Genomic DNA, 56753 nt, shown 5'->3' with positions numbered 1-56753 from the left:
ACGGCGAGGATCACGACGACCCCGACCGCGATCAGGGCGATCAGGAGTCGGCGACGTCCCGCCGTCCGCCCGGGGGACGGCGGCGAGAGCGGGGCGATGCTGGGGGGCTCGGTGGCGATGCCGGCGGTGGTGGGGCCGCTCGGCGCCGGGGCGTCCGCGCGAGGGGTCCTCTGCCGTGCGGCGCGCGGGGTCTTCTCGCGCGGAGCCTTCTCGCGGGGAGCCTTCTCGCGGGCGGGCCTGGACCGGGGCGTCTTCTCGCCAGCGGCGTTCGCGTGCGCCGTCGCCGGCGTCGTGCTGAACGGAGCGTCGGCACCCTCGGCGGAGGCGGCGTCGCGCGACCCGGACGGATCGGCGGGATCACCGGAGTCCGTCGGCTCGAGGTTCCACGCGAACGCGGTGCCCCGCCAGAGCTCCTCGTCGCCCGCGTCGTCGTCGTCCGCATCGGCGGGCGGAGTGACGACGTCCTCCCAGACGGGAGGCGCGTCCCAGCCGCCGCGAGGGTCGGGCCACTGGTAGACGGTGCCGTTCGGCGCGGTGTCGCGCTGCGAGGGCGCGGTGGCCCCGGCGGGACGGTCGTCGCGCGGCTCCTCGGGCTGCTGGGCGTCGCGAGCGACGGGAGGTGCGCTGGGCGCGAGAGGCCGGGCGATGGGAGGCGCCGAGCGCGGGGTCGAGGCGCGCTCGGCAGGGTCGCGGCGCGCGGCGTCGAAGCGCGGCTGCGGGCGCACAGGGGGCGCGGTCTGCTCCGGCTCAGGAGCCGGTCCGCGGTCGACGACGGCCTCCGCCTCGGGATCCGCGGGGCGCTCGGGCTCCGGGGCCGGAGCGGGCGGGCGGTTGGCATCGGGCTCGTCGGCCGAGTCGGGCTCGCGGTTCGGGCGGGACGCCTCCTCGCGCTCCTCCGCAGCCCCTGAGGTCTGCAGCGGCGGCGTCGGTTCGAGGACCAGGGTCGGCTCCGGCGGAGCAGAGGCCTCGGCCGCAACGAGCGGCGGCACGTGCACGGTCGTCGCCTCGGACTCGTCACGGCCGGTCGCCCGGGAAGGACGCTCCGGCGCGGCTTCCTCGAGTGCGGACTCGTCAGGAGCACCGTCGGTCTGCTCCGACGCGTCCGACGACTCCTCCGGCGCCGACTCGGCCTCCTCGGGCTCGGACGGCGCGGCGGGTGCGGACTGCGGATCGACGGGCTTCCACTCGGACCCGGTCGGGGTCGCGCGCGGCGCGTCGAAGATGCTCTTCAGCCGTCCGCCGCTGAGCTGCTGCAGGAGCCACTCGCTGCCGCCGACCTGGCGCTCCGGCTCCTTCGGGCGGCCCTCGCCCTCGGAGTGGTCGCCGCGTCCGCGGTTGCCGTCGTCGACCATCAGCTCAGCCCGAGGTCGGCCAGCCCGATCGCGGCGAAGTACGGGTAGCCGGCGTCCTCGATGATCTCGCGCGCACCCGTCGCGCGATCGACGACGACGGCGACTCCGGCGATCTCGGCGCCGACCTTCAGCAGCGCCTCGATGGCCTTCAGCGGCGAGCCGCCGGTGGTGGAGGTGTCCTCGACGACGACGACGCGCTTGCCCTCGAGGTCGGGGCCCTCGACCTGCCGACCGCGGCCGTGGTCCTTCGGCTCCTTGCGCACGACGAACGCGTCGTAGGCGAGCCCGCGGGCGGCGCCCTGGTGCAGGATCGCCGACGCGATGGGATCGGCGCCCATGGTCAGTCCGCCGACGGCGTCGACGCGCTCGATCGGCGCGATGAGGTCGAGCATGACCTGCCCGATCAGCGGGGCGACCCGGTGGTCGAGGCTGACCCGGCGGAGATCGACGTAGTAGCTCGCCTTCTTACCGCTCGTCAGGGTGAAGTCCCCGTGGAAGACGGCGTCGGAGCCGATGTACTCGATGAGCTGCTGGCGTGCGTCGTTCACAGGGCCACTCTACGGGGCGGTCTCGACGCCTCCGGGGAGGCCCGCGGGCGAGGCCGCCCCCGTCTGCTCGTCGCTCCCTCCGCGGAACTGGGTCATGTAGAGCTCGTAGTAGGCGCCGCGGCGGCGCAGGAGCTCGTCGTGAGCACCCTGCTCGACGATGCGCCCCGCCTCCATCACGAGGATCGTGTCGGCGTCGCGAATGGTCGACAGCCGGTGCGCGATGACGAACGACGTGCGGTCGGTGCGCAGCGCCGCCATCGCGTGCTGCACCAGCAGCTCGGTGCGGGTGTCGACCGACGAGGTCGCCTCGTCGAGGATGAGGAGCGACGGGTTCGCGAGGAACGCGCGCGCGATCGTGATCAGCTGGCGCTCTCCGGCCGAGACGCTGCCGCCGTCGGCGTCGAGCACCGTGTCGTAGCCGTCGGGCAGCTGCTGCACGAAGCGGTCGACCATCGTCGCGCGGGCCGCGTCGGCGATCTCGTCATCGGTGGCGTCGAGCCGGCCGTAGCGGATGTTCTCGCGGATGGTGCCCTCGAAGAGCCACGCGTCCTGGAGGACCATGCCGACGCGTGAGCGCAGGTCGCCGCGGGCGAGGCGGGTGATGTCGACGCCGTCGAGCAGGATCCGCCCGCCGGTGAGCTCGTAGAAGCGCATCACGAGGTTCACGAGGGTGGTCTTGCCCGCGCCGGTCGGACCGACGATGGCGACGGTCTGCCCGGGCTGGGCCGAGAACGAGAGCCCCTCGATCAGCGGCTGCTCCGGGTCGTACGAGAACGAGACGTCCTGGAACTCGACGTGGCCGTCGGTGCGCTCGGGGAGCGAATCGGTGACGGTCTCGGCGTCCTGCTCGTCGGCGTCGAGCAGCTCGAAGGTGCGCTCGGCCGAGGCGACGCCCGACTGCAGCATGTTGGCCATGCTCGCCAGCTGGGTCACCGGCTGGGTGAACTCGCGCGAGTACTGGATGAACGCGGTCGCGTCTCCGAGGGTCAGCTGCCCCGACGCCACCCGGAGCCCGCCGACGACCGCGATGAGGACGTAGGACAGGTAGGACACGAAGGTCATCGCGGGCATGATCATGCCCGACACGAACTGAGCGCCGAACGAGGCCGTGTAGAGGTCGTCGTTGCGCCGGTCGAACTCCTCGAGCATCTCGCGGTCGCGGCCGAAGGCGCGGACGATCTCGAGGCCCGAGAACGACTCCTCGATGTGGCCGTTCAGTGCGCCGGTGTTCTTCCACTGCGCGGCGAACAGCTTCTGCGAGCGCGCGCCGATGACTCCCGCGATGACGCCGGACAGCGGGAGCGAGATCAGGGCGATCAGCGCGAGCTGCCACGAGACGATGAACATCATCGCCGCGATGCCGATGATCGTCAGCACCGACTGCACGAGCTGCGAGAAGGCCTGCTGGAGCGCCGTCTGGATGTTGTCGACGTCGTTCGTGACGCGCGACATGACGTCGCCGCGCTGACGGGTGTCGAAGTAGCGCAGCGGGAGGCGGTTGAGCTTGGCCTCGATGTCCTGCCGCAGTCCGTAGACCACGCGCATCACGAGGCCGTTGAGGAGGAACCCCTGGGCCCACATCAGCACCGAGGCGACCACGTACATCAGCAGCACGATGATGATGAGCCGGCCGAGCACGACGAAGTCGATGCCCTCGCCGGGAACGATGTCGGTCTTGGAGAGCATGTCGGCGAACGTGCCGTTGCCCGAGGCGCGCTGCTGCTCGATGATCTGCTCGAGCGGGACTCCAGCGGGGAGCTGCGACCCGATCACGCCGTTGAAGATCGTGTCCATCGCCTGGCCGAGGATCTTGGGCGCGATCACGGTGAGGACGACCGACGCCGAGACCAGCGCGACGACCACGATCATCCGGGCCTTCTCGGGGCCGAGCAGGCTGAAGAGCCGCTTCGCGGAGGGCCAGAAGTGCTGGGCCTTGCGGGCGGGCGGTCCGTCGCCGAACATGCCGCCGTCGGCCTCGCCGGGCTCGTACTCGGGTGCGAGCGACTCCGGCTCGGCCGGCTGCTCCTCCACTGCGTCGCGGACGCGCGCCATCTCAGGCCACCCCTTCGGTGCTCAGCTGCGATTCGACGATCTCGCGGTAGGTCGCGTTCGTCTCGAAGAGGTCGTCGTGGGTGCCGCGGCCGACCACGCGACCGGCGTCGAGCACGACGATCTGGTCGGCGTGCCGGATGGTCGACACGCGCTGCGCGACGATGATCACGGTCGCGTCGGTGGTCGCCGCGGCGAGGGACTCGCGCAGTCGCGCATCGGTCGCGACGTCGAGCGCCGAGAACGAGTCGTCGAAGAGGTAGACGCGGGGCCGGGCGACGAGAGCCCGCGCGATGCAGAGCCGCTGCCGCTGACCGCCCGAGACGTTCGTGCCGCCCTGCGAGACCGGCTCGTCGAGACCGTGCTCCTTGCTGCGGACGAAGTCCTCGCCCTGGGCGATGCGCAGGGCCTCCCAGAGCTCGGCGTCGGTGGCCTCGGGCCGCCCGAAGCGGAGGTTCGAGGCGATCGTGCCCGAGAATAGGTAGGGGCGCTGGGGCACGAGGCCGATGACCCGGGCGAGCTGGGCGCGGTCGAGGGAGGAGACCGGCACTCCGTCGATCGTGACCGACCCCTCCTGCGGGTCGAACAGGCGCGGCACGAGGCCCAGCAGCGTGGTCTTGCCGGCACCGGTCGAGCCGACGATGGCGGTCGTGCGACCCGGCTCCGCGACGAGATCGACGCCCGACAGCACCGGCCGCTCGGCACCGGGGTAGCCGAAGACGACCCCGTCGAACTCGACCCGGCCGGAGGTGGGCGCGTCGGCGCCGCCCTCGGGCGTGGTCAGGCTGGTGCGCGTGGTCAGCACCTCGTCGATCCGCTCGGCGCAGACCACCGCACGCGGGATCATCATGACCATGAAGACGCCCATCATCACCGCGGTGAGGATCTGCAGGAGGTACTGCAGGAACGCGGTCAGCGAGCCGATCTGCATCTGACCCGCGTCGACGCGCTGCCCGCCGAACCAGAGCACGGCGGCGGTGGCCAGGTGCAGGATCATCATGATCGCCGGGAACATCAGCACGAAGATGTTGCCGACCTTGATCGACACCTCGGTGATCGCGGCGTTCGCGCGGCGGTAGCGCTCGGACTCGAACGGCTCCCGCACGAAGGCGCGCACGACGCGGATGCCCGTGATCTGCTCGCGCAGCACCCCGTTGATGCCGTCGATGCGGTCCTGCATGAGGCGGAACAGCGGCAGCAGGAGGAAGACCAGCACGCCGACGACGACGAACAGCACCGGCACCGAGACCCAGACCAGCCACGAGAGGCCGACGTCCTCGCGCAGCGCGAAGACGATGCCTCCGATGCACATGATCGGGGTCGAGACCATGAAGTTGAGGGTCATCAGCACGAGCATCTGCACCTGCTGCACGTCGTTCGTGCCGCGGGTGATGAGGGTGGCCGTGCCGAATCGGCCGACCTCGAGCCCGCTGAGGGAGTCGACGCGGCGGTACACGTCGCGGCGCAGGTCGCGCCCGACCGCCATGGCGGTGCGAGCGCCGAAGTAGACGCCCCCGATCGCGGTGACGACCTGGACGAGGCAGACGCCCAGCATGGTCACGCCGGTCGACCAGATGAAGTCGGTGTCGCCGGTGCCGATGCCCTGGTCGATGATCTCCGCGTTGAGGCTCGGCAGGTACAGCGCCGCGAGCGTCGAGATCAGCTGCAGCACGACGACCGCCGCGATCCAGCGGGAGTAGGGCTTCGCGTAGGACGACGCGAGTCGGAGCAGGATCACGGGGTTCCTCGAGACGGGGTGGGGAGTGCGGGGAGGGGCGACGGGCCGATCCGGAGGGACGGCTGTCGTGATCGGAGGATCCCGTGCAGACGGCGACCGGGCGGATCGGGTGACGGCGGAGGGCGACGGAAGGAGGAGCGGCGACCGCGGGCGGCGGCGCCGAGGACGACGCGGGTGGCGCCGATCGGGACGGCGCACAGACAACCATCGACCACCGACACCGGTTGCGCAATCCGTCGGGCGGATGACCGACGGGCGGGCCGCGTCCGCTCGCCCACCACCGCCCGCACCGTCCTGTCGGCGGCGGCTCCTACACTTCGAGGATGCGCATCGCCACGTGGAACGTGAACTCCATCCGGGCCCGCACGGGCCGCGTCGTCGACTGGCTGGTCCGCGAGGACGTCGACGTGCTCGCCATGCAGGAGCTGAAGTGCAAGCCCGAGCAGTTCCCGCACGAGGCCTTCGCCGAGGCGGGATACCACGTCGAGATGGCGGGGATCAGCCAGTGGAACGGCGTGGGCATCGCCTCCCGCCTCCCGATGGAGGACGTGCAGGTCGGCTTCCCCGGCATGCCCGGCTTCGCCAAGGCCCCCGCCGAGGACGGCTCGCTCCCCCTGGAGGCCCGCGCGATCGGCGCCACCGTCGACGGCGTCCGCGTCTGGAGCCTCTACGTGCCCAACGGCCGCGCCGTCGGCGACCCGCACTACTTCTACAAGCTCGCGTGGCTCGCCGCCCTCGAGGCGAGCACCCGCGAGTGGCTGACCGCACAGCCCGATCTGCCGCTCGCGCTCGTGGGCGACTGGAACGTCGCTCCGCTCGACAGCGACGTGGGCGACCCGTCGCTGGGCCCCGGGTCCACGCACGTCTCGATCCCCGAGCGAGAGGCGTTCGCCGCGTTCGAGGCGGCCGGACTGAGCGACGTCGTGCGCCCGCTCGTGCCCGAGGGGTACACCTACTGGGACTACAAGCAGCTGCGCTTCCCGCGCAACGAGGGCCTCCGGATCGACTTCGTCCTCGGCTCGCACGCGTTCGGCGAGCTGGTCACGGCCGCGTCGATCCACCGCGACGAGCGCAAGGGCGACGCACCGAGCGACCACGTCCCCGTGGTGGTCGACCTCGATCTCGAGACGACCCTCGACGACGACCGGCCCATGATCTTCTGACGATGGCCTCCTCGAAGAAGAAGCGGGCGCGCGCGGCCGCGGACGGCTCCTCCTCCGCCCGGCCCGCGGCACCGGCCGCCCGCCCCGGCCCCGCCGGTCGCGCGCACGATGAGCTGCGGACCGACGCCTACCGCACCGTCCGCGAGGTGCTCGAGGCGGGGCGCCCGCGCCGCCGGCGCTGGGACCTCGTGCTCTCGATCCTCGGCTGCCTGGGGCTCGGACTCGTGGCGGTCGTGCTCGGCTACCTCGCCGCCGTCCTCTCGGTGTTCCCCGCGCAGTGCGAGGGGCGGAACATCGCGTGCGACTTCGACCGGATCGACTGGGGCGTCTCGATCGCCCTGCTCGGCCCGCCGGTGCTGACGCTGATCGCGGTGGCCGTGACGGTCGTGCGCTACCTGGTGGGTCGCCGGGCGTTCTGGGTGCCACTGGTCGGCTTCGCGCTGTGCGTCGGCACGGCGTTCCTGGCGTCCTGGCTGGTCACGAGTGCGATCCCGGGGTCTGCTCTGGCCTGAGCGGGCGGGTCGGGCCGGACCTCGGGGAACGTGGGTCTCGAGACGCCCCTCCGGGGCTACTCGACCAGCAGGCAGCGGGAACGTGGGTCTCGATACGCCCCTCCGGGGCTACTCGACCAGCAGAGAAGGCGGCATCCTCTTCAGGCAGGCGAGCGGGCGGCCGACGGGTCAGCCGGCGCAGCTGGGGTCGGGGACGAGGGTGACGTCGGTCGCGTTGATCATCGGGGTGACGCGCACGGCCTGCTCACCGAAGCCGGAGGCGGCGCCCGCCGTGAACGTGATCGTGGCGGTGGCGGACTCGCCGGGCGACAGCTGCACGGCGACCTTCGAGACCGGTCGACCGAGGTCGTCGCTCGTCTGCACGACGTCGCCGAGCTCGGAGCCCCAGCTCGCTCCCGACACGGTCGTGCCGGGAGGGCCGTAGACGTAGACGTTCGTGACGAAGTCGCCGCGCGGGAACCTGCCGTCGCCTCCGTTCGCCGCCACGTAGGACGGAAGGGTGCGCGCCACCTGGCGGGAGATCGTGTTGGTCAGCGTCACCTGGGTGGTGAACGTCGCACCGGAGGCGGCGCAGCGGTTCGCGCTCGACTGCGTCACCGCGGTGTCGAGGTAGTAGTCCATCTTCGAGCCGATGGAGGCGTCCTGGAAGAAGACGCCCGTCGTGGTCGTGGCGTCGTTGACGGTGGGGAGGATGCCCGCGATCGGGGTCGGGGCGAGGAGCGCCTGCTCGTCGGGATCCGTGCTGTAGGCCAGGATCCGGCTCTCCTCGACCGACTTGACGATCGCCGGGAGCATGCGGGTCGGCTCCATGTCCCCGCTGAGGATCTTGCCGAGCACCGTCGCGCTCGCCTCCGAGAAGAACGCGTCGGTCCGATCGCCGACCGTCGAGGCGGGGTAGCGGAAGTAGACCTCGTTCAGCAGCGTCGACACGGTGTTCTCGCTCGTCAGGACGGTGCCGTCGGTCAAGGCCACCGGACCGGTGGAGTCGAGCAGGTACGACAGTGCGACGGGATCGATCGCGAGCACGCCGTCGATCTTCTGGTCGGGGAACTTCTGCGCCCAGAACTGCGTCGCGATGGAGGAGGCGGTGGGGAAGTCGGGGCGGCTGGTCGAGACGTTGAAGGTCGTGGCCAGGTTGCCGCCGAACGTGTTCAGCGCGCTCTGATCGACGTCCACCGACTCGAGCCCGCGGAAGTCCTGGCTCGACTGCTGCTCGGTGATCGAGATGGCACCGGCGTCGGCCTGGAGCAGCATGACCGAGGAGGCGCCGCCTCCCAGCGCCTGCGCCTCGGCGAGGTTCTGGAACATGACGAGGTAGTTGCGCGGACCGCTCGCACCGAGCGCGTCGGGGAGGATCGCGGTGATCGGCTGGACCTGGTCCATCGCCTCGGTCGCGGTCTCGAGCTGGGGGGCGAAGGCGTCGAGCGCCTCGGCGACCTGCGGCACGAGCGCGCCGCGGTCGATCCCGGCCACCCGCTCGCTCGACTCGTCGACGACCTGCTTCGCGACGTCGATCCTGGCCGAGAGCTCGGTGATCGCGGCGAGGTCGACCCGGCCGTCGACGGGCTTGAGGACGTCGAGCGAGGTTCCCGAGAGCGGAGTGACGATCTTCGCCGACACGTCGTCGGCGATCTCGGTCGCCGCGCGCACGGCCGAGAGGTTCGGACCGAGGATCGGGACGACCTCCATGACACGCCACACCGGGTCGTCGGTCTCGTCGCGCGCCTCGCCGGTGAGGGTCGCGATCTGCCCGGAGGTGGCCTGCGCACCGGCCGTGTCGAAGCCGGTGAGCTGGTCGGCGGCCTGCGAGACGAGCGGGATCGCCGACGTGAGCTTGTCGCGCACCGTCATCGCCTTGTCGTACGTCCGGACGGCCAGCAGGACCGCGACGATCACGCCGATCACGAGCACCAGGAGGATGCTCAGCGTGATCCACAGTCCGCGGCGACGGCGGCGCGGGGCGCCGGAGGCGCCGCGAGGAGAGGTCGTCGTGGTGGTCATTCGGAAGAGCCTAAGCGACCCTCGGCGCGGGAGTCGTCGCGCGACTGCCCCCCATCCGTCCTGCGACACGGCTGCGGCCGACCGTGATCGCCCGGGACGCGGCCCGGGCGGCGTCAGCCCAGGAGGAGGGACACGGCGATGAGCACCGGCACCGCCGTCACCGTGCTCACGAGCGCCGTGTCGCGGGCGACGGCCACTCCGCGGTCGTAGCGCGAGGCGAAGTTGAAGATGTTCTGCGCGGTCGGCAGGGCGGCCGTGACGGTCACCGCGAACAGGTGCTCGGCGTCCAGCTGGAACACGAAGCGGCCGAGCGTCCACGCGACCGCGGGCATGACGAGCGACTTCAGCGTCGACGCGACGACGACCTCGATCCGCGCGGGGCCCGCCTCCAGCGGCCGCTGCCCGCGCAGCGACATGCCGAAGGCCATCAGCACGAGCGGGATGGAGGCGTTGCCGATGATCGAGAACGGCTCCAGCACCGGCGCCGGCACCTCCAGCCCCGTGACGGCCACGAGCAGCCCGAGCGCCGAGGCGATGATCATGGGGTTCCGGAGTGGCTGCGTCAGGATCGCGCCGACCGATGTGCGCCCGCTCGTGGAGATGTCGAGCACCGTCAGGATCGTCGGCGCGAGCAGGAGCAGCTGCAGCAGGAGGGTCGGGGCCACCCACTGCGGGTCGCCGAGCACGTAGATCGCCACGGGCAGCCCGATGTTGTTCGCGTTGACGTAGGCGGAGGAGGCGGTGCCGATCACGGTCTCGGGTAGCGGGCGGCGGAAGACCAGCCGCGACGCGAGCACGTAGACCGCGGCGACGATCAGGACCGTGCTCAGCGACACCAGGAGGAACGACGAGAAGAGCACCGTCACATCGGCCCGCGAGAGCACCGTGAACAGCAGTGCCGGAGTCGTCACGAAGAAGGCGATGCGCGAGAGGACCGCTCGTCCCTCCGGAGGCACGAGCCCGAAGCGGGCGATGAGGTAGCCGACGGCGATCACCACGCCGATGATCGCGAAACCGGTGAGCACGCCCTCCGTGGTGTCCTCCGTCGCTCGGGCGAGCGCAGTGCTCGCGGGGATCGCCTCTCAGCCTAGGGTCCGGCGCCGTTGCGTCCGGAGGGGGCCCGGCCTACCGTGTCGGCATGCCGCATCTCGACGTCCCCGGCGCGAGCCTCCACTGGGAGGCGGACGGCCACGCCTCCTCCCCCGCCCTGCTGCTGGTGCACGCCGGCATCGCGGACCTCCGGATGTGGGACCCGGTGGTTCCGGAGCTCGCCCGCGACCACCTCGTCGTGCGCCTGGACTCCCGCGGCTTCGGCGGCACGACCACCGGCGACGTCGACTTCGACGAGCGCGCCGACCTGCTCGCCGTGCTGGATCACCTCGGGGTCGAGCGGGCCGTCGTCATCGGCTGCTCGCGCGGCGGCTCCGCGGCGCTCGACCTCGCGATCGCGCACCCCGACCGGGTGAGCGGACTCGTCGCGATCTGCCCGGGCGTCGGCGGGTTCCCATATCCGGAGCTGACGGAGGAGGAGGACGCCCTCTTCGACGAGATCGACGCCCTGCTCACCACCGGCGATCACGCGCAGGTCGCGCGGAAGGAGGCGGAGCTGTGGGCCTTCGGGCCGGGCCGCTCCCCGGACGGGCTCGACCCCTCCTTCGTCCGGACCGTGCGCTCGCTCGCCGAGGGGCGTGCGGGCCACGAGCACGAGAAGCCGCGGCCGATCCCGCTCGAGCCGCCCGCGTACGACCGGGTCGTGGACCTGGACGTGCCGGCGCTCCTGCTCGTGGGTGCGCACGACGTGTCGGAGTCGTTCCCCGTGTTCGAGTACCTCGTCTCGACGATCGCCGGTGCCGAGGGGCACGTGTTCGAGTCGGCTGCTCATCTGCCGAGCGTCGAGCGGCCCGAGGAGTTCCTCGCGGTCCTTCGGCCGTGGCTCGCGAGGCACGGGATCTGACGTCGCTCGCGGGGTCGCTCCGGCGCACGGGCACCCCGATCCAGGGGATGCCCGCGCAATCAGTGGCGCCCTAGGCGACCGCCGCCAGGTCGAAGGCCCAGTCCGCGTAGAGGCTCGGGGGCTCGCCCTTCTCGACGACGTCGACGCGGTCGAAGCCGACCTCGACGCACGTCGCGCTGTCCTCGGCGTCGTCCGTGCGCACGTAGGCGTGCACGAAGCGGGGCAGCGGGAACGCCGCGGCCTCCTCGAGCAGCAGCCGGACCGAGCGCGCGGCGACGCCGCGTCCTCTCGCCTCGGGGGCGAGATCCCAGGCCGTCTCGTACGCGACGATGCCGCGCGAGTGGCCGTACCAATAGCCGATGGAGCCGACGCAGTCGCCGTCGAGCTCGATCACATAGAAGAAGGCGGTGCCCTCGGCCCAACCGCGCAGGTAGCGGTCGTGCAGGGTGCCGTCGTCCTCGTGTCCGGTGTCCGACTCCGCGCGGGTGACGCTGAGTGCGGCGACGTCCGCCTGCGGCCAGGGCAGGAGGCGGATGTTCTCGGACTGCTGATCGATGCTGACTGTTCTGTGGTCGCTTCCGGGTTCGGGTCCCGTCACGCGCTCCGATCCTCTCTCTCAGGATGGCCCGTCGGTCGCGCCCCTCCGCCAGGTGTTTGGAGTGGCCGATCGATCGGATGGCCGCACTCGGGATGCGGCCGCGATGTCCGCCCCATCTTCGACCCCTTGTCGGAGCTGATGTGGGCCGTGGAGGAATCTAGCCCCGAACGGGGGGGCGAACCTCCGAAACCCCTGGTCGAACGCTGATCGGAGCTGGGAACGAGCGCCGAGCGGCGCATGCGTGCGCGGCGAGCGCCGACCTCGCCGTGCAGCTCCGGGTCCACGCAAGAAAAGCGCGCGCAACGGCCCCTACGCTCGGAGTCGGGTCGCATCCGACCCGTTCCACCAGGGATTCGAAGCGTGAGGAGGATCACCATGTCGCAGTTCGTGCAGAGCACAGTCGTCGGAGAGCCGGAGGTCCTCGAGGACCGCGTCGAGTCCTCCTCCGCGTGGCTCGACCTCACGGCGGCGGTCGCCGCCGTGCAGCCCCTGCAGGCCGCCGACGGCTCCCTCGCCGACCCCGACCGCCTCGAGGACGCGCGGGCGGCTCTCGCTCGCATCGTCACCGCGATCCGCACGCTCGCCCCCGCGTTCCCGCACGACGCCGCCTACCTGGAGGCGCTCGTGGTCGACTTCCGCCGGTGGAGCGACGAGGGCCTCGGAGTGCCGGACTTCCTGGACTCCCTCCAGGCCTTCCAGCCCCAGCTCGACCGCATCGACGGACTGCGTCACCTCGTCGTCTTCCCGATGCTGACGCAGAACGGCAGCCGCGAGCGCCACGTCGAGGCGGTGCTCGTCGAGGTCGTCTGGCCGCGCTTCGTCGCCGAGCTCGAGGCCGGCGACTACTCCAACGCGCTGTTCGTGCCGGTGCGCTTCGTCGACTTCACGTCCGGATACGACACGGACAGCGCCGTGCTCTTCCCCGAGACCGTCGCCATGCGCGCGGTCCCCGCCTTCACCTGGGGAGCGATCTTCGCGGATCGCGAAGCGGCCCGGTTCCGCCGAGTCGTGGGCCGTGCCGCCGAGATCACCCGCCTCGAGCTCCCCGAGGACGCGCGTCGGCTGATCGCCGACCAGCGCCTGTCCGAGGAGGCGTTCGTGATGTGGGACCTCATCCACGACCGCACCCACATGCGCGGGGACCTGCCGTTCGACCCGTTCATGATCAAGCAGCGCATGCCGTTCTTCCTGTACTCGCTCGAGGAGCTGCGCTGCGACCTGACGGCGTTCCGCGAATCGGTCGCGATCGAGCGCCGTCTCGCCGCGGCCGAGCGCCTCGACGACGAGGAGGAGCGCCTGGCCGAGCGCGCCCGCTCGGTGCAGTACGCGATCCTGTTCGACCGCCTGTTCCGCTTCCCGTTGACGGGCTCGCGGGTGCGCAACTACGACGGACTGGGCGGGCAGCTGCTGTTCGCCTGGCTGCACCGCAACGGGGTGCTGCACTGGACCGACACCCGGCTCGCCTTCGAGTGGGACGGCGTCGCCGACGTGGTCGTCGCCCTCTCGGACGCGATCGACGAGCTCTACTGGCGCTCGATCGACCGCCCGAAGACCGCGCACTGGCTGGCCGCGCACGCCCTGATCGCGTCGGTCCTCACTCCGCACCCCGCCTCGGCCTGGGCGCGCGGGCTGCCGGACGAGGTGCTCCTCGGAGCGCCGCGCGGCTTCACGGACGCGGTGCTGGACGACGAGTTCCCGCTGTCGATGTTCTACGAGGCCCTGGCCAAGAAGATGGGCGACGTGATCACGTCGACCCGGGGCATCACCGGACGCGACTGAGAACGCTCGCGGGTCCCGGCGGCGGTCTCCCGACCCCGCCGGGGACCCGTCGCGTACTCTGGACGCCATGTCCCGAGGTGCCGACACCGTCGCCGCCGCCGATCCCTTCGACGCCGGCTGGTCGAGGAGACCGCCCACGCGCTCGAACTACGTGCGCGACGCGGTGGGCGCGGGAGTGCTGCTCCTGGCGACCGTGCTCTCGGTCCTGCTCTACACCTCCGCCGGCTTCCCGGATGCGGCGCATCCGATCGTCAGCGCGCACTGGGCCGTGGCTCTCACGCTGCCGCTGGCGTTCCGCCGCCGGTTCCCGGCCACCGTCGCGATCGTCCTCGCGGTGGTCTACGCGCTCGGCCTCGTGCTGCAGGTGCCGGAGTCGCTGTTCAACCAGATCTGCCTGTTCCTCGCGATCTACACGGTGGGCGCGTGGGGGGCGGACCGGCGCCGCGCCCTCGTGGTGCGCCTCCTGATCGCGATCGCGATGCTGGGCTGGCTCGTGACCACGCTCGTGAGCGGCGACTGGTTGAACCGCACCGTGCCCTCGACCGAGGCCGTCGGCCCGCTCTCGCCCTACCTGGCGGAGTCGGCGCTCGTGGTCCTGGTGAACCTGCTCTACTTCGGCAGCGCGTACGTCTTCGGCGAGGCGTCCTGGCAGTCGGCGCGCCGTCTCGAGGCGCTGGAGGCGCGCACGGCCGAGCTCGACGACGAGCGCGAGCGCTCCTCCCGCCGCGCCGTCACGTCGGAGCGGCTGCGGATCGCCCGCGAGCTGCACGACGTCGTGGCGCACCACGTCAGCGTGATGGGCGTGCAGGCGGGAGCGGCCCGCCGCGTCCTCGCGCGGGACCCCGAGAAGGCGGCGCGGTCGCTCAGCGCGATCGAGAACGACGCGCGCTCGGCGATCGACGAGCTGCACCGCATCCTGGTCGCCCTCCGCGCCGAGGAGACGACCCCCGCGGGCGTCACAGACTCGGCGCCCACCGACTCCGCCTCGACCCGCGGAGTCGCCCAGCTCGAGGAGCTCGTCCAGGCGTCCGCGGGCTCCGGACTGCCCACCTCGTTCCGCACTCTCGGCGCTCCTCGGGAGATCCCGGCCACCGTCGGGCTCAGCCTCTACCGCATCGCGCAGGAGTCGCTCACGAACGTCCGCAAGCACGCGGGACCCTCCGCGCAGGCCGAGCTGCGGCTCCGCTACCTCGATGAGGCCGTCGAGCTCGAGGTCGCCGACGACGGAGGCACCGGCCCGCACCCGACCGTTCCCGCGTCGTGCGGGCTGGGGCAGACGGGCATGCGCGAGCGGGCCGCGGCGGTCGGCGGGCGCATCGAGATGGGTCCGCGCGGCGACGGGTACCTCGTGCACGTGCACGTGCCGCTGTCGCGGGTGCGCGCTCCGGAGCGGCCCCTCGAACCGGTAGCGTCGACCGGGGCGTCGCGGGGGCGCACCGACGCAGCGAGCGGGGGCCGCGCATGACCGAGGACATCCGCGTCCTGCTGGTGGACGACCAGGAGCTGGTCCGGGCGGGCTTCCGCATCATCCTGGAGTCGGAGCCGGGCATCGTCATCGTGGGCGAGGCCCGCACGGGGTCCGAGGCGATCGAGCGCGCCTCCGAGCTCTGCCCCGACGTCATCTGCATGGACGTGCAGATGCCCGGGATGGACGGTCTCGCCGCGACCCGCGAGATCGTCAAGGACCCGCGGCTGTGCTCGAGCGTCCTGATCCTCACCACCTTCGACCGCGACGACTACCTCTTCGACGCGCTCTCGGCCGGAGCGAGCGGCTTCCTGCTCAAGAACGCCTCTCCGGAGGACCTGGTCGACGCCGTGCAGGTGGTCGCGCGCGGCGACGCCATGCTCGCGCCCGACGTGACCCGCCGCGTGATCGAGCGCTTCGCCGCGGAGCCCGCGCGCAACCCGGAGGAGCACCCGGCGGTGGCGGAGCTGACCGACCGCGAACGCGAAGTGCTCGTGTACCTGGCGCGGGGCTGGTCGAACGCCGAGATCGCCTCGCAGCTGTTCGTGGGCGAGGCGACCGTGAAGACGCACGTGTCGAAGATCCTGATGAAGCTGCGCGTGCGCGACCGGATCCAGGCGGTCGTGTTCGCCTACGAGCACGGGATCGCGGTGCCGGGGCGGTCCTGACGCCGACGGGACGACGGCCGAGGCGTGTCGGCCGAGAGACCCCCTCCTCGGCAGCGGCCGGCCGCCGTCAGCGGCGAGGCTGCGGGGCCGCCGCGCGTGGGGGCGAGCGGCGGACGAACTCCATGCGGATGTCCGGCACGATCTTCCGGTCGAGCACGACGGTCATGTACCGGCCGTCGACCCGCGCGCCGATGGCGACGACGTCGGGATCCGTGTCGACCCGGTAGCCGCGCAGCGCCTCTCCGTCGACCACGACCGGGACGCCGCGCACGACGTCCTCGTCGCGCAGCGCCGCGGCGACCACGGGCATCCCTCCGCGCCGGCTGCGCACGCGACCGGGGAAGGTGTTGCGCAGCACGTCGCCCATGTGGGCGGCGAGACGCGATTCGAGCGGGCGGCTGCGCTCGGCGGGGATCGGCACGGAGGTGCGCACCGCCTCCCAGAGGACCGGGTACCGCATCCGCGTGACCTGGTCGACCATCCACGGCGGGAGGTGGTCGTTCTCGGCCCGTTCGATGGCCCGCTTCTGCTCGGGAGTGAGCGGGACGTGGTTGACGGGATCGGCGCGATTGCGGGGATTCTTGAAGAACGAGTACGACAGCGAGATCTCGACGAACCGCCCGAGCGCCATGGTCTGGGCCGCCGCGAACTCCTCGAGTCGGGGCTGCGGGGCGAACGCGAGGACCGGGTCGCCGAAGCGGGCCGCGATCTCGTCCACCCCGGGAGGGGCCGGCATATCGCGGACCGCCCCCGATGTGTCCATGCGCATAGGACAAGAGTGGCCGTTCGCTCAGCCGATACCAACTTCTTGACGGAGATCGGCTCGACGCTCTCGGGCTGTTCACATGCCGGAAACACGACGGCGGCGGGCGTCGGGCTCCTGAACGGCTCCCGGACGGGGGCTGCGAAGATGGAGGCATGAGCGCTCTGCACGATCCGACCGTCCGCGGTTTCGCCTCCGACAACTACTCCGGAGTGCACGACGAGGTGCTCGCGGCGATCGCCGCCGCCAACGGCGCGCACCAGGTCGCGTACGGCGAGGACGTCTACACCGAGCGGCTCCAGCACGCGTTCCGGCGCGAGTTCGGCGAGCAGGCGCAGGCGTTCCCGGTGTTCAACGGCACGGGCGCGAACGTCACCGGACTGCAGTCGATGCTGCCGCGCTGGGGCGCCGTGATCTCGGCCGGCACGGCGCACATCAACTCCGACGAGGGCGGGGCGCCCGAGAAGGTCGGCGGGATCAAGATCCTCACCGTCGTCTCGCCCGACGGCAAGCTCACCCCGGACCTCGTCGACGAGCAGGCCTGGGGCTACGGCGACGAGCACCGCTCGCAGCCGCTCGTCGTCTCGATCACGCAGTCGACCGAGCTCGGCACCGTCTACACCCCCGAGGAGGTGCGGGCCCTGGCCGATCACGCGCACGCGCACGGCATGCGCCTGCACCTCGACGGGGCGCGGATCGCGAACGCGGCGGCGGCGCTGGACGTGCCGCTGCGCGCCTTCACCACCGACGCGGGCGTCGACGTGCTGTCCTTCGGCGGCACCAAGAACGGGATGCTGCTGGGCGAGGCGATCGTCGTGCTCGACCCCGAGGCGTCCAGCGGACTGCACTACCTCCGCAAGACCAACATGCAGCTCGCGTCGAAGATGCGCTTCCTCTCGGCGCAGCTGCTCGCGATGCTCGGCGAGGACGGCGAGGCGGAGCCGCTGTGGCTGCGCTCGGCCCGGCGCGCCAACGCCATGGCCGCCCGACTGCGCGCGCAGCTGGAGGAGTCGATCGCCGCCGGACGGATCCAGGGGCTCGCGTTCACGCAGCCCACGCAGGCGAACGCGGTGTTCGCGACGCTGCCCTCGGGAGTCGCCGACCGCCTGCGCGAGGTGTCCCGCTTCTACGACTGGAACCCGGCGACGGGCGAGGTGCGCTGGGTCTGCTCGTTCGACACGACGGAGGACGACATCGACGTGTTCACGGCGGCGATCGAGCGCGAGCTGACGGCGTGAAGGCGCGGATCGTCGGGCTCGGAGCGGTCGTCGCGGGGATGCTCGCGGGATGCACGGGCGGTCCGTCGTCAGGGGCGGAGACGGGCGCGGGGACGTCGGCTTCGGCGTCCGCCTCGGCGTCCGCTTCCGCGTCCGTCGCTCCGCTCACGCGCCTCGACTGCGACGCCCTGCTGCCCGTGGAGCGGGCGTCGGAGGCCCTCGGGCTGCCGGCCGACCGCCTCGAGGGCAGCCGCGACGGGGCCGTCCGCACGTCGTCCGAGCTGATCCGCGCCGCCGCGGAGGAGAACGGCGGGCTCCTCACCTGCTCCTGGTTCGAGCAGGACGGGCCGGCCTCGATCGTCGCCTCGGCGGCGACGGACGCGGGCGACGCCTTCGCCGCGATGCCCGCCGGCCCCGCACTCGCGGCGGGCGTGGCGGCCTCGGGCGCCTGCCTCGAGGGGAGCTGCACCGCCCAGGTGCTCGCCGGATCGACGTGGGTCTCGCTCGCGCTGATCGGGGCGCCCGCGACCCTCGACCTCACGGCCCTCGCCTCCTCGACCGCCGTTTCCGCGAACGGACGCCTCGACGACGTCATCGCAGGCACCGCACCCGTCTGCGCCGATCTGCTGACCGACGAGCAGCTGACCTCGCTCGCCGGGCTGGCGCAGCCCGTCGCCGGCGCCGGCACGGAGGCGGCGACTCCGGCGACAGCGGGGGCCGCGGCCGCCGCACGCGCGGGTCTCGCCTCCTGCACCTGGACGGACGCGGCCAGCGCCGCCTACTCCGGTCTGAGCATCGACGCGCTGCCCTCGGGCGAGGAGGGCTGGCGCACGCTGTCGCTGACCACCGGGCTGTCGATCCCGCTGGCGCCCGTCGACGGACTCGGGGAGCGCGCGATCTCGGGCTGCTCGGCGGGGACGTGCGAGGTGGACGTGCTGGCGGAGGACGTCTGGTGGCGCGTAGTCGTGACGGGCGACGAGGCGCGGGCCGACGCGGTCGCGCGGGCGGTGCTCGCGGGCTGATCCGCCGGGTCGGCCTGCGCGAGATGCCACTCCGGTACGCCTCGTTCGGCGTGTCGCGTACCGGAGTGGCATCTCGCGGGGTGGTTCAGGGGCGGCGCCAGTACTCGTACCAGGACGACTCCGTCGCGCCGAGGGCGGAGTAGAGGCGGCGGGCCGGGGCGTTGGCCTCGAGGACCTGGATCCAGTAGTGCGCGACGCCCCCTGACTCGGCCTGCCCGAGGAGCGAGCGGAGGACGGACGCGGCGTGGCCGCGGCGCCGCGCGTCCGGGCGGGTGGCGAGGGAGAAGAGCCCGCACCAGGGCGTGTCCCCGGCGGTCGCGTACGCGAGTCGACCGCAGGCGGCTGCGCCCCGCTCGTCGCGGACGAGGGCGTAGGAGGAGTCGCAGCCCGCGAGGATCCGCTGCGCGACGTCGCGCTCGGCGGCGCCTCCGCGGCCGTCGACGGACCACCAGAGCGACAGCCAGTCCTCGGACGGGGAGGGCTCCAGGACCGCGGGCGGCCCGCTCAGCGCGGCGAGCGCCTCCTGGACCGTGCCCGTGAGGACGAGCGTGCGCTCGTGCGGCGCGTAGCCGCGGGCGGCCAGGCGCTCGGGGAGATCGGCGGGCAGGGTCGCCGGTCCGAGCTGCAGGAGCGGAGGGATCGCGTGCTCGCGCGCGAACGCCTCCGCGGCGTCGATCGCGTGCTCGGGGTCGGTGACGGCGCCGGACGTGAGGACCGAGTTGGCGCGCTTCGTGACTCCGGACGCGGCGCGCAGCAGCCAGCCGTCGAGCTCACGGGTCTCGAGCGCGGGCCAGGCGGCGGCGGTGAGGCGATCAAGCACGCGCGGGTACATGCGCTCGACGGTACCGCGGCGCTCAGGCGGGTCCTCGGCTCGCAGGAACACGACCGGCTCGCAGGAACCGGCGATCCGGACGAGCCGGACCGGTTCCTGCGAGCCGGAGGTGGGTGCTGCGGGCCTGTGCGGCCCGCGGCGACTCACATGTTGATCATGTGGCCCTTGAGGCCGTGGAAGCCCTCCTGGAGCGCCTCCGACAGCGTCGGGTGGGTGTGCACGTTGCGCGCCAGCTCGGTCGCGGTGAGGTCCCACTTCTGCGCGAGCGTGAGCTCGGGGAGCAGCTCGGAGACGTCCGGGCCGATCATGTGCGCGCCGAGGAGCTCGCCGTACTGCTTGCTCGCGATGAGCTTGACGAAGCCGGTGGGCTCGCCGAGGCCGTGCGCCTTGCCGTTCGCCATGAACGGGAAGGTCGAGACGGTGATCTCGTGGCCCTCGTCGGTCGCCTGCTTCTCGGTGAGGCCGAAGGAGGCGATCTGCGGCTGGCAGAACGTCGCGCGCGGCATCATGCGGTAGTCGCCCAGCGTCTGGGTCTCGGCACCGGCGAGGGTCTCGGCGGCGACGACGCCCTGCGCCTCGGCCACGTGGGCGAGCTGCAGCTTCGCGGTCACGTCGCCGATGGCGTAGATGTGCGGCACGTTCGTGCGCATGTGGTCGTCGATCGCGATCGCTCCGCGCTCGGTCAGCTCGACGCCCGTGTTCTCGAGGCCGAAGCCCTCGACGCGGGGGATCCAGCCGATCGACATCAGGACCTTGTCGACCTCGAGGGTCGACTGCGTGCCGTCCTTCGCGGTGTAGGTCACGGTGACGTAGCCGTCCTTGTCGACGACCGACTCGACCTTGGTCGAGGTGAGGATCTCGACGCCGAGCTTCTTGTACTGCTTCTGGATCTCCTTGGAGACGTCCGGGTCCTCGTTGGGGAGGGCGCGGTCCATGAACTCGATGATCGTGACGTCGACGCCGTAGTTCTTCAGGACGTACGCGAACTCCATGCCGATCGCACCGGCGCCCACGATGGCCATCGTGTCGGGCAGGTCGCGCGTCATGATCTGCGTCTCGTAGGTGACGACGTTCTCGGAGAGCTCGACGCCGGGGAGCAGGCGGACGCTCGCGCCGGTCGCGATGATCGCGTCGTCGAACGTCAGCGACTCCGAGCCGCCCTTGGTCAGCTGGACGTCGAGGCCCTGCGGGCCGGTGAAGGAGCCGGTGCCGTCGAACTCGGTGATCTTGTTCTTCTTCATCAGGAAGTGGACGCCCTTGGTGCGTCCGTCGGCGACCGTGCGGCTGCGGTCGAACGCCGCGCCGAAGTCGAACGAGACGTCGCCCGAGATGCCGAACTGCTTGGCCTGCGAGTGGAAGATGTGGGCGAGCTCGGCGTTGCGCAGCAGCGCCTTCGACGGGATGCAGCCGACGTTGAGGCAGACACCGCCCCAGTACTGCTTCTCGACGATGGCGACGGACTTGCCGAGCTGCGCCGCTCGGATCGCGGCCACGTACCCGCCGGGGCCGGCCCCCAGGACGACGACGTCGAAGTGCTGGGCCATGGATGATCCTCCATCAGAGTCGTGAGTGGTGCGCGCGGGGAACCACGCCGTCTACGAGCGTACCGTTCCCCAGGCGCGGAGCCCGGGGGTCCTCCCTGGGCGAACGGACCTGGTAGGGCTGTGGAGGGACGGTCCGCGGCGGCGGACGGGCGGGAATGCGGGCGGGTGCGGAACGGTTGCACCACGCGGGCAACGGAGCCCTCCCCGATCCGCACACTCCCGGAAAGAAGCTCCACCATGGCCCTCGCCACCGCGTCCCGCACCGCCACCACCAGCGCGCCGATCCTCGACGTGCTCGCCGAGCGCTGGAGCCCGCGCTCGTTCGACACGACGGCCGCGATCTCGGACGAGACCCTCGCCTCGCTGCTCGAGGCCGCGCGCTGGTCCCCCTCCGCCAGCAACTCCCAGCCCTGGCGCTTCATCGTGGCCCGCCGCGGCACGCCGGAGTTCGACCGCGTGGCGAAGCACCTCGTCGGCTTCAACGCCGCGTGGGCCGGCTCGGCCGCGGCGCTCGTCGTCGCCCTCGCCGAGACCGTCGACGCCGACGGCAAGCCGCGCCCCTGGGCCGTCTACGACCTCGGCCAGGCCGTCGCGCACCTCAGCATCCAGGCCCACCACGACGGACTGCACGTGCACCAGATGGCCGGCTTCGAGAAGGACGGGCTCCGCGAGGAGTTCGCGATCGACGAGCGCTTCGACCCCGTGACCGTCGCCGCCATCGGTGTCGTCGGCGACCCGGAGTCGCTCGCGAACGACGTGCTGCGCGAGCGCGAGGTCGCCCCGCGCACCCGCCTGCCCCTCGAGGAGCTCGTGCTCGTCAGCGCGTAGTCGCTGCACTGCTCGGCCCGGTCCGCGGATCTCCGCGGGCCGGGCCGTTCTGCGTCCGGGGCTGGGGCGGGCGCTGGGGCCTGCTCTGCGGGGGCGGGAGGAGGAGTGGGCGGCGGGCGCTGCCGATGCGGGGCGTCACTCCGATCGCTCTGTTACTCCGCGTTTCATCACGGAATCGGATGAATGGGCCGCCGTCCGTACGATCGGGACGGTCCGCCCGCCCGCCCCGCCGCTCCGGAGCCCCATGACCGACACGCCCACCCGCACGAGCCTGGCCTTCGACGCCGACCTCGGTCAGTCGGCGTTCCCGGTGCGCTTCGAGGGAGTGGGCCGCACGTTCTCGCCCGGATCGCCCGTGCTCGAGGACGTCGATCTCGAGGTCGCCGCCGGCGAGGTCATCGCGATCCTCGGTCCGAGCGGCTGCGGCAAGTCGACGCTGCTGCGCATCGCGGCGGGGCTCGACACGGCCTCCGCGGGTTCCGTGCTGATCGACGGGCGCCCCGTGTCGGGCATCGACACGCGCTGCGCCGTCGCGTTCCAGGAGCCGCGCCTGCTGCCGTGGCGCACGATCGCGGCGAACGTGGCGCTCGGGCTGCCGCGGGGCACCGCGCGCACGGCCGGGCGGCACGCCGTGGAGGAGCTGCTGGCGCTGGTCGGGCTGACCGCGCACGCCTCCTCCCGCCCGCGCGAGGTCTCGGGCGGCATGGCCCAGCGCGCCTCGCTCGCCCGGGCGCTCGCCCGGAACCCCGGCGTTCTGCTGCTCGACGAGCCGTTCGGCGCGCTCGACGCCCTCACCCGCATCCGGATGCAGGACCTCCTGCTCGACGTGCACGCGGCCGCCCCGGCGACGATCCTGCTGGTCACGCACGACGTCGACGAGGCCCTGCAGCTGGCCGACCGCATCGTGCTCCTCGGCCGCGACGAGCCGGGAGGCGTCTCGCGGATCCAGCAGATCATGCGGGTTCCGGGCGCTCGTCCGCGCGATCGCGGGTCGGCAGAACTGGCGGAGCGTCGCGCCGAGCTGCTCGCCGGGCTCGGCATCGAGCGGCACTGAGTCCTCCCCAGGCTCCCATCCGCCCGGTCCTCCCCCGATCCTCCCGTCCCCGCACGCACCCCGACTCCCCTCCCCCACACTCGTTCCACCCCCGGAACCGCACCGAAGCAGAGGCCACCATGTCGTTCACCACCACCGCGCTCACACGCCGCACCGCCCTCGCCGGCCTGCTGACCGCCGCCGCCGTGCCGCTGCTCGCGGGCTGCGTCCAGGGCGAGGGCTCCGGCGGCGCCGCGGCCGCCACCGCCGACGCCGCCGAGGGCGCCGTCACGCAGGGCGGCACCCTCACGCTCGACTTCGCGACCTACAACCCGCTGAGCCTGGTCATCAAGGAGAAGGGCTGGCTCGAGGCCGCCCTCGCCGAGCAGCAGGTCACCGTCGCCTGGGTGCAGTCCGCCGGGTCCAACAAGGCGAACGAGGCGCTGCGCGCCGGAGCGATCGACGTCGGCTCGACCGCCGGCTCCGCCGCCCTGCTCGCCCGGTCCAACGGCTCGCCCATCAAGACGATCGACATCTTCTCGCAGCCGGAGTGGTCGGCCCTCGTCGTCCCCGCCGGCTCGAGCATCACGAGCGTCGAGCAGCTCGCGGGCAAGCAGATCGCCGCGACCAAGGGCACCGACCCCTACTTCTTCCTCGTGCAGGCCCTCGAGGCGGCCGGACTCGGGATCGACGACGTCACCGTGCAGAACCTGCAGCACGCCGACGGCTGGGCCGCCCTGCAGAACGGCTCGGTCGACGCGTGGGCCGGTCTCGACCCGATCATGGCGGGCGCCGAGGCCGCCGGGGCGACGCTGCTCTACCGCAACGTCGACTTCAACTCCTACGGCCTCCTGAACGCGACCGAGAGCTTCCTGGCCGAGAAGCCCGACCTCGCGCAGACGGTCGTGAACGCCTACGAGCACGCCCGTGCCTGGGCGCTCGAGAACCAGGAGGAGACCGCGAGCATCCTCGCCTCCGTCGCCGGTCTCGACGTCGCGGTCGCGACCACGGTGATCACCGAGCGCAGCAACCTCGACGTCGACAACGTGCCCGGATCGGCGCAGACCGACGTGCTCGCGGTGATCGGCCCGATCTTCGTCGAGAACGGCGACGTCGCCTCGCAGGACCAGGTCGACGAGGCGCTCGACACGCTGCTCGACGACACCTATGCGAAGGCCGCCGACCCCGACGCGATCGGCGACTGACCGCTTCCCGCACGCCGACCCGCGACCGCTCCCGAGGAGACGACATGGCGACCCGAGACGACGAGACGACCGACGCCGACCTGATCCGGCGCAGCACCGGGATGGTGCAGGCGCCGGGCGCCGTCGGCGCTGCGATCGCGGGGCCGAGCGTCGGGGCGTCGCAGAAGCGGCTCCGCGACGACTCCGCCGCGCATGCCCGTCCGCTGACGTCGAAGCGCTGGTTCGTCGTCGTCGGCGGGGCGCTCGTCCCGGTCGTGCTCCTGATCGCGTGGCAGATCGTCACCACGACGGGTCTGGTCTCGCTGGCCGTGTTCCCCTCCCCCGCGATGGTCTGGGCGGCCGGGATCGATCTCGCCCAGCGCGGCGACCTCGGCCAGGACGTGGCGATCTCGACCCAGCGCGTGCTGATCGGCTTCGCGATCGGATCGGCGCTCGGACTCGTCATCGGCGCTCTCTTCGGCCTCTCGCGCGTCTGGGAGGTCGTGCTCGGCCCGACGCTCGGCGCGATCCGCGCGGTCCCCTCGCTCGCCTGGGTGCCGCTGCTGCTGCTCTGGCTCGGCATCGGCGAGGAGTCGAAGATCACGCTGATCACGATCGGCGCGTTCTTCCCCGTGTTCACCACGGTCGCCACGGCGCTCGGCCACGTCGACCGCCACCTGGTCGAGGCGGGGCGCGCCTTCGGGCTCTCCGGAGTCCGCCTCTTCACCACGGTGCAGCTGCCGGCCGTCGTTCCCGCGGTCATCGCGGGGCTCCGGCTCGCGCTCGCCCAGTCCTGGTTGTTCCTGGTCGCCTCCGAGCTGATCGCCTCGTCGATGGGCCTGGGCTTCCGCCTCATCGACAGCCAGAACAACGGGCGGATCGACCGCGTGTTCCTCGCGATCATCCTGCTCGCGGTGCTCGGCAAGCTCACCGACGCCGTGGTGGGCGTGTTCCAGCGCTACGCCGTGGCCAAGTGGGCGTGACGCGCCCTCCCTCCCGGGACGCCCCCTCCCCCTCCTGAAAGGACGTCGCCATGACGGACACGATCGCGAACCTCCTCGAGGAGCACCGCCGCTTCCCCGCCCCCGAGGCCTTCGCCGCGCAGGCCAACGTGGGCGCCGACGAGTACGAGCGGGCGGCCGTCGATCCCGTCGCCTTCTGGGAGGAGGCGGCACGGCGCCTCGACTGGGCCGAGCCGTGGACGACCGCGCACACCTGGAAGCCCGCGCTGCCGCAGGCCGACGGCAGTCTCTCCGTGCCCCGGGCGACCTGGTTCGAGGGCGGGCGACTGAACGTCGCGGTGAACTGCGTCGACCGGCACGTCGACGCCGGGCGCGGCGACAAGGCCGCCCTGCACTTCGAGGGCGAGCGCGGCGACCGCCGCACGCTGACCTACTCCGATCTGCAGCGCGAGGTCTCGAAGGCCGCCAACGCTCTGACGGCCCTGGGCATCGGGAAGGGCGACCGCGTCGTCGTCTACCTGCCGGTGATCCCCGAGACCGTCGTCATCACGCTCGCGATCGCGCGCATCGGAGCGATCCACTCGCTCGTCTTCGGCGGCTTCTCGGCCGAGGCTGTCCGGTTCCGCGTGGAGGACACCGGAGCGAAGCTGCTCGTCACCACCGACGGCCAGTTCCGGCGCGGGAAGGCCGTCCCCGTCAAGGCGAACGCCGACCACGCGGTCGCGGGCGTCGAGTCGATCGAGCACGTGCTGGTCGTCCGCCGCACCGGCGACGAGACGCCCGACCTGCCCTGGACCGCGGGCCGCGACGTCTGGTGGCACGACGTCGTCGACACGGCGAGCGACGTCCACGAGGCCGAGGCCTTCGACTCCGAGACCCCGCTGTTCATCATCTACACCTCGGGCACCACCGGGAAGCCCAAGGGTCTCGTGCACACCAGCGGCGGCTACCTGACGCAGGCGTCCTGGACGCACTGGGCCCTCTTCGACGCGAAGCCCGACGACGTGCACTGGTGCACCGCCGACCTGGCATGGGTGACCGCGCACACCTACGAGATCTACGGCCCGCTCTCGAACGGGCTCACCCAGGTGATCTACGAGGGCACGCCGAACACCCCGCACACCGCCCGGCACTTCGAGATCATCGAGCGCTACGGAGTGACGGTCTACTACACGGCGCCGACGCTCATCCGCACGCTGATGACCTGGTTCCCCGACGGAGTGCCCGCGCAGTACGACCTGTCGAGCCTTCGGCTGCTCGGCACGGTCGGCGAGTCGATCAACCCCGAGGCGTGGGTGTGGTTCCACGAGCGGATCGGCGGCGGACGCTGCCCGATCGTCGACACGTGGTGGCAGTCCGAGACCGGTGCGGCCGTGATGTGCCCGCTGCCGGGCGTCTCGACGCTCAAGCCCGGGTCCTCGCTCGGCGCGCTGCCGGGTCTCACGACGCTCGTCGTCGACGACGCGGGGCAGCGGGTGCCGAACGGCTCGGGCGGCTACCTCGTCGTCGACCGCACCGGGCCGGCCCTCGCGCGCACGGTCTGGGGGAACCCGGAGCGGTACCGCGACTCCTACTGGGCGCGCTTCGCCGAGCAGGGCTACTTCTTCTCGGGCGACGGCGCGAAGTACGACGCCGACGGCGACATCTGGGTGCTGGGGCGCGTCGACGACGTCATCAACGTGTCGGGCCACCGGCTGTCGACGATCGAGATCGAGTCGGCGCTCGTCGCGCATCCGGCCGTCGGCGAGGCGGGCGTGGTCGGAGTCGAGGACGCGACGACCGGGCAGGCCATCGCGGCCTTCGTGATCCCCTCCGACGAGGCGGTCGACCGGGCGCAGGACGACACCGCGTACTGGAACGAGCTGGCCGCGACGCTGTCGGGCGTGCTGCGCGACCACGTCGCAACGGCGATCGGGCCCATCGCGAAACCGCGCGACGTGGTGGTCGTTCCGGACCTGCCGAAGACCCGCTCGGGCAAGATCATGCGGCGACTGCTCGGCGACATCCGCGACGGGCGGGCTCTGGGCGATGTGACGAGCCTGCAGGACGACACGGTTCCGGAGCGGATCGCGCGGATCGTCGCGGCGCGGGGCTGAGGCGGGAGCGGCTCCCTCCCTTCTGCTGATCGAGTAGGCCGCGCAGCGGACGTCTCGAGATCCCCGTCCACTGGAGCAGGCGGGCCTCGATACGCCGCCTCCGGCGGCTACTCGACCAGCAAGGGTGCGCTCAACGCTCCCGGTCGGCAAGCACTGCCTGCCGATCGAGCACTCGACCAGCGAGCAGGGGGGCGAACGCTCACGGTCGGCTCCGAACTCCGGACGGGCGGCGGCATCGGGAGTAGCGTGAAGACGTGCGTGACCTCCAGCAGCGAATCATCTCCGAGCTCCACGTCTCCCCCACCGTCGATCCGGCCGCCGAGGTCGAACGGCGCGTCGGCTTCCTCGCCGACTACCTCCGCCACACGGGCGCCGAGGGCCTCGTGCTCGGCATCAGCGGCGGCCAGGACTCGAGCCTGGCCGGCCGGCTCTGCCAGCTCGCGGTCGAGCAGGTGCGCGCGGGCGGAGGCGACGCCTCCTTCATCGCTGTGCGCCTGCCGTACCGCGTCCAGGCCGACGAGGAGGACGCGCAGCTCGCGCTGTCGTTCATCCGACCGGACCGGCAGGTGACCTTCGACATCCACCAGGGCGTCGACGGCATCGCCGCGGCGTTCGGCGACGCGGTCGGCGAGCCGATCTCGGACTTCGTGAAGGGCAACGTCAAGGCACGTGCCCGGATGGTCGCCCAGTACGCGATCGCCGGCCAGGCGGGCATGCTCGTCGTCGGCACCGACCACGCGGCCGAGGCGGTCACCGGATTCTTCACGAAGTTCGGCGACGGCGGAGCCGACGTCCTGCCGCTCACCGGACTCACCAAGCGCCAGGGCCGCTCCCTCCTCGAGCACCTCGACGCCCCCGCGCGCCTGTACGAGAAGGCGCCGACCGCCGACCTCCTCGACGAGAACCCCGGGCAGACCGACGAGTCGAACCTCGGACTCGTCTACGCCGATCTCGACGAGTACCTCGAGGGCGGGGACGTCGACCCCGCCGTCGCCGAGGCGATCGAGGCGCGGTACGCCGCCACCGAGCACAAGCGGCAGGTGCCGCTCTCGATGTTCGACGACTGGTGGCGCGCCTCCGGCACCTACACACCCGGCAACGGCTGACACCCGAGCCGCCCCCGACAGATCGGGGGCGGCTCGCCCGTTCAGGACGCTGTGACCCGATCGAGCCAGGCGCCGCTGACCTTCGCGCTCTCGGCCGGCGGCATGCTCGCCCGGTCGACTTCGACGATGATCCAGCCGCCGAAGTCCTCGGGCAGCGCGGCGAGCACCCCGTCGAGGTCGATGCCGCCGAGTCCCGGCTCGAGGAACAGCCCGGCGTCGGTCGCGCGGTCGTAGGCGGTCGGCACCGCCCGGCTCGACTCCGCGATCCCCAGGTCCAGGTCCTTCACGTGCAGATCGACCAGGCGGCCGGAGTAGCGCTGCACGGTCGCGACCGGGTCGACGCCCGCCCAGACGAGGTGGCCGATGTCGAAGGAGGCGCCGAGCAGATCGGCGTCGATCGCGCCGAGGACGCGGTCGATCTCGTGCTCGGTCTCGACCCACGTGCCGACATGGTTGTGCAGGCCCGCGCGCACGCCCTCCGCGCGCAGCACCTCCGCCGCCTCGCCCAGGATCTCGATGACGCGATCCAGCCGGCCCTCGTCGAAGACGGCTCCCACGGCCACCGCCTCGCGGGTGCGGACGACGCCGGGCTCGAAGCTGACCTCGGGCGCGAGGAAGACCGTGTCGAGTCCGACGTAGTTGGACTCCTCGGCCTTGCGTCGCACGCCGTCGAGCCAGTGGATCCACTCGGCGGAGCCTCGGGCGAACGCCCGGCCGGTGTCCTCCGGCAGGGCGACGGAGGCGTAGCCGGGGGCGAGCGCGAGGCCCGAGTCCTCGATCATCCGGGCGTAGTCCTGCAGGGTCTGCGTCGAGAGGACCTCGAGCATGGTCGCCTCGAAGCCCGCCTCGCGGATCTCGCGGAGGACGTCGGGGTACTCGGAGCGGAAGTGCGGATCGGCGAAGCGCCAGAGCGATTCGCTCGACGGGTCGGACGGATCCGCCTTCACGTTGATCCACTGGATGGCGTTGAGCGCGAACTGGGAGCGGCGGAGCACGGCGGTCCTCTTTCCTGGTCGGGGTGGTGCGGTCTCGCGACGAGCGCGAGGTGGGGTCAGTCGGCGGCGCGGGCGTTGTAGACGAGGACGGAGCCCTCGTCGACGTGGGCGCGGTAGGCGTGGAACACGGCGAGGGCCTCGTCGCGGAGCACTCCGTCGACGACCTCGATGCCGCGCGCCTCGAAGGCGGCGGCCCAGTCCTCGCGCATGGGGCCCTCGTCGAAGGTGGTGATCTCCTCGAGCTCCGGGCCCGACCCGGCGACCACGAGACGGCGCACGCCCGACCACAGCGTCGCTCCGTAGCACTGCACGCACGGGCGCCAGTTGACGACCAGCTCGTGCGCCGGCTGCCCCTCGCCGCCGAGGTCCCAGCCGCCGATCGCGGTCTGCGCGAGGCCGAGGGCGGTGACCTCGGCGTGCCCGGAGGAGACTCCGCTCGCGAGGACCACGTTCACGCCGACCGAGACGAGGCGGCCGGAGTCGCGCTCGACGACGATCGCGGCGAACGGGCCGCCGTTGCCCTCGCGGAAGTTGCGGTCGGCGAGGGCGTGCACGAGCGCCATGCGGTCCTCGCGCTCGGGGAGCACGTCGGGGACGTCGCGGACGGCGTCCTCGATCCATGCGGGCAGGGCGATCTCGTAGCGGGTGGTGAGCTGGTCGATCTTCACGGGTCCTCCTGGGGACGGGGGTGGGTAGGGGGGTCAGACGCGGGCGGCCGCGAGCTCGGCGAGCACCGCGCGCGTGGCGCGGACGGCGGTGACCGTCCCCGTCAGCGTCGCATTGCAGACCACGGGAGTGGGGATCACGCCGTTCCCGGCGAGGTAGAGGCCCTCGACGCCCCGGACGCGGCCGGACTCGTCGCAGACGCTGGTGCCGTCGTCGACGGATCCCGAGCGGACGGTGCCGGTGAGGTGCAGCGAGGATCCCGGAGCGAGGACGGCGCACTCCGTCTCCGGATCGAACGACCCGAAGCGCTCGGCGATCTCGCGGATCCGCTCCTGGGCCGCGGCGATCAGCTCGCGGTCGCGATCGCTGTACTCGAACTCGACCCGGAGGCGGGGCAGGCCGGTCACGTCGGTCTCCTCCTCCGAGAACACGAGCCGGTTCTCGGGCCGCGACTCGACGGGCGTGTAGAACGACAGCCCGACGGAGTACGCGAACGGCCGGTGCTCCTCGTCGACGAAGACGGTGTTCATGATCTGGCCGTGGAACGGCTGCGCGTCGCCGTTCTGCGGCAGCCAGAGCGAGTCGGTCGCGAACTCCCCCTCGCGCAGGCGCGGCAGATCCTCCGGAGTCAGCCCGAAGCGCTCGAGGTCCATCACGACCCGGCCGGTGACGAAGGCGTGCTCGTTGAGGAACCGGCCGAGCGCAGCGGGCCGGATGCCGGAGGCGAACAGGAGCTGCGGGGTGCGGACCACGTCGGCGCAGACGATCACGGTGCGCGCGTCGATGTCGTCCTCGCGGCCGGTGGCCGTCTCGCGCACCCGCACTCCGATCACGCGGTCGCCGTCGCGGCGGATCGCGATCGCGAGGGTGCCCGCGCGCAGCTCGAACGCCTCGTCGCCGCCGTGCGCGATCGGCGGGAAGATCCGGCTGGGGCCGGTGCGGAGCAGGGTGCCGGTCGGATTCCCCGCGACGGCCATCGGCATCGGCTGCGGATGGCGTCCCTCAGAGCTGACTGCGCCGAAGGCGTCCTCGAGCACGTCCAGGACCACGCGGCCGGGCACGGTCGGGCCGAGCGGCGACTCCTGCACGTCGAGCAGCTCCCGCGCTCGGGCGAGGTCCTGCTCCCACTGCACCGGGTCCCCGCCGTCGAAGACCTCCTCGCCGGCCGGCCACGGCGTTGCCGCCGTCCAGTGCACGCCCATGCCGCCGACGTTCCACGACACGGCGGAGGCGGGCATCGCGGCGGCGTCCTCGCCCATCGCCGAGAGGTTGTACATGCCCGGCGCGACCGAGCGCAGCTCGTCCGTGATGTCCGGAGTGACGTCAGCGCCGGTGTACATGCCCTGCACCCCGGTCGCGACGCGCTGGTTGTAGCGGCTCCAGATCTCGGGCTCCTCGCTGTCGTGCAGGTGGAGTCCCGGCACGGAGCCGACGGCCGGGCCGCCGTCGATCATCAGGAGGCGGACGGAGGGGTCGGCGTCGCGCAGCCCCCGGGCGAGGGCGGCCCCCATGATGCCGCTGCCGACGATGAGGACGTCGACGGGGGTGGTGGTCTCGGGCATGGTGCTCCTGTCGTGCCGCGCCGGCGGGCGCGGATGAGGGGGAAGGGTTCTCAGACGGCGTGCGGCCGGTCGGCCACCGCGGCGAGGGTCGGGCCGAAGAACGCGAGGTCTAAGCGGTCGAGCACGGACTTCACGGCGCCGATCAGCGGTGCGTCGGCGCCCAGGGCGGTCGAACGAACGGACACGTCGAGGGTGCGCAGCCGCCGCATCGCCTCGGAGACGCGCGGGAGGAGCAGGTCCTCCGCGTCCTCCAGCCCGCCGCCCAGGACGAACAGGTCGGGCGACACCGTCCAGGCGAGGGTCGACAGCAGCTCGGCGAGGTGCGCGGCGAAGGCGTCGAGCTCGCGCAGCGCATCGGGATCGCCCGCGCGCGCGGCGGCGACGGCCGCGAGTGCGTCCTCCCGCTCGTCGTGCCGGGGCGAGGTCAGGCGGCCGAACGGCGTGTCCTCCATCCGGCTCGCCCCCATGGCGCCGGCCTCGACCACCTCGCCCGCCGCTCCGCGGAAGCCGCGGTGCACGGAGCCGTTGATCACCAGGCCGATGCCGGTGCGGTTGCCGAAGATGCACCAGGCCGAGGTGGCGGCGTCGGCCGAGACTCCGCGCCAGCGCTCGGCGAGCGCCGCCAGGTTCGCGTCGTTGTCGGCGAAGACCGGCACGCCGAGCCGGGCCGACACGGCGTCGGCCAGTCCGAAGCCGTTCCACCGCTCGGAGTTGACGAGCCGGCTGACGACGCCGGCCTCGTCGATCGCGCCACCGGCGGCGATGGCCCCGGCGCGGATCCGCTCGCGCGGCAGCCCCGACTCCGTCACGGCCGCCTCGACCGCGAGGGCGGCGTCCTCGACCGCGGTCACGGGGTCGTGGTAGTCGCGCAGGGCCAGCATCGCCCGGCCGAGGATCCGGCCGCGGATGTCGGAGACGACCGCCGAGGCGAAATCCGTGTCGATGCGGACCGCGGCGACCAGCGCCCGGTCGGCCCGGAAGCGGAACGTCCGCGGCGGACGCCCCACGTCGGAGCGCGCCGGATCGGGCGCGGTCTCGTCGACCCAGCCCTCGTCGCAGAGGCTCGAGAGGATCAGCTCGACGGTGCGGCGCGAGAGGGCGACCTCGCGCACGAGCACCGCCATCGTCACCGGCTCGTCGTGCTCGGCGAGCGCGCGCAGCACGACTCCGGAGTTGAGGCGGCGGAGGGTGCTCGGGTCGGCGCCGGCCCTCATGCGACGAGCTCCCCGGGGAGGAGCGGCACGGCTCCGCAGGCGGCCTCGACCACGATCTCCACGCCCGCGGCTCCCCTCACTTCATCCCCGTCGCGACGATACCCTGCACGAAGTAGCGCTGCAGGAGCAGGAAGAGCACCAGCACCGGCAGCATCACGACGACCGCTCCGGCCAGGACGAGTCCGTAGTCGGTGACGTTCTGCGCCGCCTGCCGCGTCGCGGCGAGGCCGACCGGGAGCGTGTAGGTCGAGGTGTCCTGCGCCACGAGCAGCGGCCAGATGAAGTTGTTCCACGCGGCCAGGAACGACATGATCACGACCGTCGCGAGCGCGGGGCCCGCCAGCGGCAGGAACACCTGCGCGAAGATCCGCAGCTCGCTCGCGCCGTCGATCCGCGCGGCCTCGAGGAGCTCCTCCGGGATGCTCTCGGCGAACTGCCGCACGATGAAGATCGAGATCGGCAGCACGAGCGAGGGCAGCGCGATGCCCGCGAGGGTGTTCACCAGCCCCAGGCGCACCGTGACGACGAACTGCGGCACGAAGACCGCCGAGAACGGCATCATCAGCGAGATCAGCACCGCGACCATCGCGAACCGCTTGCCCGCGAAGTCGAGCTTGGCGAGCGCGTAGCCGGCGGCGGCCGCGGCGACCACGTTGCCTGCCACCACGACTCCGGCGACGATCAGGCTGTTGGCGAGGTAGCCGGTGAAGCCCGCCTGCGCGAAGAGGCGGCCGAAGTTCTCGAGGGTCACCGCCGACGGGAGCCACGCGCCGGGGTTCGCGCTGATGTCGGCGGTCGTGCGGAGCGACCCCGAGAAGACCCAGACGAAGGGCAGCAGGGTGATCGCCGCGAGGACGGCGAGCACCGGGTAGAGCACGAGGTGCCGCCGGCGCTCGGCGATCGCGCGCGTGGTGGTCTCGCGGGCCGGCGGACGCGGTGCGGTGGCCGGCGGCGCGACGGGCGGACGGGTGGCGGTGGTGGTCATGAGCGGGACCTCAGCAGACGGAACTGCAGCGCGCTGACGAGCGCGACGATGAGCAGGAGGAGGAAGGACGCGGCCGACGAGACGCCGATGTTCCCGAAGCCGAACTGGCGGTAGGTGTACAGCGCCATCGACTCGGTGGATCCGACCGGGCCGCCGCCCGTGAGCAGGTACGGCTCGTCGAAGACCTGGAGGAAGAAGACCGACAGCAGCACCGAGATGAGCAGCGTCGTGGGCATCAGCAGCGGCACGGTGATCGAGATCAGGCGGCGCCACGGGGACGCCCCGTCGAGCGAGGCCGCCTCGTGCACGTCCTCGGGCACCGACTGGAGGCCCGCGAGGAACAGGAGCATCGCGGTGCCGAAGTTGCGCCAGACGCCCAGCAGGATCACGACGGGCATGGCGAGCTGCTCGTCGCCGAGCCAGTTCGGGCCGGCGAACCCGATCGCTCCGAGGACCTCGTTGACCGTGCCGTTCTGGTTGAACGCGTACTGCCAGATCAGCGCCACCGAGACGATGTTGGTGACGACGGGGGCGTAGAAGAGCGCCCGGAACACGCCACGCAGCCGCCGGATGCCGGAGTTCAGCGCCAGGGCGAGCACGAAGCCCACCATCATCGTCAGCGGCACCCCGATCACGACGAAGTAGAGGGTGTTGAGCACCGAGCGGAGGAAGGCCGCGTCGCCCAGCAGGACCGCGTAGTTCTCGAGGCCGGTGAAGTCGACGCCGAACGGCTGCTGCAGATCGGCGCCGCGGATGTCGGTGAGGCTCATGCCGACGGAGGCGAGCACCGGGATCGCCGTGAACACCACGAAGATCACGGCGAACGGCGCGAGGAAGAGCCAGGCGATGCCGGAGTGGCGGCCGTGGCGGGAGCGGCGCTCGCGCACCGCTCCCACCGCGGACCGGCCGGCGAGGGCGGTCAGAGCCACGCGGTCACTCCGTGCCGATCGAGTCGGCCTGGCGCTGGACGGCCGCGAGCGCGTCCGCGGCCGACTCGCTGCCACGGGCGACCTTCTCCATCTCCTGGCCGAGCAGGGTCGACACCTGGGTCCAGGTGGTGACGGCGGGCAGCGGCTGCACGTTCTGCAGCTGCTCGAAGAACGCGTCCAGCAGCGGCTGGTCGGCGATCACCGGGTCCTGCCAGGCGTCGACCACGGCGGGCATGCTGCCCGCGGCCTCGTACTGCGCGATCTGGGTGTCCTGCTCGGCCGTGGCGCGCACGACCTTCCAGGCCGAGGCGGCGTTGTCGGAGGAGGCGGTCACGCCCCAGCTGCCGCCGGCGAGCTGACCGGAGTCGTTGTCGGGACCGGCGGGGAGCACGGCGGTGCCGATGTGCGCGTCGGTCCAGCCCTCCTCCTCGGCCGTGGTGTCGAGGGTCGCGACGACCCAGGGGCCGCTGATCATCGATCCCGTCTTCCCCGACACGAGGTACGGCTGCGCGTCGAGGAACTGCGGGGTGTCGGGCGAGGAGATGCCGTCGGCGAAGACCGACGCGTTGTACTCGGCCGCGGCGAGCATCTCGGGGGTGTCGAGGGTCCACTCCGAGCCGTCGTCGCTGAGGAGCTCGGCCCCGGCCTGGTGCGCGAAGGTGGCGAGGGTCTGCCCGTTGTAGGTGTCCCAGCCGACGTCGGCGCCGAATCCGCTCTCGGCGCCGCCGGCCTCGAGGCCCTCGAAGAAGGGGATCGTCTCGTCCCAGGTCGTCGGGGCCTGGACGCCGCCCGCTTCCGCGAAGTCGGAGCGGTAGATGAGCACGCGGGTGTACGCGTACCAGGGCACGGAGTAGGTCGTGCCGTCGCGCTCGCCCGCCTCCCACGAGCCCTGGAAGAAGCTGTCGGAGTCGACGAGGCCGTCGGGCACCGGTGCGAAGGCGTCGGACGCGAGGAACTGCGCCTGCGCCTCCGTGTAGAGGAACGCGATGTCGGGGGCGGTGCCCGCGGCGACGGCGGTCTGCAGCTTGGTGTTGTACTCGTCGGAGGGGACGAGGGTGATCTCGAGGTCGAGGTCGGGGTTCTCGGCCGTGTAGTCGGCGAGGACCGCGTCGAGCTGGGTGGCGTCGCCGTCGGGGGCCCAGAGGGTGACGGTGCCGGTGGCGGCGGAGTCGTCGACCGTGGTGGCGGCGGCGGCGTAGCCGGTGTCGGCCGAGCGGCCGCATCCGGTGAGGGCGAGTGCGGTGACGGCGACGACTCCGCCGAGCAGGGCGAGTCGGGAGGACGAGGCGGTGCGCTTCATGGAGGCTCCTGGGGTCCGGGCGCTTTTCGCTACTTTGTAGCGGAAGTCGGCGCAGGGCGAGGGTCGTGCGGAGGAGGGGCGGGCCGCCGGGTCCGGTTCGGTCCGGATTATGCGACCTTGTAGCAGAAGTGCGGGAAGAAAGACCCGGCCGAAGCCGGGTCGTGAACGAACCTAGGCCCCTGCTGTTTCGGGCGGATTACCCGCGCGGCACGCTCTCGTTACGGAGTGAGGGCGGCGGCGAGGGCCGCGGCCTGGGCGGCCCAGAAGCGCTTCGCGACTCCGGTGCGGCGGAACAGGGCGTCGAAGCCGTGGAACGCGCCCTGCACGATCTCGAGCTCGCAGGGCACGCCGGCCGCACGCAGGCGCTCGGCGTGGTGGACGTCCTCGTCGTGGAAGAGGTCGAGGGTGCCGACGCCGATCCAAGCGGGCGGGAGGCCCGTGAGGTCGTCGCGGCGGGCGGGTGCGGCGTAGGGCGAGACGTCCGCACCGCCGGGCTCGGTGCCGAGGTAGGAGGTCCAGCCGAAGCGGTTGCTGCCGGGAGTCCAGACACGGACGCCCGGAGGAGTGGGGCCGGGGCGGGTCACGGTGCGGTCGTCGAGCATCGGGTAGACGAGCAGCTGGAACGCGGGCTGGGGCCCGCCGCGGTCGTGGGCGAGCAGGGTCGCGCCCGCGGCGAGGCCTCCGCCGGCGCTCGCTCCGCCGATCGCGATGCGGTGGGGATCGACGCCGCGCTCGTCGGCGTGCTCGACGAGCCAGTGGAAGGCGGCCAGCACGTCCTCGAGGGCGGCGGGAGCGGGATGCGCGGGCGAGAGGCGGTACTCGACCGAGAGGACGGTGATGCCGAGGGTGCGGGCGAAGGCGATGTTCGACGCCTCGTCCTGGAAACGGCTGCCGAGCACCATCCCTCCGCCGTGCACCCACAGGAGGGCGGGGGCGGTCCCGCGGAGGATGCGGGGGCGGTAGCTGCGCGCGCGGATCGGCGGTGCGCCGTCGGCGCCCGGGATCTCGACGTCCTCGACGAGGAGGTCAGCGGGCGCCTCCCCGCCCACGGCCTCGCGGCGGGTGGCGAGGCGGAGCAGTCGCGGGCCGAGGGAGACGGGCGGGATCCAGCGGCCGAGCGCGAGATCCGGGTGGAAGAGGGACGCCGTCGCGGCGGTGCGGGCTGACGCGGTCATGCGGAGGCTACTCCCCGCGCCTCGACGGACGCCCCTCTCCCCCATTACGGGCGGACCAGCGTCTTGATCGCGCGGCGCTCGTCCATCGCGGCGTACGCCTCCGCGATCTCGTCGAGCGGGAGCTCGAGGTCGAAGACCAGGCCGGGCTCGATCGCTCCGCTGAGCACGTCGGGGAGGAGCTCCTCCATGTAGCCGCGGACGGGCGCGACTCCGCCGTTCACGCCGACGTTGGAGCCGAACATCTGGCGCACGGGCAGCTCCGGACCGCCGTTGGGCACGCCGACGTAGCCGACCATGCCGCCGGGGCGGGCCGAGTCGAGCGCCTGCTGCATCGACTCCTTGGTGCCGACGCACTCGAGGACGCAGTCGGCGCCGATGCCGCCGGTGAGCTCCTTCACCCGGGCGACGCCCTCGTCTCCGCGCGTCTCGACGATGTGCGTGGCGCCGAAGCGGGTGGCGAGCGCCTGACGGGACTCGTGGCGCGACATCGCGATGATCGTCGTGGCGCCGAGTCGCTTGGCAGCGAGCACGGCGCAGAGGCCGACCGCTCCGTCACCCACGACCGCCACGGTCGAGCCCGCGGTGACGCCGGCCGAGACGGCGGCGTGGTGACCGGTGCCCATGACATCGGCGAGCGTCAGGAGGCTGGGGATGAGCTTCGGGTCGGGATCGGTGCCGACGCGGAAGAGGGTGCCGTCGGCCAGCGGCACGCGCACCTTCTCGCCCTGGGCGCCGTCGGCGAAGCCCTCCTCGCCCACCTCTGCTCCCCACCAGCCGCCGGTGAGGCACGACGTCGAGACGCCGTTGGCGCAGTTGGCGCACGTGCCGTCGCAGACGTAGAACGGAGCGATCACGAAGTCGCCGACGGAGATGTCGCGCACGTCGTCGCCGACGGACTCGACGACTCCGACGAACTCGTGCCCGATGCGGTGCGCCTCCTTCGTCGGCGTGACGCCGCGGTAGGGCCAGAGGTCGGAGCCGCACACGCAGGCCGCGGTGACGCGCACGATCGCGTCGCGCCCGGTCGACAGGGTCGGCTCGGGGACCTCCTCGAGTCGGATGTCGCGCTCGCCGTGGATGAGTGTTGCTCGCATGAGGGATCTCCTGCTCGAGAGGGGGGTGGGGTCGTTTCCACGGTACGCCGGGGCGCGCGCGGGAGGCGGCGCGGGGCGGGGGCTTGCACGGGCGTGCGGAACGGGGCACAGAGGAGACGGGCGCAGAGGAGAGGCGCGGAGGCGCGGCCGCTCCGCTCGTCACGGCGGCGCCTCCGCCCAGCCGTCGCGCCCGACGATCACGTGCGCCAGGAACCCGAGGCCGCACGCCCTGGCCCCGTCGGCGAGCGCGCGGGTGGCGGCGCGGTCGGAGGGGAGCACGGTCGCGTCGCCGGAGTGGCTGTGCGCGAGTGCGACGCCGGCGGCTCCGCGGGAGAGGACCTCGGCCAGGACCGCGGGCACGGGGAGATCGGCGTGGGAGGCGCCTCCGTCGGCCAGGGCGAGGACGTCGCGCACCGCCCCGGAGGCGTCGAGCGCGACGGCGAGCACGGTCTCGTCGGGCCGGGCGCTCAACAGGGGGCCCACGAGAGCGGCGAGCTCGGCGGGAGTGGTGACGCGCGGCGCCCGGTGCGCGCGGTTCATCCGCCGGCGCAGCTCGAAGGACGCGACGATGCGGCACGCCGCGACCTCGCCGATGCCGCGCTGGCGGGCGAGGTCGACGACTCCGGCCCGCGCGACCGCGTCGATGCCGCCGAACCGGGCGAGCAGCTGCTGGGCGACGACGGTCGCGTTGGCGCCGCGGACGCCGTTGCCGATCAGGACGGCCAGGGTCTCGGCGTCGGTCAGCGCCGCCGGACCGTGCGCGCGCAAGCGCTCGCGCGGGCGCTGCTCGGGAGCGAGGTCGGCCATGCGGGGAGCCGGCGGAGGGAGGGACATGGCGGCGACGGTACCGGTGCGGCCGGGAGCCGCGAGGGCCGCTCCCCCGACGCTGTGGACGACTTCGCGGCCCCTCCCCTCTGTGGAGGAGCCTCCGCCGGCAGCCGCGCGCTCGAGTCCGCAGAAGTCGTCGTACTCGAGCTCGAGTACGACGACTTCTGAGGAGTGGAGCCGCCCTACGCCGCCGTCGGCAGTCCGGCGCTGACCACGAGACCGTCGCCGTCGTCCGACACGTCGACCAGCACCACGTCGCCGTCGCGGATCGACCCGTCGAGCAGCGAGGTCGCCAGCTGGTCGTCGATCTCGTGCTGCATCAGGCGGCGCAGCGGCCGCGCGCCGTACAGCGGGTCGTAGCCTCGCTCGGCGAGCCATCCGCGGGCGCGGGGCGTCACGGCCAGATCGAGCCGTCGCTCCGTCAGGCGACGCGACAGCCGATCGACGTACAGCGACACGATCTCGCCCAGCTCGGTCTCGTCGAGCGTCCGGAAGATCACGATGTCGTCGAGGCGGTTCACGAACTCGGGCTTGAAGGCCTGGCGCACCATCTGCTGCACCGCCTCGTCCTTCTGCTCGTTCGAGAGCGTCGGGTCGACGAGGAACTGCGAGCCGAGGTTCGAGGTCAGGATCAGGATCGTGTTGCGGAAGTCGACCGTGCGGCCCTGACCGTCGGTCAGGCGGCCGTCGTCGAGCACCTGCAGCAGCACGTCGAACACCTCGGGGTGCGCCTTCTCGATCTCGTCGAGCAGCACCACCGAGTAGGGGCGCCGACGCACGGCCTCCGTCAGCTGGCCGCCCTGCTCGTAGCCGATGTAGCCGGGAGGGGCCCCGACCAGTCGCGAGACGGCGAACTTCTCGCCGTACTCGGACATGTCGATGCGCACCAGAGCCTTCTCGTCGTCGAACAGGTGGTCGGCGAGAGCCTTCGCCAGCTCGGTCTTGCCGACGCCGGTCGGTCCGAGGAACAGGAACGAGCCCGTCGGACGGTCGGGGTCCGAGATGCCGGCGCGCGTGCGGCGGACCGCGTCCGCGACGGCCGAGACGGCCTGCTCCTGTCCGATCAGGCGCCGGTGCAGCTCGCGCTCGAGGTGGAGCAGCTTCTCGGTCTCGCCCTGCATCAGCCGGCCGACGGGGATGCCCGTCCACGCCGCGATCACAGCGGCGATGTCGTCGGCGGTGACCTGCTCGTTGACCATGCGGCCCTCGGCGGGCTCCTCCTCCTTCTCGGCGGCCGCGAGATCGCGCTCGATCACGGGGATGTCGCCGTAGAGGAGGCGAGAGGCGCGCTCGAGGCGGCCCTCGCGCTGGGCGCGCTCGGCCTCGATCCGCAGGGCGTCGAGCTTGTTCTTCAGATCGCCGACGCGGTTGAGGGAGGCGCGCTCGCGCTCCCAGCGCTGCTGCAGCTCGTCGAGCTGGGCGCCCCGGCGCGCGAGGTCCTCGCGCAGCTTCTCGAGGCGGGCCTTGGAGGCCTCGTCCTTCTCCTTCTTCAGCGCCAGCTCCTCGAGCTTCAGCCGGTCGACGGAACGGCGGAGCTCGTCGATCTCGACGGGAGCGGAGTCGATCTCCATCCGTAGCCGCGACGCGGCCTCATCGATCAGGTCGATGGCCTTGTCGGGCAGCTGGCGCGCGGTGATGTAGCGGTTCGACAGCGAGGCGGCGGCGACCAGGGCGGAGTCGGCGATCGCGACCTTGTGGTGCGCCTCGTAGCGCTCCTTCAGGCCGCGGAGGATCGCGACGGTGTCCTCGACCGACGGCTCGCCGACGAACACCTGCTGGAACCGGCGCTCGAGAGCGGCGTCCTTCTCGATGTACTCGCGGTACTCGTCGAGCGTGGTGGCGCCGATCATCCGCAGCTCACCGCGGGCGAGCATGGGCTTGAGCATGTTGGCGGCCGCGACCGAGCCGTCGCCGCCACCGGCGCCCATGAGCGTGTGCAGCTCGTCGATGAACGTGATGATGCGGCCCTCGGAGTCGTTGATCTCCTTCAGCACCGCCTTCAGCCGCTCCTCGAACTCGCCGCGGTACTTCGCGCCGGCGATGAGGGCGGACAGGTCGAGGCTGACGAGCCGCTTGCCCTTGAGGCTGTCGGCGACGTCGCCCGCGACGATCCGCTGGGCGAGGCCCTCGACGACCGCCGTCTTGCCGACGCCGGGCTCGCCGATGAGCACGGGGTTGTTCTTGGTGCGCCGGGTCAGCACCTGGCTGACGCGGCGGATCTCGGCGTCGCGACCGATCACCGGATCGAGCTTGCCGCTCGCTGCGATCGCGGTGAGGTCGACGCCGTACTGCTCGAGAGCGGACTGCTGCTCGTCCTGCTGGGGCGTACGACCGGCCTGCATCTGTGGTGTCCTCCGTGAAGATCAAAAGTTGAGTTCGACTGACTCAACTTTACCGCGCTGCGGGGTATTCCCGAAGGTCTAAGGGGTTCACGCGGTCAGCCGGCCGTCGCCCGCGCCGATCCGGAGCGAGGTGAGCGCGTCGCGCAGGATCCGCCGCAGCTCCGGCTCCCCCACTCCGGTGAGCGCCGCGATCTCGGGCTGCGTGTAGCGACCGGCGACCGCCAGGAGCAGCAGCTCCCGATCGGGGCACGGCAGGGCGAGGAGGCCGGTGCCCATCGGACGCCGGGCGAGCGCCCGCGAGGTGCCGAGGGTCTCGCAGAGCACCTCGAGCAGCCAGAGCACGGGCGTCTCGGAGCGCGCGCCCTCGGGGCAGCGGCGCCAGACCTCGGCGAACGCCTCGGTGCAGAGGCGGTCACGGGTCGCGGCGTCGGAGTGGACGGCCGCGACGGACGCCGAGAAGAGGGTGCCGAAACGGTCGAAGAGCGCGGCGAACGCGGCACGGTCGCCGGTGGCGGCGGAGCGGAGCAGGCGTGCGGCGGCGATCCCGACCGAGTAGACCTCGCTCGCGACCTCGTCGTCGGTCCCCGCACTCACAGGCTCAGCGTGTCACCGCGGCGACGACGGCGGGAGCAGTTGCGCCCGCGGGCGCTGCGGAGTAGGAGCGATCGCTCCGGGGCAGGAGGGCGCGGGTCAGAGACGCGGCCAGCGCGCGCGGGCGAAGCAGAAGACGCCGTACGCGATGAGGCCGACCGCGACGAAGCCGAGCAGGAACACGCCGAACGGCAGCTCCGTCAGCGACTTCAGCGCCTCGTCGAGGCCGCCTGCCTGCTCCGGATCGTGCTTCACCGCGGCGACGATCAGCAGCACGCCGAGCGCGCCGAGCACGATGCCCTTGGCGGTGTAGCCGACGATGCCGAGCCAGGTGACGACGGTGCCAGCGGTGCCACCGGGCTCCGCGACGTTCTCGAGGAACTTCTTGCTGACGCCCCGGTAGACGAAGACGCCGCCGATCGCGAGGACGATCACGCCCACGAGCACCAGCAGGACGACTCCGCCCGGAGCCGACAGCAGCTGAGCGCTGGCGCTCTTGGACGACTGGGACGAGCTCGAGCCGTCGCCCATCGCGAAGCGCAGCGCGGTCACGCCGAGTGCGGCGTAGACGACGGCCTTCGCCGCCTCCTTCAGCCTGCTGCCCCACTTCTTCAGCTCGGTGTCGCCCTTGACGACGAGGAACGCCTCGAGGATCCCCCACAGTGCGAGGCCGAAGAGGCCGACCGTGCACACCCAGAGCACCACGGTGCCGCCGGGAGTGGAGGAGAGGGCGCCGAGCGCGCCGGACTGGTCGGCCGATCCTCCGCCGCCCCGCGCGACCTGGAGGGCGATGACGCCGATGAGGATGTGCACGAGACCGTTCGCGGCGTAGCCGAACCGGGCGAGGGTGCGCACCGCCGTCGAGTCCTGCGCGTCGTCGGCCGCCTGCTTGGCCTGGGTACCACTCGGAGTGTTCACAGGCGGGACGCTACGCGTTTCCACAGGCCCCCACATCCCCTTGCGCTGTGTTCCCGCGGTCCGGTGGCCCTGTGGAGGAGTTCTCCCCACGGTTGTCCACAGTTCTCCACAGGGTTGTCCACACCTGTGGATTCGCTAGAACGGCTAGACGTCGACGGCGCGGACCAGGCCGTCCTGGACGGCGCCGAGCCAGTCGTAGACGCTGCGGATCGCGGCCGCGTTCTCGTCCTCCGGCTCGAGTCCGTCGTCGGAGTCGAGGATGCCGAGGCGGGCGGCGAGCGCGAGGCGCATGTCGGTGAGCGCGCGCATCCACGAGAGCGCCTGCGGCTCCTCGAGGCGCACCGAGATCTCGCCGAGGCCCGCGAAGACGCGTCCGTGCCCGGAGTCGTCCCCCGCGTCCAGCGCGGCGGTCACCGACCGTGCGTCGTCCATCTTGCGTCCGGCGAGATCGGGGGCGGTGAATCGCCGGAACTCGGCGGCGGCCTCGGCGTCGTCGCGGTAGGCGTCGGGGAGCAGGCGCGCGAGTGCAGGATCGGTGCGGGCGAGGTCGTCGTCGACGCTGCGATCGAGCAGCTCGAGCATCTCGCCGGCGAGGTGGCGGAGGATCCCCGCCTCCTCCCGGTCGAAGCGGGCGACGGCGGCGCCGGAGGAGTCGCGGCGGAAGGCACGCATCAGCGGGGGGCTCTCGAGGGGCGGACGGGGGTGCGGCGGGGCGCGGCGGTGAGGACCGCGGTGCTCATGCGTCGGCCTTCTGCAGCGTCGCCCACAGGCCGAAGCCGTGCATCGCCTCCACGTGCCGCTCCATCTCCTCGCGATTGCCCTGGGCGACGACCGCGCGACCCTCGGTGTGGACCTGCAGCATGAGGCGCTCGGCCTCGGCCCGGCCGAAGCCGAAGTAGCTGCGGAAGACGTACGAGACGTACGACATGAGGTTCACGGGGTCGTCCCAGACGAGCACGATCCACGGGACGTCCGCGGCGGAGCGGGTGCGCAGCCGCTCATCGGGGCGCTCGATGGTCTCAGGCACCCGTCCAGCCTAGGTCGCGGGCGGGCGGAGGGAGCGGCGCGCGGCGACTCTCCAGGAGTCGTCGTACTGGGGCTCGAGTACGACGACTTCCGCGGAGTCGGGCCCGCCGGGCCGCCCACTCTCCAGAAGTTGCGGGAAGCGCGAGCGATTACCGCAACTTTTGGAGAAGCGCTGGGCGGGGGGGGCAGCCGCGCGACTCCGACTCCGGTACCGCGCTGGCCGCGCTGAGGGCGCAGTACTCGAGTCCGCGGAAGCCGTCGTAGTCGGGCTCGAGTACGACGACTTCTGCGGAGTGGGGCGAACCGGGCCGTCCACTCTCCAGAAGTTGCGGGAAGCGCGAGCAGTCCCCGCAACTTCTGGAGGAGCGCGGGCGGCGTCAGGCGGACAGGCGCGGCAGGATCTCGCGGGCGAACAGGTCGAGGTGCTCGAGGTCGTGCAGGTCCATCATCTGCAGGTAGACCCGCTCGACGCCCGACGCGCGCAGCGACTCCAGGCGGTCGACCGCCTCCTGCACGCCGCCGGCGATGCCGTGCTCGCGCAGCTCGGCCGGCTCGCGCCCGACGGCCGCGGCCCGGCGCGCGAACTCCGCCTCGGACGCTCCCGCGACGGCGATCAGTGCGACCGAGTGCACCAGCGACGACGGCTCGCGCCCGATCGCACGGCACGCCTCGTCGACGCGGTCGAAGGAGCCGCGGATCGAGTCGACCTCGGGGAAGGGCAGGTTGAACTCGCTCGCGAACCGGGCCGCGAGCCGCGGGGTGCGCTTGGGGCCCCCTCCGCCCACGATCACGGGGACCGGCAGCCGCGCGGGCTTCGGCAGCGCCGGCGAATCGGTGAGCGTGTAGTGCTCGCCCGCGAAGGAGTAGCGCTCGCCGACCGGGGTCGACCAGAGGCCGGTGACGATCTCGAGCTGCTCCTCGAGCAGGTCGAAGCGGCGGGGCGGGAACGGGATGCCGTACGCGGCGTGCTCCTTCTCGAACCAGCCCGTGCCGAGCCCGAGCTCGACGCGGCCGCCCGACATCGCGTCCACCTGCGCGACCTGGATCGCGAGGATCCCCGGCGGGCGGTAGGTGACGGAGGAGACGAGCGTGCCGAGCGCGATCCGCTCGGTCTCGCGGGCGAGGCCGGCGAGCGAGGTCCACGCGTCGGAGGGACCGGGGCCGGGATCGCCCTCGCCCATGCGGAGGTAGTGGTCGGAGCGGAAGAAGCCGTCGAAGCCGAGGGCCTCGGACGCCTGGGCGACGGCGAGGAGATCCTCGTAGCTCGCGCCCTCCTGGGGTTCGGTGAAGACTCTGAACTGCATTGCTCCAGCCTTGCGCACGTCCGCGGCCGAGTGGGGCGTCCGCGTTCCGAGTCGCGGCTCGACGCAGTGCGCAACCGAGGTCCGGAGGGCCGCGGCGGCCCTCCCCGTGCCCTTCCCCGGATCCTGACCTCGGTTGCGAACACCCGCGGCGCCCGGTCCCGTGCCATGGTGGCTCCATGTCCCGACTCGACGCCGCCGCCTCCGCTCACGTCGCCGCGATGGGGCACCCGCGCCACGAGCAGATCACGCGGGTGCGCGAGGCGGTGCTGTCCGCGGATCCGCGGCTCGTCGAGTCGGTGAAGTGGAACGCGCCGAGCTACGCGATCGGCGAGCACCTGGTCACGCTGCGCCTGCGGCCGGGCGACCGGGTCGAGGTCGTGCTGCACCGCGGAGTCGCGGCGCGCGCCGACGAGGTCGCGCCGGTCCTCGACGACACCCGCGTGCAGTGGCGGGCGCCCGACCGCGCGGTCCGCGCGCTCGACGCCGACGAGGACCCCGCGCTCGTCGCGCCCCTCGTGCGCCAGTGGCTGGCGGCGGTCGCTCCGGACTGACCCCCCGAGCACCGACGCACCCCGCGCACCTCCGCGCCCGATCCGCAAGTCCGTGTTTCCGCCCCGTTCGGGCGTCACGATGACACGGATGAGCATTCTCGACGCCGCGGTGGACGACCGGGTCCGACAGCGGTTCGGCGTGCCGATCGCGCGGCTCGAACCGGTGACCGGCGGACTCGACGACCGGGCCCGTGTCTGGTGCGCGACCGACGACTCCGGAGCCCTGTGGAGCGTCAAGGCGAGCCGCCGCGACGGCCGCTTCGGGCTGTCGCTGGCCGCCTCGCTCGCCGACGCAGGAGTGCCGGGTGTGATCGCTCCGCTGCGCGCCGACGACGGCCGCCCGTGGACGGAGGACGACGGCGTGCTCGTCTCGGTCGCCCCGTGGATCCTCGGCGAGGACGCGGTCGACTCCGGCCCCGACGCCCTCTCGTGGGAGGGGCTCGGCGTCGTGCTGCGCGCCGTGCACGACTCGGAGCCGCCCGCCGGCGCTCCCGTCCGCCGCGGGATCCGCCGAGCGGACGCCCCTCCGCTCGCCCGCCTGGCCGATCTCGACGAGCGGATGCACGCCGTGCAGGACCACGCCGTCGCCCGGTTCTGGCGCGATCACCGACCGCGCCTCGAGGCGCTCGCCCGGGCGGAGCGGCGCCTCAAGCGCGAGCGCACGCCGACCGCGCGCGTGCCCCTGCACGGCGATCCGCATCCGGGCAACGTCGTGATCGGCGTCGACGGCCGCCCCTGGCTGATCGACTTCGACGAGGCGACCGTCGCCCCGCGCGAGGTCGACCTGCTGCTGATCGAGCTCGGCGTGATCTTCTCGCAGCCGATCAGCGACGAGCAGCGCCGGGCGTTCCGCTCGGGCTACGGAGCGACCGCGATCGACGACTCGCGCATCGCCCGCTTCGGCTGCGTGCGCGCGATCGAGGACGCGGCCGCCACGGCTCACGCGGCGCTCGACTCCGAGGACCCCGGCGAGTCGCTCGAGTCGCTCCAGGGCCAGCTCGGCCCCCACGGCCTCGTCTCGCTCGTCGAGACCGCGCTCGACCGCCTCGACCCCTGACCCGCAGACCGACACCGCACACCCGCACGCACCCGCACACCGCAGACACCGCACCGCACACCACAGCAGAGGACACCATGAAGACACGACGACTCCTCCCCACCGCCACCGTCCTGGCCGTCACCGCCGCCCTCACCGGCTGCAGCGGCTTCGGAGGAGGGGGCGGCGGCGGATCCGACGCCGACTCCCTCACCTTCACCACCTGGGCCAGCGAGTCCGAGCAGGCGGCCTTCGAGTCGCTGATCACCGACTTCGAGGCGGCGAACGAGGGCGTCGATGTGCAGCTCAACGTCGTCCCCTACGACCAGATGTTCAGCAACATCGACGCGCAGCTCAGTTCGGGCGAGGCGCCCGACGTGTTCCGCGTCGACTACGGCAACCTCGGCGTCTACTCGAGCCAGGAGCAGCTGCTCGACGTGAGCGAGTACTTCACCCAGGAGCAGATCGACGCGTTCACACCCGCCTTCTGGGAGGCCGTCTCCTATGAGGGCGTGCCCTACGGCGTTCCGCACCAGACCGACGTCTCGGCGCTGCTCGTCAACACCGAGCTGCTCGCCGCCGCGGGCATCACCGACGTGCCGACCACGCTCGACGAGGCCTGGACCTGGGAGGAGTTCGCCGACGTCGCCACGACGCTGCGCGCCTCCCTCCCCGCCGAGCAGTACCCCTTCGTCTACAACTGGCAGCTCGGCGGCACCCCGCGCTGGCTGAGCTGGCTGTTCGAGGCCGACGGCGCCCTGCTCGAAGAGGACGGCACCACGCCCGCCATCGACTCCCCCGAGGGCGCGAAGGCGCTCGACTTCACGAAGAGCTTCTTCGAGAACGACTGGGTGCCCCCGACCAGCTCGGTCAAGTCGGCCACCTACGCCGACTCCTTCTTCACCGAGGAGACCGCCGCGATGGCGTTCGCCGGCTCGTTCCTCGTGCCCGACATCGACGACCTCGCCGACTTCGAGTGGGTCGCGACTCCGATGCCCGTCGACCAGCGCGGAGCCACCGACCTCGGCGGCAACGCCCTCGTCGCCACCGCCGACACCGCGAACCCCGAGCTGGCCGCCGAGTTCCTGACCTTCATGACCGAGGCCTCGACCATGGCCGAGTTCTGCGCGGCGACGAACGAGCTGCCCACCCGCTCCGACATCGACCCCGCCTCGATCGAGTTCGCGGTGCGCCCGGACGTCATGCCCGTCTTCGTCGAGCAGGCCTCGACGATCACGCCGCGCGACGTGCAGCAGCTCACCTCGCCGTTCCTCGCGCAGATCTCGGTCGCGATGCAGGACCAGCTCGAGCAGGCGTTCGTGAACGGCCGCAGCACCGAGGAGACGCTGACGGACCTCTCCGACGCCATCGGGCAGGCGACCAGCTGATGACGTCCGCCGCACTCCGCCGCCGGGAAGGCGCACCCGCGCCCGCCCGGCGGCGGTCGGCCGCCCGCACCAGGGAGGCGCTCACGGGCTACGGCTTCGTGGCGCCGAACATGCTGCTGATGGCGCTGTTCCTCTTCGTGCCGATCCTGTGGGCGATCCAGCTGTCGTTCCAGGACTCGCGCGGCTTCGGCACGCCGGAGTGGGTCGGGTTCGCGAACTACCTGCGGATGGGCGCGGATCCGGTCTTCTGGCAGAGCCTCGCCAACACGCTGCTGTTCACCGCCGTGACCGTGCCGATCGAGCTGATCGGCGGGCTGGGCCTGGCCGTGCTGCTCAACTCGGTGCTGCCCGCGCGCGGCGTCTACCGCACGATCATCGTGCTGCCGCTGGTCATCTCCGGAGTCGCCTCCGGCATGATCGCGGTCACGATCTTCAGCGAGTCCTCCGGCATCGTGAACAAGGTGCTGACCTCGCTCGGCGCCTCGCCCGTCTCCTGGCAGTCCGAGGGCGCGCCCGCGATGATCTCGGTGATGATCACCGCGATCTGGCTGCGGATCGGCTTCAACATGGTGATCTACATCGCCGGCCTGCAGAGCGTCTCGTCCGAGCTCTACGAGGCGGCGCGGATCGACGGAGCGACGCGCTGGCAGCAGTTCCGCGCGCTGACGGTGCCGCTGGTCGGCCCGTCGACGTTCTTCCTGCTGATCATGAACGTGATCGCCTCGTTCCAGGTCTTCGACATCGTCTTCGTGATGACCGGCGGCGGACCGGGCTTCGCGACCTCGGTGCTCGGAACCTACGCCTACCGCAACGGCTTCCAGGTGCGCGAGCAGGGCTACGGAGCGGCGCTGGGCGTCGTGATCCTGCTCATCACGCTCCTCTTCACCTACGTCCAGTGGCGCACCAGCCGCACCCGCGACCTCGTCGAATAGGACCCCCGATGACCTCCTCGACCCTCACCCAGATCGCACCGGCCGTCGATGCGACCCGCGCTGCCTCCGGGACCCGCCGTCGTCGCAGCGGTCGGGACGGCTCCCGCGCCGGCGTCGCCCTGCGCATCGTCGTCGCCGTGATCGCCTCGGCGATCGTCTTCTTCCCGCTCTACTGGATGCTCGTCATCGCGTTCTCGCCCCGCGGCGAGGTCTTCGCGCCCGGCCCGCCCCGGTTCTGGCCGAGCACCCTCAGCCTCGAGAACTTCGCCACCGTGTTCGAGCGCTTCCCGGTCGGCGACTGGTTCGTCAACTCCGTCGTCATCGGCGCCTTCGTGACGGCGCTCACCGTCGCGGTGAACCTCACCGCGGGCTGGGCGTTCGCGCGACTGCGCTTCCCGGGGCGCAACGCCCTGTTCCTCCTGGCGCTCGCGACGATGATGATCCCGGTGCAGGCGATCATGGTCGCCCAGTTCCGGCTGGTCGCCGGGCTCGAGATCTACGGCACCTACTGGTCGGTGATCCTGCCCGGGGCCGCCGCGGCGTTCGGCATCTTCCTCGCCCGGCAGTTCTTCCTCTCGATCCCGGAGGAGCTGCTCGAGGCCGCGAGGATCGACGGAGCCGGTCAGCTGCGCGTGTTCCTCCAGGTGGTGCTGCCGCTCAGCCACCCGCTGATCGCGGTGCTCGTGCTGCTGACGCTGCTCGGATCGTGGAACGACTTCGCCTGGCCGCTGATCGCACTGAAGGACAACGACCTGTTCACGCTGCCGATCGGACTGCTGTACCTCAAGGGGCAGTCGACGCCGGACTACAGCGCGAGCATGGCACTGGCCCTGGTCTCGGTGCTGCCGATGGTGGTGCTGTTCCTGGCCTTCCAGCGCTACTTCGTCCAGGGCTTCGCGCGGAGCGGCATCCGGTAGTCGCACGGGCCGCGCTCCCATGCCGCTGGTCGAGTAGCCCGCAGGGCGTATCGAGACCCACCCACGCCGAGACACCGTGGATCTCGATACGCCCGCTGCGCGGGCTACTCGATCAGCAAGCAGGGGGCGGAGCAGCGCTCTCACGACGACACGAGGGGGGCCGAAACGGCCACCCTCAGGCCAGTGCGCGCGGCGCCCCGCTGAGGATCGAGCGGCGCTTCTCGGCCTCGCCCCGCTCGATCGCCTCCGCGGCCGCGACGACCGACTCCGCCTCCGATGCCTTCACCACCACGACCCCGTCCGCGTCGCCGACGACCAGGTCCCCAGGAGCGACGACCACCCCCGAGATCGCGACCGGCTCGTCGAGGCGCCCCGGTCCGTGCTTGTACGGCCCCGCCGGGCTGACCGCCCGCGCGAACACCGGCATCCCGACGTCGCCCAGCGTGCCGGCGTCGCGCACCGCTCCGTCGATGACGAAGCCCGCGATGCCGAGCGTGTCGGCGCGCAGCCCGATCAGGTCGCCGATCAGCGCCCGGGTGACGTCGCCGCCGCCGTTCACGACGATCACGTCGCCGGGCTGCGCGGCGTCGAGCGCCCGGTGGATCAGGAGGTTGTCGCCCGGGCGGGTCCAGACGGTGAACGCCCGACCGGCCAGGCGCGCGCCCGCCCAGACGGGGTGCAGGCCGGAGGCGATGCCGAACCGCTCCTGCGCGTCGCCGATGTTGGCGGTCGGCAGCAGTCGCGCCCGGTCGATCAGCTCATCGGTGATGAGGGGGATCCGTGACATGAGGGGTGTCCTTCCGGTGGGCGGAGCTATTCGGCGATGAGTTCTTCGATGACGGGCTTCGCGGTCTTCTCGCGCTCCTCCCAGAGGGCGGCGACCTCGGCCGCGTCCTCCCAGGTGGGCACGGTGCCGGCGGCCTCGAGCTTCTCGGCGACCTCGGGGTCCTGCGTGGCCGCCTCGAGCGCGCCCTCGAGGGCTGCGATCGTCTCCTCGGGGGTGCCGGCCGGGGCCGAGATGGCGAAGTTGTTCGTCATCGGCTCGAGCTCGAACCCGGCGTCGGCGATGGTCGGCACGTCCGGCAGGAACGGGCTCTGCTGGTCGTTGACGACCGCGAGGATCGAGATCTCGCCTGACTTGTACTGTCCGATGAAGCTCGAGACGCCTCCCAGGGCGAAGTCGACCTCGCCCGAGACCAGGGCGGCGATCTTGTCGGCCCCGCTGTTGTAGTGGACGATGTTGAAGTCGAGCCCGAGCTCCTTCTCGATCGTGCGCAGGTTGACGTGATCGTCCCCCGCGCGGGAGTCGGTGCCCACAGTGATCTCGCCCGGCGCCGCCTCGACGGCGTCGAACAGCTCCTCGAGCGACGTGTACGGGCTCGAGGCGTTCACTCCGATGACCACGTCGTTCAGCGCGAACGATCCGATCGGAGCGAAGCTCTCGCGGTCGAAGCCGGCCTGCTTGCTGGGGTCGAGGTACCGTCCGAAGATCGACGGGATGTTCGTGAAGCCGATCGTGCCGCCGTCCTTCGCGGCCGAGGCGAGGTAGTTCAGGCCGATGACCTGGCTGCCGCCCTCCTTGTTCACGACCTTCACGTTCGCGTCGAGCTCCTCCGACAGCACCGGCGCCAGGATGCGGGCGAGGATGTCGTTGCCGGCGCCCGCCGCGGACGGGACGATCCACTCGATCGTCTGCCCGGACTCGGGGAAGGTCGCGTCCGAGGCGCCGCCCGGAGCGGCGGCCGAGGAGGTGCAGCCGGCGAGCAGGGCGGAGCCGGCGGCGAGGGCGATCAGGGCCGCTGCGGTGCGGTGGGGGGTTCGGGTCATGAGACAGACTCCTTCGTCTGGTCGGAGGGGATCGTGCGGGAGGCGCGCCGCGCGAGGGCGGCGGAGAGGGCGGGCCGGACGGCTCCGAAGAGCACGGCCAGCGCGATGACGGTGACGAGCCCGATGCTCAGCGGACCGCTGACGAACACCGAGTAGTCGCCGCGCGAGAGGGCGAGCGAGCGCTGGAAGTTCTCCTCCAGCAGCGGGCCGAGGATGATCGCGAGCACCAGCGGCGTGAGCGGCACCGCGAAGAGCGAGAAGAGGTAGCCGACCACCCCGGCGCCGAGCATCACGAGGATGTCGAACGTCGATCCGTTGATGCTGTAGGTGCCGAGGAACATGAACGCGATGATCACGGCCATCAGGTAGTGGAACGGCACCTTCAGCACCGCGACCCAGACCCGGGCGAGCGGGACGTTGAGGATCAGCAGGATCACGTTGCCGACGATGAGGCTGGCGATGATCGCCCAGGCCACCTCGGGGTTGTCGCGGAACAGCAGCGGGCCCGGGATGAGCCCGTTGATCGTGAAGGCGCCGGCCATGATCGCGACGGTCGCGCTGGTCGGGATCCCGAGGGTGAACAGCGGGATCATCGACGAGACCGCGAGTGCGTTGTTCGCCGCCTCCGGTCCGGCGACGCCCTCGACGGCTCCGCGGCCGAACTCCTCGGGCCGCTTCGACACCTTCTTCTCGAGGGCGTAGGAGGCGAGCGACGTCGCGGCGCCCGGCGATCCGGGCAGCAGGCCCATGGCGAAGCCGATGACGGAGCCGCGGAGGTACGGGAGGAAGGAGCGGCGCAGGTCGCTGCGCGTCGGCAGCAGGCGCCCGACCTTCATGGGCCGGCGCGATCCGGAGGAGCCGCCGCGGGCCTGGGCGAGGATCTCGCTCATCCCGAAGACGCCCATGACCACGGCCACCAGGCCCAGGCCGTCGAAGAGCTCGGGGAGGTCGAAGGTGAAGCGCTGCACGCCCTGGCCCTGGTCGATCCCGACGCTGGCGATCGCGAGCCCCAGCCCCACGCTCAGCAGCGCCTTGACCGGGTCCTTCCCGGCGAAGCTCGCGACGAGCGCCATGCCGAGCACCGAGACCAGGAACAGCTCGGGAGCCCCGAACTCGAGCGCGAGCCTGCTGAAGGGGGCGACGAGGACGAACCCGACGACTCCGATCAGGCCGCCGACGAACGAGGCGATCGCTGCGGTGACCAGGGCGGGACCGCCCCGGCCCTGCTTCGCCATCTGGTACCCGTCGAGGGTGGTGGCGATCGAGGACGCCTCCCCGGGGATCCGCAGCAGCACCGCCGTGGTCGTGCCGCCGTACGCCGCCCCGTAGAGGATCGCCGCGAGCATGATGATCGCGGTCGTGGCGTCGAGCCCGAACGTGACCGGGATGAGCAGCGAGACCGCCGCGGCCGGGCCGAAGCCGGGCAGGACGCCCACGAGCATCCCGATGATGCAGCCGATCAGCGCGAAGAGCAGGTGATCGGGGGTGAGGACGGTGAGGAGGCCGCCCCAGAGCTCGCCGAATCCCATGGTCACAGCCCCAGCCAGGCGAGGGGGACGAGGGTCGAGTGCGGCAGGGCCGTGTTCAGCCAGACCTCGAAGACGAGGCGCGAGGCGCCGGTCGTCGCCACGGCCACGAGGGCCGCGATCCAGAGCTTGCGGCCGCCGACGAGCACGAGCACGGCGGTCAGCAGGGCGACCATGGTGACGGAGTAGCCGAGCACCGGCAGCAGGAGCGCTGCGACCGCGACGGAGCCGACGACGACTCCCACCCGCGTCCATCCCCTCCGGTCGGGGAAGTGCGCGTCGTCGAGCTCGTCGTCCTCGCCCTGGAGGAACACCCCGAGCGTCGAGTCCGACACCTCCGCGATCGGGAGAGCGGCGTGGGCCCGGTGCGCGCGGAGCAGCCGCAGCGACCAGAACAGGCCGGCGACGCCGACGAAGAGGCCCGCGACGAGGGGCATCATGCCCGCGCCGACGCCGGTCGGGGCGGTGAGGCCGTAGCCGGAACCGGAGACGACCAGCGCGGCACCGCCGAGCGCGGAGGCTCCGGCGAGCGCCCACTCCGTGACGGTGCGGGGGTCGAGCGACCGGGATCCGCCGGACGCGGTGCTTCTGGGTTCGATCGTGGACATCGTCGTCCTCCGCCTCTCTGCGGGTTCCTCGAGTCGCGGATGCAGGGCTGCAGCGCCCGACTTGCGACATTGCACAGAATTGCATGCAGCTGTCAGACTGTCAAGGCGGGACCGGTAAGGTCCTCATCGACTCGAAGGGGAGTGCGCGTGAGCTTCAAATCGGTCGTCGCGAGCAACACGCGGCAGATCAGTCCGTCCGAGCGGCGGGTGATGAACGTCCTGCTCTCGGCGACGAACGCGTCCGAGATCACGGCGGCCGAGATCGCCAGCCGATCGCAGACGCACGAGTCGACGGTGGTCCGCCTCGCCCAGAAGCTGGGCTACCGCGGCTACCCGGATCTGCGGGCCGACCTGCAGCGCGACGAGGGCTCGCACGTCGAGTCCGTGCCGGTCATGCGGGCGTCGACCGGGCACGACCTGCTCGCGTTCGCGACCGACGAGGCCGCCTCGCTCGAGCGCCTGGCCCGGTACATCCCGCAGGAGTCGCTCGACTCCGCCGCCGGGGCGATCCACGCCGCGCGGACCGTCTACCTCTACTCCAGCGCCGACGAGCGCGCGGCGCTCGATCTGCTCGCCGGCCGCCTGCGCCGGCTCGGCCTCGTCGTGGTCACCCTCGGCTACGGCGGCAAGGACCTCGCTGAGCACTTCGTGAGCTTCGACGCCACCAGCGTCCTCGTCGCCCTCGCCCTGCGCGAGGCCCCGACCTCGCTGCCGACCCTGGTCAGCGAGGCGCAGCGCCGAGGAGGCGCGGCGATCCTGGTCACGGACACGCCCGGCTACCACTTCCGCCCCGCTCCCGACCACCTGCTCGCGTCGCCGCGCGGGTTCGACTCGGAGTACAACACGCTCGTCGTGCCGATCGTCATCGCCTACGCGCTGCAGCTGGCCGTCTTCCACCTCGATCCGACCCGCTACGGAGCCGTCCGCAGCGACATCGACGACCTCACGCGCCTGGTGGGCGGAGCCGACGAGATCCCGCTGCGTCCGTGACCGGCCGCCGGTGAGCGAGGGCTGGCGGCCGGCCCTCCGGGTGCAGGCCGCTCTCGTGCAGTCGGGCTGGGTCGGCATCCGGCTGATGATCGGGTACCGGGCCGTCGAGCTCGGCGCGGACGCGCTCGTGCTCGGTCTCGTCGCCGCGTCGACCGCCGTCCCCGCGCTGATCGGCGCGCTGCCCACCGGCCGGCTCTCGGACAGGGTCGGCGGCGCGCGGGTCTCGCTCCTCGGGATCGCGGTCTTCGTCCTCGGCCTGGGCCTCCTGGCGCTGCCGGCCGGCGTGCCGGGCCTCCTGGTGGCTGCGGCGGTCATCGGACTCGGCAACCTCTTCGTGATGATCGGCCAGCAGACGTTCGTGGCTCACCGCGCGCGCGGAGGCTCGAGCGACAGCGGCTTCGCCACCCTCACCACCGCCGCCTCGGTCGGGCAGCTCCTCGGCCCTCCGATCGTGACGCTCGTCGCGGCCCTCGGTGCCGGCGCCGGCGCTGCTCCGAACGCGCTGCTCGGCGCCGCGGCCTGCGGCGTCCTGGTGCTCGCGGGCCTGGTCGGGAGCCGGCGGCTCCAGCGCGTCGACAGGAGCACGCCCCCCGCGGCGGAGTCGTCGGCCGGCCCGCTCCTGATGCGCGACGTCGCGCGCACCCCCGGGCTCCTCCGCTCGCTCTCGGTCAGCGCGGCCGTGCTCGTGACGGTCGACCTGCTCTACACGTACATGCCGCTGTGGGCCACCGAGCAGGGCGTCCCGGCGGTCGCCGTCGGACTGCTACTCGCCGTCCGAGCGGTCGTCTCGGTGCTCAGCCGGATCGGACTCGGTCGGCTCGTCTCGGCCCTGGGCCGCAAGACGCTGCTGATCGTGTCGATCACGAGCGGAGTCGCCGCGCTGGTCGCGCTGCCACTGGTCGACGCGGGCGGAGCGATCGTGGTGATGATCGGTCTCGGCCTCGCGCTCGGGGTCCCCCAGCCGCTGACGATGGCGTGGGTGGTGCGCCTCACTCCGGAGTCGGTGCACGGCGCCGCGCTGGGCCTGCGGATGACCGCGAACCGACTCGCGCAGATCGCCCTGCCCGTCGCCATCGGCACGACGGCGGGCTCGCTGGGCTCGGCCGGCGTGTTCTGGGCGAACGCCGCGGTGCTGGTCGCGGCGGTGGCCGTCACCGCGGGCGCCGACCTCCCGCGGGACCCTCCGCACGACTGACCGATGCGCTCCGTGGCGCCGTGTTACACGACGGATGGCGGGTGGCTGAGCGAACTCCTAGGTTGGCCGGAGCCGTCCCGCCCCGTCGTTCAGGAGCCCGCATGTTCTCGTCCCCGTCCCGCTCGCGCCTCGCCGTGGCCGTCGGCGCCGTCCTCGTGGCCGGTCTGCTCGCGGGCTGCACCGCCCAGGCCGCGACCGAGCCCGGCACCGCGTCCGGCACCCCCGTCGAGGGAGGCTCGCTCGTCTTCGCCGACATCGAGCTGCAGACCGACTTCCAGGTGCAGAAGGGCTTCAACTACACGCAGTCGAACGTGTTCCGGAACATCGCGGACCGCTTGACCGCCTTCGACCCGGAGTCGGGCGAGGTCGTGCCGTGGATCGCCTCCGACTGGAGCATCAACGGCGACAACACCGAGTTCACCTTCACGATCCGCCCCGGA

52 protein-coding genes (2 of these 52 only partly in view) are annotated in these 56753 nt (G+C 72.2%); 22 read left to right on the top strand and 30 right to left on the bottom strand.

What is annotated here, in order from left to right; all coding sequences use genetic code 11:
• The 4 genes in view from ASF48_RS16765 to ASF48_RS16750 are tightly spaced (at most 9 nt apart) and all read right to left on the bottom strand, a layout consistent with a single transcriptional unit that may run on beyond the window.
• On the bottom strand, positions 1-1352 hold the 5' portion of the coding sequence (locus ASF48_RS16765; protein WP_055794177.1) for a hypothetical protein. The gene continues 511 nt to the left of window position 1, outside the view; the window shows 1352 of its 1863 coding nt (coding positions 1-1352); it begins with the start codon at positions 1350-1352; the stop codon falls past the left edge of the window.
• Positions 1352-1900: an orotate phosphoribosyltransferase gene (gene pyrE, locus ASF48_RS16760; RefSeq protein WP_055794176.1), complete on the bottom strand. Its 549-nt coding sequence runs from the start codon at positions 1898-1900 to the stop codon at positions 1352-1354. Before pyrE ends, ASF48_RS16765 begins: the two co-directional genes overlap by 1 nt.
• Positions 1901-1909: 9 nt before the next feature.
• Positions 1910-3952, bottom strand: coding sequence for an ABC transporter ATP-binding protein (locus ASF48_RS16755; protein ID WP_055794174.1), 2043 nt, complete (start codon positions 3950-3952; stop codon positions 1910-1912).
• Between the two features lies 1 nt (position 3953).
• On the bottom strand, positions 3954-5687 hold the full coding sequence (locus tag ASF48_RS16750; RefSeq protein ID WP_055794173.1) for an ABC transporter ATP-binding protein: 1734 nt from the start codon (positions 5685-5687) through the stop codon (positions 3954-3956).
• Positions 5688-6010: 323 nt separating this feature from the next.
• On the opposite strand from ASF48_RS16750, the gene ASF48_RS16745 reads away from it, so the two are divergent.
• Together ASF48_RS16745 and ASF48_RS16740 are read left to right on the top strand one after the other, a co-directional pair.
• Complete coding sequence (locus tag ASF48_RS16745; protein ID WP_055794171.1) at positions 6011-6850, top strand: exodeoxyribonuclease III; 840 nt, start codon at positions 6011-6013, stop codon at positions 6848-6850.
• Positions 6851-6852: 2 nt separating this feature from the next.
• On the top strand, positions 6853-7362 hold the full coding sequence (locus tag ASF48_RS16740) for a DUF6264 family protein (protein ID WP_055794169.1): 510 nt from the start codon (positions 6853-6855) through the stop codon (positions 7360-7362).
• A gap of 168 nt (positions 7363-7530) precedes the next feature.
• On the opposite strand, the gene ASF48_RS16735 is transcribed toward ASF48_RS16740, so the two are convergent.
• Positions 7531-9363 carry a DUF4012 domain-containing protein gene (locus ASF48_RS16735; protein ID WP_055794167.1) on the bottom strand — a complete coding sequence of 611 codons (1833 nt, stop codon included), beginning with the start codon at positions 9361-9363 and terminating at the stop codon, positions 7531-7533.
• 113 nt (positions 9364-9476) lie between these two features.
• Positions 9477-10388, bottom strand: coding sequence for an AEC family transporter (locus ASF48_RS16730; RefSeq protein ID WP_235577277.1), 912 nt, complete (start codon positions 10386-10388; stop codon positions 9477-9479).
• Positions 10389-10501: 113 nt separating this feature from the next.
• On the opposite strand from ASF48_RS16730, the gene ASF48_RS16725 reads away from it, so the two are divergent.
• Positions 10502-11317, top strand: coding sequence for an alpha/beta fold hydrolase (locus tag ASF48_RS16725; RefSeq protein ID WP_055794162.1), 816 nt, complete (start codon positions 10502-10504; stop codon positions 11315-11317).
• A 70-nt stretch (positions 11318-11387) separates the two neighbouring features.
• On the opposite strand, the gene ASF48_RS16720 is transcribed toward ASF48_RS16725, so the two are convergent.
• Positions 11388-11915 (bottom strand): GNAT family N-acetyltransferase, encoded by a 528-nt coding sequence (locus ASF48_RS16720; protein WP_055794161.1) that lies wholly within the window; start codon positions 11913-11915, stop codon positions 11388-11390.
• Positions 11916-12290: 375 nt separating this feature from the next.
• Between ASF48_RS16720 and ASF48_RS16715 the strand changes: the two genes are divergently transcribed.
• The 3 genes from ASF48_RS16715 (at position 12291) to ASF48_RS16705 (ending at position 15827) form a co-directional block, all read left to right on the top strand.
• Positions 12291-13694, top strand: a complete 1404-nt coding sequence (locus ASF48_RS16715) for a DUF6421 family protein (RefSeq protein ID WP_055794158.1) — start codon at positions 12291-12293, stop codon at positions 13692-13694.
• 67 nt (positions 13695-13761) lie between these two features.
• Positions 13762-15159 (top strand): sensor histidine kinase, encoded by a 1398-nt coding sequence (locus ASF48_RS16710; RefSeq protein WP_055794156.1) that lies wholly within the window; start codon positions 13762-13764, stop codon positions 15157-15159.
• Entirely contained in the window at positions 15156-15827 is a 672-nt protein-coding gene (locus ASF48_RS16705; RefSeq protein WP_055794153.1) for a response regulator, read from the top strand. The genes ASF48_RS16710 and ASF48_RS16705 overlap by 4 nt, the downstream gene beginning before the upstream one ends.
• A gap of 67 nt (positions 15828-15894) precedes the next feature.
• Here ASF48_RS16705 and ASF48_RS16700 read toward each other — a convergent pair whose 3' ends face one another.
• The gene (locus tag ASF48_RS16700; protein ID WP_055794151.1) at positions 15895-16545 is read right to left on the bottom strand and encodes a hypothetical protein; all 651 of its coding nucleotides are present in this window, start codon (positions 16543-16545) and stop codon (positions 15895-15897) included.
• 200 nt (positions 16546-16745) lie between these two features.
• On the opposite strand from ASF48_RS16700, the gene ASF48_RS16695 reads away from it, so the two are divergent.
• Both ASF48_RS16695 and ASF48_RS16690 read left to right on the top strand, forming a co-directional pair.
• On the top strand, positions 16746-17828 hold the full coding sequence (locus ASF48_RS16695) for a threonine aldolase family protein (RefSeq protein WP_055794150.1): 1083 nt from the start codon (positions 16746-16748) through the stop codon (positions 17826-17828).
• Complete coding sequence (locus ASF48_RS16690; RefSeq protein WP_055794148.1) at positions 17825-18829, top strand: hypothetical protein; 1005 nt, start codon at positions 17825-17827, stop codon at positions 18827-18829. The genes ASF48_RS16695 and ASF48_RS16690 overlap by 4 nt, the downstream gene beginning before the upstream one ends.
• Before the next feature lie 85 nt (positions 18830-18914).
• Here ASF48_RS16690 and ASF48_RS16685 read toward each other — a convergent pair whose 3' ends face one another.
• Positions 18915-19661, bottom strand: a complete 747-nt coding sequence (locus tag ASF48_RS16685) for a GNAT family N-acetyltransferase (protein ID WP_157603206.1) — start codon at positions 19659-19661, stop codon at positions 18915-18917.
• Positions 19662-19804: 143 nt separating this feature from the next.
• Positions 19805-21205, bottom strand: coding sequence for a dihydrolipoyl dehydrogenase (lpdA, locus tag ASF48_RS16680; protein ID WP_055794145.1), 1401 nt, complete (start codon positions 21203-21205; stop codon positions 19805-19807).
• Positions 21206-21442: 237 nt separating this feature from the next.
• On the opposite strand from lpdA, the gene ASF48_RS16675 reads away from it, so the two are divergent.
• From ASF48_RS16675 to nadE, 6 genes are all read left to right on the top strand, one after another.
• Positions 21443-22033 carry a nitroreductase family protein gene (locus ASF48_RS16675; RefSeq protein WP_055794143.1) on the top strand — a complete coding sequence of 197 codons (591 nt, stop codon included), beginning with the start codon at positions 21443-21445 and terminating at the stop codon, positions 22031-22033.
• A gap of 244 nt (positions 22034-22277) precedes the next feature.
• Positions 22278-23087, top strand: coding sequence for an ABC transporter ATP-binding protein (locus ASF48_RS16670; RefSeq protein ID WP_055794142.1), 810 nt, complete (start codon positions 22278-22280; stop codon positions 23085-23087).
• Between the two features lie 119 nt (positions 23088-23206).
• A complete protein-coding gene (locus ASF48_RS16665) occupies positions 23207-24271 on the top strand; it encodes an aliphatic sulfonate ABC transporter substrate-binding protein (protein WP_055794140.1) in 1065 nt (354 codons plus the stop codon).
• A 44-nt stretch (positions 24272-24315) separates the two neighbouring features.
• On the top strand, positions 24316-25233 hold the full coding sequence (locus ASF48_RS16660) for an ABC transporter permease (protein ID WP_235577276.1): 918 nt from the start codon (positions 24316-24318) through the stop codon (positions 25231-25233).
• Between the two features lie 50 nt (positions 25234-25283).
• Positions 25284-27308, top strand: a complete 2025-nt coding sequence (gene acs / locus ASF48_RS16655) for an acetate--CoA ligase (protein WP_055794138.1) — start codon at positions 25284-25286, stop codon at positions 27306-27308.
• A 254-nt stretch (positions 27309-27562) separates the two neighbouring features.
• Positions 27563-28414, top strand: a complete 852-nt coding sequence (gene nadE / locus ASF48_RS16650) for an ammonia-dependent NAD(+) synthetase (RefSeq protein ID WP_055794136.1) — start codon at positions 27563-27565, stop codon at positions 28412-28414.
• Positions 28415-28455: 41 nt separating this feature from the next.
• Here the strand turns inward: nadE and ASF48_RS16645 are convergent, their stop codons facing one another.
• The 16 genes from ASF48_RS16645 to ASF48_RS16570 all read right to left on the bottom strand — a co-directional run bounded on the left by ASF48_RS16645 (position 28456) and on the right by ASF48_RS16570 (position 45343).
• Complete coding sequence (locus ASF48_RS16645; RefSeq protein WP_055794135.1) at positions 28456-29409, bottom strand: sugar phosphate isomerase/epimerase family protein; 954 nt, start codon at positions 29407-29409, stop codon at positions 28456-28458.
• A gap of 56 nt (positions 29410-29465) precedes the next feature.
• Positions 29466-30077, bottom strand: a complete 612-nt coding sequence (locus tag ASF48_RS16640; RefSeq protein WP_200931038.1) for a nucleoside deaminase — start codon at positions 30075-30077, stop codon at positions 29466-29468.
• 33 nt (positions 30078-30110) lie between these two features.
• Positions 30111-31637, bottom strand: a complete 1527-nt coding sequence (locus tag ASF48_RS16635; RefSeq protein WP_055794133.1) for a GMC oxidoreductase — start codon at positions 31635-31637, stop codon at positions 30111-30113.
• 50 nt (positions 31638-31687) lie between these two features.
• Complete coding sequence (locus ASF48_RS16630) at positions 31688-32851, bottom strand: ROK family transcriptional regulator (protein WP_055794131.1); 1164 nt, start codon at positions 32849-32851, stop codon at positions 31688-31690.
• Between the two features lie 76 nt (positions 32852-32927).
• Positions 32928-33836, bottom strand: coding sequence for a carbohydrate ABC transporter permease (locus tag ASF48_RS16625; RefSeq protein ID WP_082481660.1), 909 nt, complete (start codon positions 33834-33836; stop codon positions 32928-32930).
• A complete protein-coding gene (locus ASF48_RS16620) occupies positions 33833-34765 on the bottom strand; it encodes a carbohydrate ABC transporter permease (protein ID WP_055794129.1) in 933 nt (310 codons plus the stop codon). Before ASF48_RS16620 ends, ASF48_RS16625 begins: the two co-directional genes overlap by 4 nt.
• 4 nt (positions 34766-34769) lie before the next feature.
• Complete coding sequence (locus ASF48_RS16615; protein ID WP_055794126.1) at positions 34770-36065, bottom strand: extracellular solute-binding protein; 1296 nt, start codon at positions 36063-36065, stop codon at positions 34770-34772.
• Between the two features lie 218 nt (positions 36066-36283).
• On the bottom strand, positions 36284-37240 hold the full coding sequence (locus ASF48_RS16610; protein ID WP_055794124.1) for an alpha/beta hydrolase: 957 nt from the start codon (positions 37238-37240) through the stop codon (positions 36284-36286).
• A gap of 44 nt (positions 37241-37284) precedes the next feature.
• Positions 37285-38334, bottom strand: a complete 1050-nt coding sequence (locus tag ASF48_RS16605; RefSeq protein WP_055794123.1) for a zinc-dependent alcohol dehydrogenase family protein — start codon at positions 38332-38334, stop codon at positions 37285-37287.
• Positions 38335-38493: 159 nt separating this feature from the next.
• Positions 38494-39168 carry a JAB domain-containing protein gene (locus ASF48_RS16600; protein WP_082481658.1) on the bottom strand — a complete coding sequence of 225 codons (675 nt, stop codon included), beginning with the start codon at positions 39166-39168 and terminating at the stop codon, positions 38494-38496.
• 176 nt (positions 39169-39344) lie between these two features.
• The gene (locus ASF48_RS16595) at positions 39345-41504 is read right to left on the bottom strand and encodes an ATP-dependent Clp protease ATP-binding subunit (protein WP_082481656.1); all 2160 of its coding nucleotides are present in this window, start codon (positions 41502-41504) and stop codon (positions 39345-39347) included.
• An 87-nt stretch (positions 41505-41591) separates the two neighbouring features.
• On the bottom strand, positions 41592-42098 hold the full coding sequence (locus ASF48_RS16590) for an RNA polymerase sigma factor (protein WP_055794119.1): 507 nt from the start codon (positions 42096-42098) through the stop codon (positions 41592-41594).
• A 96-nt stretch (positions 42099-42194) separates the two neighbouring features.
• On the bottom strand, positions 42195-43013 hold the full coding sequence (locus ASF48_RS16585) for a DUF1206 domain-containing protein (protein ID WP_055794118.1): 819 nt from the start codon (positions 43011-43013) through the stop codon (positions 42195-42197).
• Positions 43014-43157: 144 nt separating this feature from the next.
• Complete coding sequence (locus ASF48_RS16580; RefSeq protein ID WP_055794116.1) at positions 43158-43685, bottom strand: DUF2017 domain-containing protein; 528 nt, start codon at positions 43683-43685, stop codon at positions 43158-43160.
• Positions 43686-43749: 64 nt separating this feature from the next.
• Positions 43750-44040, bottom strand: coding sequence for an ATP-dependent Clp protease adapter ClpS (gene clpS / locus ASF48_RS16575; protein ID WP_055794114.1), 291 nt, complete (start codon positions 44038-44040; stop codon positions 43750-43752).
• A gap of 376 nt (positions 44041-44416) precedes the next feature.
• On the bottom strand, positions 44417-45343 hold the full coding sequence (locus ASF48_RS16570; protein WP_055794112.1) for an LLM class F420-dependent oxidoreductase: 927 nt from the start codon (positions 45341-45343) through the stop codon (positions 44417-44419).
• A gap of 176 nt (positions 45344-45519) precedes the next feature.
• Here ASF48_RS16570 and ASF48_RS16565 point away from each other — a divergent pair, with 176 nt between their 5' ends.
• The 5 genes from ASF48_RS16565 to ASF48_RS16545 all read left to right on the top strand — a co-directional run bounded on the left by ASF48_RS16565 (position 45520) and on the right by ASF48_RS16545 (position 50167).
• Positions 45520-45894, top strand: coding sequence for a DUF1801 domain-containing protein (locus ASF48_RS16565; protein ID WP_055794111.1), 375 nt, complete (start codon positions 45520-45522; stop codon positions 45892-45894).
• 88 nt (positions 45895-45982) lie between these two features.
• A complete protein-coding gene (locus ASF48_RS16560; protein WP_055794109.1) occupies positions 45983-46951 on the top strand; it encodes an aminoglycoside phosphotransferase family protein in 969 nt (322 codons plus the stop codon).
• Positions 46952-47028: 77 nt separating this feature from the next.
• Positions 47029-48318 carry an ABC transporter substrate-binding protein gene (locus ASF48_RS16555; RefSeq protein ID WP_055794108.1) on the top strand — a complete coding sequence of 430 codons (1290 nt, stop codon included), beginning with the start codon at positions 47029-47031 and terminating at the stop codon, positions 48316-48318.
• Positions 48318-49250, top strand: coding sequence for a carbohydrate ABC transporter permease (locus ASF48_RS16550; RefSeq protein WP_082481649.1), 933 nt, complete (start codon positions 48318-48320; stop codon positions 49248-49250). Before ASF48_RS16555 ends, ASF48_RS16550 begins: the two co-directional genes overlap by 1 nt.
• Before the next feature lie 8 nt (positions 49251-49258).
• Entirely contained in the window at positions 49259-50167 is a 909-nt protein-coding gene (locus tag ASF48_RS16545) for a carbohydrate ABC transporter permease (RefSeq protein ID WP_082481647.1), read from the top strand.
• A 175-nt stretch (positions 50168-50342) separates the two neighbouring features.
• On the opposite strand, the gene ASF48_RS16540 is transcribed toward ASF48_RS16545, so the two are convergent.
• From ASF48_RS16540 to ASF48_RS16525, 4 genes are read right to left on the bottom strand one after another with little or no spacing between them, the layout of a single operon-like run.
• Positions 50343-50954, bottom strand: a complete 612-nt coding sequence (locus ASF48_RS16540; protein ID WP_055794106.1) for a methyltransferase — start codon at positions 50952-50954, stop codon at positions 50343-50345.
• Positions 50955-50980: 26 nt separating this feature from the next.
• Positions 50981-51994 (bottom strand): Bug family tripartite tricarboxylate transporter substrate binding protein, encoded by a 1014-nt coding sequence (locus ASF48_RS16535; RefSeq protein ID WP_055794104.1) that lies wholly within the window; start codon positions 51992-51994, stop codon positions 50981-50983.
• Positions 51991-53523, bottom strand: a complete 1533-nt coding sequence (locus tag ASF48_RS16530) for a tripartite tricarboxylate transporter permease (RefSeq protein ID WP_055794102.1) — start codon at positions 53521-53523, stop codon at positions 51991-51993. The genes ASF48_RS16535 and ASF48_RS16530 overlap by 4 nt, the downstream gene beginning before the upstream one ends.
• Before the next feature lie 2 nt (positions 53524-53525).
• Positions 53526-54128, bottom strand: coding sequence for a tripartite tricarboxylate transporter TctB family protein (locus ASF48_RS16525; RefSeq protein WP_055794099.1), 603 nt, complete (start codon positions 54126-54128; stop codon positions 53526-53528).
• A 147-nt stretch (positions 54129-54275) separates the two neighbouring features.
• Between ASF48_RS16525 and ASF48_RS16520 the strand changes: the two genes are divergently transcribed.
• From ASF48_RS16520 to ASF48_RS16510, 3 genes are all read left to right on the top strand, one after another.
• The gene (locus ASF48_RS16520; protein ID WP_146168360.1) at positions 54276-55118 is read left to right on the top strand and encodes a MurR/RpiR family transcriptional regulator; all 843 of its coding nucleotides are present in this window, start codon (positions 54276-54278) and stop codon (positions 55116-55118) included.
• 10 nt (positions 55119-55128) lie between these two features.
• On the top strand, positions 55129-56313 hold the full coding sequence (locus ASF48_RS16515) for an MFS transporter (protein ID WP_055794096.1): 1185 nt from the start codon (positions 55129-55131) through the stop codon (positions 56311-56313).
• A 101-nt stretch (positions 56314-56414) separates the two neighbouring features.
• Positions 56415-56753, top strand: the 5' end (the start) of a protein-coding gene (locus ASF48_RS16510; protein WP_082481643.1) for an ABC transporter substrate-binding protein. It continues 1284 nt past the right edge of the window; only the first 339 of its 1623 coding nucleotides appear in the window; the start codon lies at positions 56415-56417; its stop codon lies off the right edge, out of view.

The sequence above is a fragment of the Rathayibacter sp. Leaf299 genome (assembly GCF_001423055.1).
In the GTDB taxonomy this organism is placed as follows: Bacteria; Actinomycetota; Actinomycetes; order Actinomycetales; family Microbacteriaceae; genus Rathayibacter; species Rathayibacter caricis.
Note: the sequence above shows the minus strand (reverse complement) of the source record. Positions and strands in the feature narration are given on the sequence as shown.

Bases quoted from the DNA above. Each gene is read 5' to 3' on its own strand.
- ASF48_RS16635 (WP_055794133.1), bottom strand. From the start codon at position 31,637: ATGCCCGAGACCACCACCCCCGTCGACGTCCTCATCGTCGGCAGCGGC.
- ASF48_RS16570 (WP_055794112.1), bottom strand. From the start codon at position 45,343: ATGCAGTTCAGAGTCTTCACCGAACCCCAGGAGGGCGCGAGCTACGAG.
- ASF48_RS16560 (WP_055794109.1), top strand. From the start codon at position 45,983: ATGAGCATTCTCGACGCCGCGGTGGACGACCGGGTCCGACAGCGGTTC.
- ASF48_RS16615 (WP_055794126.1), bottom strand. From the start codon at position 36,065: ATGAAGCGCACCGCCTCGTCCTCCCGACTCGCCCTGCTCGGCGGAGTC.
- ASF48_RS16625 (WP_082481660.1), bottom strand. From the start codon at position 33,836: ATGACCACCACCGCCACCCGTCCGCCCGTCGCGCCGCCGGCCACCGCA.
- ASF48_RS16605 (WP_055794123.1), bottom strand. From the start codon at position 38,334: ATGCGAGCAACACTCATCCACGGCGAGCGCGACATCCGACTCGAGGAG.
- ASF48_RS16600 (WP_082481658.1), bottom strand. From the start codon at position 39,168: ATGTCCCTCCCTCCGCCGGCTCCCCGCATGGCCGACCTCGCTCCCGAG.
- ASF48_RS16740 (WP_055794169.1), top strand. From the start codon at position 6,853: ATGGCCTCCTCGAAGAAGAAGCGGGCGCGCGCGGCCGCGGACGGCTCC.
- ASF48_RS16540 (WP_055794106.1), bottom strand. From the start codon at position 50,954: ATGTCACGGATCCCCCTCATCACCGATGAGCTGATCGACCGGGCGCGA.
- ASF48_RS16550 (WP_082481649.1), top strand. From the start codon at position 48,318: ATGACGTCCGCCGCACTCCGCCGCCGGGAAGGCGCACCCGCGCCCGCC.
- ASF48_RS16660 (WP_235577276.1), top strand. From the start codon at position 24,316: ATGGCGACCCGAGACGACGAGACGACCGACGCCGACCTGATCCGGCGC.
- ASF48_RS16545 (WP_082481647.1), top strand. From the start codon at position 49,259: ATGACCTCCTCGACCCTCACCCAGATCGCACCGGCCGTCGATGCGACC.
- ASF48_RS16685 (WP_157603206.1), bottom strand. From the start codon at position 19,661: ATGTACCCGCGCGTGCTTGATCGCCTCACCGCCGCCGCCTGGCCCGCG.
- ASF48_RS16670 (WP_055794142.1), top strand. From the start codon at position 22,278: ATGACCGACACGCCCACCCGCACGAGCCTGGCCTTCGACGCCGACCTC.
- ASF48_RS16705 (WP_055794153.1), top strand. From the start codon at position 15,156: ATGACCGAGGACATCCGCGTCCTGCTGGTGGACGACCAGGAGCTGGTC.
- ASF48_RS16630 (WP_055794131.1), bottom strand. From the start codon at position 32,851: ATGAGGGCCGGCGCCGACCCGAGCACCCTCCGCCGCCTCAACTCCGGA.
- ASF48_RS16745 (WP_055794171.1), top strand. From the start codon at position 6,011: ATGCGCATCGCCACGTGGAACGTGAACTCCATCCGGGCCCGCACGGGC.
- ASF48_RS16535 (WP_055794104.1), bottom strand. From the start codon at position 51,994: ATGACCCGAACCCCCCACCGCACCGCAGCGGCCCTGATCGCCCTCGCC.
- ASF48_RS16530 (WP_055794102.1), bottom strand. From the start codon at position 53,523: ATGGGATTCGGCGAGCTCTGGGGCGGCCTCCTCACCGTCCTCACCCCC.
- ASF48_RS16665 (WP_055794140.1), top strand. From the start codon at position 23,207: ATGTCGTTCACCACCACCGCGCTCACACGCCGCACCGCCCTCGCCGGC.
- acs (WP_055794138.1), top strand. From the start codon at position 25,284: ATGACGGACACGATCGCGAACCTCCTCGAGGAGCACCGCCGCTTCCCC.
- ASF48_RS16610 (WP_055794124.1), bottom strand. From the start codon at position 37,240: ATGACCGCGTCAGCCCGCACCGCCGCGACGGCGTCCCTCTTCCACCCG.
- ASF48_RS16695 (WP_055794150.1), top strand. From the start codon at position 16,746: ATGAGCGCTCTGCACGATCCGACCGTCCGCGGTTTCGCCTCCGACAAC.
- ASF48_RS16755 (WP_055794174.1), bottom strand. From the start codon at position 3,952: ATGGCGCGCGTCCGCGACGCAGTGGAGGAGCAGCCGGCCGAGCCGGAG.
- ASF48_RS16595 (WP_082481656.1), bottom strand. From the start codon at position 41,504: ATGCAGGCCGGTCGTACGCCCCAGCAGGACGAGCAGCAGTCCGCTCTC.
- ASF48_RS16735 (WP_055794167.1), bottom strand. From the start codon at position 9,363: ATGACCACCACGACGACCTCTCCTCGCGGCGCCTCCGGCGCCCCGCGC.
- ASF48_RS16715 (WP_055794158.1), top strand. From the start codon at position 12,291: ATGTCGCAGTTCGTGCAGAGCACAGTCGTCGGAGAGCCGGAGGTCCTC.
- ASF48_RS16555 (WP_055794108.1), top strand. From the start codon at position 47,029: ATGAAGACACGACGACTCCTCCCCACCGCCACCGTCCTGGCCGTCACC.
- ASF48_RS16725 (WP_055794162.1), top strand. From the start codon at position 10,502: ATGCCGCATCTCGACGTCCCCGGCGCGAGCCTCCACTGGGAGGCGGAC.
- ASF48_RS16675 (WP_055794143.1), top strand. From the start codon at position 21,443: ATGGCCCTCGCCACCGCGTCCCGCACCGCCACCACCAGCGCGCCGATC.
- ASF48_RS16580 (WP_055794116.1), bottom strand. From the start codon at position 43,685: ATGCGTGCCTTCCGCCGCGACTCCTCCGGCGCCGCCGTCGCCCGCTTC.
- ASF48_RS16565 (WP_055794111.1), top strand. From the start codon at position 45,520: ATGTCCCGACTCGACGCCGCCGCCTCCGCTCACGTCGCCGCGATGGGG.
- ASF48_RS16525 (WP_055794099.1), bottom strand. From the start codon at position 54,128: ATGTCCACGATCGAACCCAGAAGCACCGCGTCCGGCGGATCCCGGTCG.
- ASF48_RS16710 (WP_055794156.1), top strand. From the start codon at position 13,762: ATGTCCCGAGGTGCCGACACCGTCGCCGCCGCCGATCCCTTCGACGCC.
- lpdA (WP_055794145.1), bottom strand. From the start codon at position 21,205: ATGGCCCAGCACTTCGACGTCGTCGTCCTGGGGGCCGGCCCCGGCGGG.